The organism is Herpetosiphonaceae bacterium, from assembly GCA_036374795.1.
Classification (GTDB): domain Bacteria; phylum Chloroflexota; class Chloroflexia; order Chloroflexales; family Kallotenuaceae; genus LB3-1.
Genome location: DASUTC010000143.1, coordinates 1 through 45,566 on the forward strand (window position 1 = coordinate 1; position 45,566 = coordinate 45,566).

Genomic DNA, 45,566 nt, shown 5'->3' on the forward strand with positions numbered 1-45,566 from the left:
TACGACGTTCAGCCGGCTCCGGCACTGACGATTGCTGATAGCATTAACGTTGAGCTTCCGCAGGATGGCAGACGCGCGCTCCGAGCCGTTTATCAGACGAACGGCCAGATTCTGGCTGTGGATGAGCAGATGATCCTTACGGCGGCCCGTTTGGTTGCTCAACATACCGGCCTGTTTGTTGAGCCTGCCTCAGCCGTAGCCTTTGCAGGCCTGATTTCTCTGGTTGAGCATCGGCAGATCAGCTCCGGCGATCGGATCGTGGTGGTGAGTACCGGAACAGGCTTGAAAGATGTCCAAGCCGTGTTACGCGCTGATCCTCAGCCAGTGCCTATTCAGCCAACCCTGGAAGCTGTGCGGGATACGCTTCAGAGACGATAGCAGCCGCTAAGCAATGAGCGAAGCTAGCTCTTCGTCACACACGTCCGGTGGACTCGTCGAGCGGGGAATCGATCAACGACGCCATTACTATCCGCAGGAGTCTCGTCGGCAAGGCTCTGGTTTTGGACGATCTACCGCGTCGTTTCGCGGAGAATAAGCTCGGTGCCCAGCACAATGCGCTCTGCTCCAGCGCCGTCCTTTAGCGCCGCGACCAAAAGCTCGGCTGCTCGACGGCCCTTCTCCACGATCGGTTGACGCACCGTTGAGAGTGCCGGGCAGGCCAGCGCCGCAAGCGGAATGTCATCGTACCCGATTACCTCAAGATCCTCAGGAATCCCCAGCCCCCGCTGCCGGGCGGCTCGCAGCACACCGAGCGCCACAACATCGCTCGCGGCGAGCACCGCCGTCGGACGATAGCCGTCGTCCCATGCGGCTGCAAAGCGCTGCTCACTCCCTTCGACAGACCCTGGTGTCGGCAGCAGCCAGCTCTCCCGCCACGCGACCCCATAGTCTGCAAACGCCCGTTGGTAGCCCCACGTCCGCCGGGCACCCACGCCGTAGAAGATATTATCGAGATGGCGATGGGGCGTTTCGAAAGCCAGGATCAGCACCTCACGATGCCCTCGCCGCAGGAGATAGGCTGCGGCGGCATAGGTGCTCTCCTCGTCGTCGCTATTGACCGACGCGACCGTCTCCGCATCGCCATCAACAATCACAAAGGGAATACTGCGCTTCCGCAGCGGCAGCACCTCATGGTGCCGTTCGTTGAGCCCCACGATGATAAATCCATCGACGGGTGCCCGCGCGATCGATGGCTCTAGCGAATTGTCGTACGGGCTGAGCGTGAGCAGGCCAAGGTTCTGCTCGTCACAGATGCTCCCAATACCCCGGAGCAAGGTGGCAAAGAAAGGATTGGCAAAGGTGGAGTCCATGCTCTGCGGCACGATGACGCCGAGCATCCCCGTTCTGCCAGCGACGAGCCCACGGGATAGCGGATTCGGCACATAGCCGAGATCACGCGCGACCGCAAGAATGCGGCTCACCGTGTTTGGGCTGAGCCGCGTCGGGCGATTAAATGCGAAAGAAACAGCGGTCGGTGAGACGCCAGCCTCCCGCGCAATGTCACTAATAGTTACTCTCGCCATAGCTTGCGTTGGCCTTCTTGGACGCTAGCACGCTTCGTCCTTTAGTTATACCATAGATTAACCATAAAGGCCTTTACTAAAGGCCTTTAGCATGGTATATTGCGGCAACTACTCGCGGAGGTGGGCACTGGAGAATCAAGCGTGCTTCCGTACATCAACCCGACTTCATGGCAAAGGACATGCTCCAAAGAGCTTGGAACACTGAGCGACTGGCATATCACGAGGTTGGTTGAGCTTATATCGCCGTCTCGGACGAGGTTAAACATTCCATCTTGTCCCAGATCGTGCCGAATCGTCATATCTACACGCAACGTCTGGCGCATCCGGGCAACCTCGACCAGCGGAAGCGCGGGCCATCCACCCCAGACACCATCGTAGCACAACACGGCCCTCAAAAACTATACCTATCCGTGCGCTGATAGCGCGGGAGCGCCGTCGTGGTGATGGCTGCAAGGCCTAGTGCGGCGCTGCTCAGATGGCGGTCGGCCCCCACCACGGCAAGGAGACGGACATGGATGCGGGGTATAAGGCGGCACTCGCCGAGTTGACCGGGTCACTGTTAGAGGATAGCGACCTGCCCACGCTCATGTATCGGGTGGTAACGTTTGTCGCCGACACGCTCATGGTGAAGCATAGCACACTTTGGGAACTGCGCCCGGATGGTAGCGCGCTGGTGCTCCGGGCCGCTGTCGGCGGGCAAGAGGACGCGGTGGGGGTGGCAATGGCTGCATCAGGGGCGCGATCCGCGCTTGGCACGGCAGTGCTGGGCACGCGCCTTGTGCTCGTCGCCGACTGGCGCAACGAAACCCGCTTCGACCGACCTTCCCTCCTGCGCGACTGCGATGTGATCAGCAGCCTCTATGTCGCGATCCAGGGTCAGCATCGTCCATTCGGCGTTCTGTGCGTGGATACCGCGACACGTCGGATATTCAGCGACCAGGAAATATACCTGCTCCAGGTCGTCGCCAATGTGCTGGCGCTGGCGATCGAGCGCGTCACGGCGAGGCAAACGCTGGAGCAGCAGATCGAGCACGCCCGGCTGGTGACAGCGGCTCAGGATCAGGCCGTGCTGGAAGAGCGCCAGCGTCTCGCCCGCGAGCTGCATGACTCGGTTACACAGGCCTTATACGGCGTCACGCTTCATGCCGGGGCAGCGACGCGTCTGCTGGAATCAGGCGATGTCGCGACCACCGCCGAGAATCTGCGCGTGCTGCAAGAAACGGCGCAGGAGGCGCTTGATGAGATGCGGCTCCTGATCTTCGAGCTGCGACCACCGGTGCTGGAGCAGGTGGGGCTGGCTGCCGCCCTTCAAGCGCGGCTCAACAGCGTGGAGGGGCGGGCCAACCTGGAAACCAGGCTGATTGTAGACGGTGTCGGCGATCTGCCCCTGCTCGTCCAGGAGGCCCTCTACCGCATTACCCAGGAGGCGCTCAACAATACGCTCAAGCACGCCCATGCGGGCTGCATCACGGTGCAGTTGCGGCAGGTTCAGTCGCGCGTGATCCTGGAAATTATCGATGACGGCGTTGGGTTTAATCCGGCAGCGGCTCAGGAAACCGGCGGGCTGGGCCTGCGTGGGATCGCGGAGCGCGTAGCACAGCTCAATGGAACGTTAACCTTACAGAGCGCGCCGCAGGATGGGTCACTCTTGCGAGTGGAGATAGCGCTATGATCAGTCCGATCCGTGTATTGGTTGTGGACGACCATCTGGTCGTTCGTAGAGGCATTCGCGCGCTGCTCGCGACGGAGCCCGACATCGAGGTGGTGGGCGAGTCCAGCAACGGAGCGGAAGCCGTCGTCGAAGCGGCCAGCCTCCAGCCGGACGTGATCCTGATGGATCTGGTCATGCCCCAGATGGATGGGATCGCCGCGATCGAGTCTATCCTTGCCAGCCAGCCAAACGCCCGTATCCTCGTGCTCACCAGCTTCGACGCCGACGATAAGGTATTTCCGGCCATTCGCGCCGGGGCGCTCGGATACACCTTGAAGGACTTCGGCCCGGCGGAGCTGATACGGGCGATCCAGCGCGTCTACCGTGGCGAGTCGTCGCTGCACCCGGCGGTTGCCCGCCGCGTCCTGCAAGAGCTGGCGCACCCGCCGCAGCGCCCGCCAACATCCGACCCGCTGACCGAGCGCGAGGTCGAGGTCCTGCGCCTGGTAGCGCATGGCGAGAGCAACCAGCAGATCGCCGCCATGCTGGGGATCGGCGAGGGCACCGTGCGAGTGCATGTCAGCAATATCCTGAGCAAGCTGCACCTGGCAAGCCGAACCCAGGCCGCGCTCTACGCCCTGCGCGAGGGGCTGGCATCGCTCGATGATAAGAGCACGACCCCGTAGCGCGGCTCACCGAGTTCCACGTTTCGAGTTCGCTGTTCTTTGTTGCCTCGTTCCTTTGTTCTTTCCCGCCTATAACATTTGTTATACCTCTCCTCGAACAAATGTATAGCCTCACTACCGATCAGTATTCCTTTTTTTATACGCCCAATTTACCATTTAGTGCATGACAGCCGCGTGCTGCGCTGGCATAGTTAGCTATAGCGATCCTTTCATCGTTGGAATGTAAGGATAGGAGCAGTCATGGCGCAGCCGACTCGGGTGCTTATTGTCGACGATAGCGCGCGCACCCGCGAAGGCTTGCGCGCGCTGCTGGCGACCTGGCCGGAGATTACGGTGATCGGCGAGGCAGCCAACGGCCAGGAGGCGGTGCAACAGGTCGCGGAATGTCGGCCAGATGTGGTGCTGATGGATCTGTACATGCCGGTGCTGGATGGCGTGCGTGCGACCCGGCTGATCAAGCAGCAGTGGCCTGACGTCGTCGTCATCGTGCTGACCATGTACGCGACCGAGCAAGGCATCGCGCTGGCTGCCGGAGCCGACGGCTTTGTAATCAAAGGAGGCACGCACGAGCGGCTGCTGGCGGCGCTCGGCGTGGCTGTTACAAGCGATAAATCCTAGGCTCAGAGTGGAAGACACGTGTATGCGCCTGGCACACGGCCTTGAAAGGAGGCGGGTATGGCAAGCGGTAACGTGATGGCCCAGATTCGCAAAGGCATGGAGGTGAGAACCGAGGACAATAGCTCGCTCGGCACGGTTGCCCATGTGTGGCTCGGCGTCGACCCAAGCAGCAGCAGCCAGCACTGCGACGAAGAAACATGCTCGCGCCTGGAAGTTCACCTCCCACATCGCGGCGGCGCGCGCTACATCCCCTATGGTGCCATCTCCGACGTCTCCGGCAAGATCGTGCGCCTCAATGTTACAGCGGCGCAGGCGAACGAAAAGCTCTGGCACCGGCGTCCCGACTGGCTGCCGATCGAAACGTCCAACGCAGACTTCGACCACCTCGTCCGTCCGCATCCCGAACAGGGCGGCTACTGAAGGCTGCAAGCTGAGCAATGGGCGCTCTGTACACTGTCGGTACATAAAAGGGAGGATGTTCGATGAGTCCCAAGCACGACCCGAAATTCATCAGTCGGCGTACGTTTCTGAGCGCGACCGCCGCTGCCCTTGGCGGTCTAGCGCTTTCCGGCTGTGGTCAGAGCGACGGGGGTGGGCAGGCGGGCGGGACAGCCGGGGGACAGGCGAGTGCGCCGCCCAGTGGGGCGACCAATACAGCCGCCACCCAGGAAGCCGCAGGCGCAGCCGGGCAGGCGAATGCGTCGCTCAAGGGCGTCAACATCAAATGGTCGACGTGGGGCAACGCCGGCGAGATCCAGCGCTTTCAGGAGTACACAGCGGACTTCAACCAGCGCACTGGCGCCAATGCGCAGCTCATCCCGCAGCCCCAGGACTACGAGGCCAAGCTGCTGACGCAGCTCAGCGGCGGCTCCGCGCCCGACCTGTTCTACTCCGGTGACGCTACCATGTCCAAGCTGATTTCGACCAACCAGATCATGGAATTGACCGAGATGCTGAGCGGCCCGAACAGTAAGTCCAAACCTGAGGACGTTACCGAAGGCTTGTGGGGTCCGGCGAAAACGGAGGACGGCAAGATTTGGGGCATGCCCGTCGATTGCAACCCGCTGGTCTTCTGGTACAACAAGCAGCTCCTACAAGCTGCAGGCGTTACGACGATGCCCGCAGATTTGCAGAAGCAGGGCCAGTGGAACTGGAGTGCCTTGCAGGACATGACGCAGAAGGTCGTTGCAACGGGTAAGCGCGGCGTGATCTTCGAGGCCTGGTTTGGTCCGACCTGGGGCTGGGTAACGACCAACGGCGGCAAAGTCTTTGAAGGCAATACCTTCGTTGCTGTTGACGATCCCAAAGCCAAAGAAGCGTTCCAGTACGTTCTGGACAACCTCAAAGCCAAGACGTTCACCTATTCGGGAACGCTGCCGAAAGGCCAGGGATTGGATGCCATGTTCCTCTCGCAGCAGACCGCCTTCGTCGTCGCCGGGCGCTGGCTGCTGCCGCAGTTCAAGAAAGCGGCCAACTTGCAGTACGACATCGCGCCCTGGCCGACCAACACCAGCAACAAGATCGAGCCGGCCACGATTGCTACCGCCTACATGGTGCAGAACGTCAAGGCAGCAAACAAGGACGCGGCCTTTGCAATGCTGACCGATTTCGTTTCGCCGGAGGGCCAGAAGTTCCGACTCCAGGGTGGTGGCAACGCCGTGCCATCGGTCAGTGGCGCCGACGAAGTCGTGTCCGAGGGCAATCTGCCGCCCAACTGGCAGGCCTTCATCGATGCCCGCGAGATCGGCTATGCCGTCTGGCCGGGAATGGCAAACTTCCCCGGCCTGAGCACCGAGATCGAAAAGTATCTGAGCGAGATCTACATCAATGGCGGCGAGGCGCAGGCCGTGCTCCAAAAGATCGCCGATCTCGTGAAGCAAAAGCAGGGCGCGGCATAGGCCGACATTCTGGCGGTGGGACATTTCTTGCGGGAGCGTGGGGCGGGAACTCAGCGAAACCGCCCACCTGCTCTGCTCCCCAAGCGGAAGGATTACACGATAATGGCAACGACTACCACCCCCAATGTAGGAACCGCCATGACCGGGCGGCGCCGGATGAATCGGCAAACGTCCGATCTGCTGTGGGCACTGTTGTTCGTGGGGCCACAACTCCTCGGCCTGATCGTCTTTTCGCTGATCCCGCTTATCTCGGCCTTTTACCTGAGCCTGACGAACTGGGATGGCTTCGGCAGCCGGACGTTTATCGGCATGCAGAACTTCATCGAGCAGTTTCAATCACCGGATCTACGCATCGCCTTGTGGAACACGCTGCTGTACACCCTGATTGCCGTGCCTGGCGGTTTGATGCTGTCCCTGCTGGTGGCGATGGGGTTAAACAACATTGCCGGCAAAACGTTCTACCGGCTGCTGTATTTCCTGCCGGTCGTAACCGGCTCCGTCGCCGTGTCGGTGGTCTGGCTCTACCTGTTGAACGACGACTTCGGGATCATTAACACCTACGTTCAATCATGGTTCGGCATCGACCTTCCGAGCTGGCTGACAGACTCACGGTTCGTCGTGCCCGCAATTGCCGTGATGGGTATCTGGTGGGGGCTGGGCTACAACATGGTAATCTTTCTCGCCGGGTTGCAGAACGTGCCCACATCGCTGCTTGAGGCGGCCCAGATCGACGGCGCCAACAAGTGGCATATCTTTAAAAGCGTGACGCTGCCGCTCCTTTCGCCGACGATCTTCTTCCTGACGGTTACGTCATTCATCGGTTCGTTCCAGGTGTTTGACCAGTCGAATGTCATGACCGGCGGTGGGCCGGGTAAGGCCAGCTACACGATGGTCTTCCACATCTACACGCTTGCCTTCAAAGACTTCACGTTCGGCAAGAGTTCTGCGGCTGCGGTGATCTTGTTCCTCGTCATCATGCTGGTGACGATCTTCCAGCTCTATGCCCAGCGGCGCTGGGTCCACTACGAAGACTAGGAGGAGGCGTATGGCTAGCACAACCGTACCCACCCGTACACGAGTGCGGCGGGGCACCGGAGAAAAGCCGGGTGCCAGCCGGGTGCAAACCATCATCCTGCACATCATCCTTTCCATCGGCGCGTTCATGATGGTCTTTCCATTCGTGTGGATGATTCTGACCTCGCTCAAGGATCTTTCCCAGGCCTTTATCATCCCGCCGAAGTGGATTCCAGATCCGGTCGTGTGGTCAAACTATCCGGCGTCGCTCCAGGCCCTACCCTTTGGACGCGCCTACTTCAACAGCTTCTATATCAGCTTCATCGTCGTGGGCATGACCCTGCTGACCGCGTCGATGGCAGCGTACGCCTTCGCCAAAATCCGCTTTCCCGGCCACGAGATTGTGTTTCTGCTCTTCCTGGCGACGATGATGGTGCCGGGGCAGGTGACGATCATTCCGCTCTACCTGATTATGCAGCAGTTGGGCTGGGTCAACACCCATTTGTCGATCATTGTGCCGGGCGCGCTCTTTAACGCCTTCGCGGTGTTCCTGCTCCGGCAGTTCATCCGTGGCATTCCCAAGGAGCTGGAAGAAGCGGCGATCGTCGACGGCGCGAACCGCTGGCGTATCTACTGGTCGATTATCCTGCCGCTGCTGGTGCCGGCCATGTCGGCGCTCGGCATCTTTCTGTTCCTGGGATCGTGGAACCAGTATTTCATTCCGCTGATCTTCCTCAGCGATCCCAATCTGTTCACCGTGCCGCTGATGCTTGACCAGTTCAAAGGGCAGTACACCGTTGACTGGACGCTGCTCATGGCCGGCTCAGCTATCGCGGTCCTCCCGGTGCTGGTGGTGTACCTCATCGGTCAGCGCAAGATCATCGAGGGCATTACGCTCACCGGCCTGACTGGTCGCTAGCGCGCCGACAGGCCAGGGCTTGGGATACTCGCCAACGATGCTGAACAGGCGAAAGCAGCCGACAGGGACGGACACGATTGGAGCGATTGCAGCGCCGGAACGCCTGTTTCCGGCGCTTACGTTGCGAGGTGAGAGGATCGAGATGCCGATTCACACGACCGATCAGGGATGGGTTTTGGAGACGGCGACAACCGGCTATGCGCTGGGCCTGAACCAGGCTGGATTGCTCACACACCGCTACTGGGGGGCGCGGCTCCCGACGCCCGACGACTACCCCGCCGCGCCGAATCCGGAGATGTGGAGTGCGTTCAACAACCCGGCCCAGCGCACGCCCGAAGAGTATCCCGGCTACGAAGATATTAAGTTCATCGACCCATGTCTGAAGGTCGCGTTCGCCGACGGCGTGCGCGATGTCGTGCTCCGCTTCGAGTCGGCGGAGGTGCGCGCGGGCGATGTGCCTGAGCTCCGCATCCACCTGCGCGATACGGTCTATCCCTTCCGCGCGACCCTGCACTACCGTGTCCATGCGGCCTACGATCTGATCGAGCGCGCGGCGACGGTTGCCAACGCTGGCGACGCGCCCGTGATCATCGAGCGGATCTGGTCGGCGCAGTGGCACATGCCGCCGGGCGATACCTACCGCCTGACCCATCTGAGCGGTCGGCATATGGACGAGATGCATCTCCGCCGCGAGCCGCTGGTGCAGGGCCTTAAGGTGCTGGAGAGTCGGCGCATCACCTCCAGCCACCATCACAACCCATGGTTTGCTGTCGACCGTGGCAGCGCCGACGAGGACAGCGGCGAGATCTGGTTTGGCGTGCTGGCCTGGAGCGGTAACTGGAAGCTCTCCGCCGAGGTTACGGACTTCGCCTCGACGCGCATCAGCATCGGCCTGAACGACTGGGATTTTTCGTGGCGGCTCCAGCCCGGCGAGTCCTTTACCACGCCCGGCAGCTACGCGGGCTACACCGCCGAGGGCTTCGGCGGCGCGAGCCGACGGCTGCACGATTTCATCCGTGACACGCTGCTGCCCCACGGACCCGCGATCCATAAGGTGCTGTACAACTCGTGGGAGGCGACCGAGTTCGCGGTCGATCAGGAGTCGCAGATCCGACTGGCCGATCTCGCCGCCGCGATGGGCGTCGAGCTGTTTGTGATGGATGACGGCTGGTTTCATGGCCGCGACGACGATTCCGCCGGGCTGGGCGACTGGTGGCCCGATGCGCGGAAATTCCCGCACGGGTTGCAGCCGTTGATCGCGCACGTCAACAGGCTGGGCATGGACTTCGGCCTGTGGATCGAGCCGGAGATGGTCAATCCCAACAGCGAGCTCTACCGCGCGCATCCCGGCTGGGTGCTCCACTTCCCCACGCGCGACCGAACCACGGGGCGTAACCAGCTCATCCTCAATTTCGCCCGCGCCGACGTGCAGGAGTACATCATCGACCAGATCGATCGGCTCCTGGCCGCGCACAACATCGCCTTCATCAAGTGGGACATGAACCGCAACGTGAGCGAGGCTGGCTGGCCCGATGCGCCGTGCGACGCGCGCGAGCTGTGGGTGCGCTACGTATACGGGCTGTATCACGTCTGGGGCACGCTGCGCGAGCGCCACCCGCAGGTGATCTGGCAGAGCTGCTCAGGCGGCGGCGGACGGGCCGACCTCGGCATTTTAAGCCTGGCCGACCAGATCTGGGTCAGCGACAACACCGAGCCGACAGCGCGCCTGTCGATTCAGGAGGGCTTCTCGCAGGTCTTTCCGGCCAATACGATGGAGGCGTGGGTCACGGATATGGGCGCGAGCTATCTGCCGCTGGCGTTCCGCTTCCATGTCAGCATGTGCGGCACGCTCGGCGTCGGCGGCCACTTGCTGCGCTGGAGTCCTGCCATGCGCGCCGAAGCAGCGCGGTGGATCGCGCTGTACAAAGAGCTTCGTCATATCATCCAGCTTGGCGATCTGTATCGGCTGCGCTCGCCGCAGGCGCACCCGTTCTCCGCGATCCAGTACATGACGAAGGACCGATCGGCGGGCATCCTGTTCGTCTTTCGCACGCACCTGCCGCCGCCGACCACGCTTCCGCCAGTGTACGTGCGCGGCCTTGACCCTTCCGCGCGCTACGAGATCGAGGGCTTCGCGGGCATAAGATCGGGCGCGGCCTGGATGCACGCGGGCGCGCAGCTTGAGCTCGCGGATTTTGAGAGTACCATACGCCGCATTCGGCGGGTATAAACGTGAATGGTGTCACCATCGGAGGAGCGACTCCTATGCAGAAGACGTGGTGGAAAGAAAGCGTTTTCTATCAGATCTATCCCCGCAGTTTCGCCGACGGCAACGGCGATGGCATCGGCGACTTCCCAGGGATGCTCGCGAAGCTGGATTACCTGCGCGACCTTGGCATCGATGCGCTCTGGCTGTCGCCGCATTACCCGTCGCCCTTTCTCGACTGTGGCTATGACATCTCCGACTACACCGATGTCGGGCCGGAGTATGGCTCGCTCGCCGACTTCACGATCTTTCTGCGCGAGGCGCACGCTCGCGGTATCCGCGTGATCCTCGATCTCGTGCTCAATCACACCTCCGACCAGCATCCCTGGTTTCTTGAGTCGCGTGCCAGCCGCGACAATCCCAGGCGCGACTGGTATATCTGGCGCGATGGCAAGGATCATGGCCCGCCCAACAACTGGGCCTCGATCTTCGGCGGCTCGGCCTGGGAGTACGATCGCTCCGCCGGGCAATACTACTATCACGCCTTTCTCAAGGAGCAGCCCGACCTCAACTGGCGCAACCCCGACCTCAAGCGCGCGATGTGGGAGGTCGTGCGCTTCTGGCTCGACCTCGGCGTCGACGGATTCCGGCTCGATGCCATCGGGACTATCTTTGAACATCCCGACCTGCCGAATCACTCGCTGGCCCTGGCACCCGACGAGTTCTTCAACGCCAATATGCTTGATCTGGCGGACTACGGCCAGCTCATGCGCTTCCAGACGCAGCAGCCGGGCCTGCATGAGCTGATGCAGGAGCTGCGGAGGCTCGTCGACGAGTACCCCGGCGACCGCGTGCTCGTCGGCGAGGATGAGGATGTGGCCTTCCACGGCAGCGGGAATGACGAGCTCCATCTGGTGTTTAACTTCCCGCTCATGCGCGTTGATCGCCTGACGCCCGCCCATGTTCGCGCCAACCAGGCCCTCCGTCTGGCGGAGCTGCCCCGTGGCGCGTGGCCCTGCAATACCCTCGGCAATCACGATACCCCGCGCGTATGGAGCCGCTATGGCGATGGCCTGCATAACGCCGCCCTGGCACGCCTGCACCTGGCCCTGATGCTTACGCTGAAGGGCACGCCGTTTCTGTACAACGGCGAAGAGATCGGCATGGCTGATCTCGAACTGCGCGACCTGAGCCAGATCCGCGACACCGCTGCCACAAACTACTACGAGACGCTGACCGGGAAGCTCGGCACGGCGCCGGAGGAAGCGCTGCAACGGGCTATCGCCACCACCCGCGACCGCTGCCGCAGCCCGTTCCAGTGGAGCGGCGCTCCCAACGCCGGCTTCAGCCCGCCCGATGTCCAGCCCTGGCTGCCCGTCAACCCGAACTACACCAGCGGAGTCAACGTTGCCGCGCAGGAGGACGATCCCACCTCGCTGCTCACCTTTTATCGGCGTATGCTCCGGCTGCGTCGGGAAACGTTTGCTTTGATTATCGGTGATTACCATACCCTGCACGCGCACAGCGACGACTACTTCGCCTTTCTGCGGCGCGACGCCGCGACAGGACAGAGCTGTCTCGTGGTGCTCAACTTCACCAACGAGCAGCAGACCGTCATCTTCGACTTCGGCGACCAGCAGGCGCGTCTGCTCTTCTCAAGCCAGGAGCGCGACGGCCAGAGCCTCTCGCTTGGCTGGCTCACGCTGGCACCGTTCGAGATCTTTATTGCCGAGCTGTCGTGAGGTCGAGCGCGCCACATGTGGCGATGCTCCGCGAGCGAGACGCGCAGATGCGGTATGAAAGCCCGCCGGAAGCTCAAATGCTCGTGCAGAATGCGGCTTTTGGCGTATGTACATGGATGCCTCGAACACTATGATAGTAAAATTTCGACGGGAGGATACCATGACACGTCGCGGGCTTTCATACCTGGCGGGGCTGCTGCTGATAGCTCTCCTGCCCTGGCAAGCTGCCGCACAGCAACCTCGGCGCTGGCTCGCCGACCCGGAATTGATTACGACACGCAAGGTGATCGGTGGAGATGGCGGTGCCTTCAGGGAAGTACGTGACAGCGTGATCGATATCGATCTGATCGATGCCAGCAGCGGATGGGCCGTGTCCTACAGTGGCCTGCTCCAGTTCGATGGACGCTGGTGGCGGCCTGTTGAGAATCTTGGCAGCCGTATTGCCATGCGCGGGATCGACATGCGCAGCGCGAGCGACGGCTGGATTGTCGGCAGCACTTTCGTGTCGGGCGGGCCAACTAACCTGTACTACGCGCGCTACAACGGGAGCGCCTGGCAATTTGGCGCTGACATCGTCCGCAAAGATGGCTCGGTCGGGCCGCAAAGCGGCTCGCTGGCCGATGTAGTCGTCTTTCCCGACGGCAGCGCGATTGCCGTTGGCATCGCCTATGATCAGGTTGCGCCGGGCAACTACCGGCAGCGTCCGCTGGTGCTCGTCTTCGATGGCTCGGCCTGGCGCGACCAAACGCCGGATACCTGGCGCGACGGTCAGCTTACCGACCTGAGTATGTTAAGCCAATCCGAGGGCTGGGCGACGGGTCTTTTGGGACGCCCCGGCGGCGAGGGCAGCGAGGCGGTACGGCCCGCGATTGTGCGGCTCAAGGATGGACGCTGGACTGAAGAAACGCTGCCCCGGCTGCCGATTACCAATCAGCCGTTCACGATGTACGGCGTTAACGTGCGGCCTGAGGGCGACGGCTATGCGATCTTCTACGACGCGGGCACGCGCTGCCCGAACACTGAGCTACTGCGCTACGGCGGCGGCACCTGGACGACGGTGCCGCGCGAGACGTATGGTAACGCGCCGATATTAGCATTTGCGCTGATCCCTGGCTCGAACCAGGGCTGGGCCACGCAGAGCGGCTGCCAGGGCCGTGAGCCAAGCCAGCCGAGCCGTCGCCTGCGCTTCGACAACGGCGTGTTTATGGTCGATCCAGGCGGCGCGCGGCTTGCACCCGATGTGTACGCGCTGTTGAGCCAGGACATGCAGTGGGCTGCCTCAGGCGGCGCAATGATGCGCTATAGCGACGAGCAATTGCCGACCGAGCCGCTGCCGCCGGGTATTGAGGCGGATGGCCTGTACTTCAAGGAAACCGGCCACTACGTCGACGATGCGTTCATCGGCTACTACCGCTCGCACGGCCTCGAATTCGGTGATCGCGGCAACTCTGCCCGCGAGTCGCTGGCGCTGTTCGGCTATCCCGTCAGCGAGGGCTTTGACGAGATCAATCCAGATACCGGTAAGGTGCTGCGCGTCCAGTACTTCGAGCGCGCGCGCTTCGAGTACCATCGCGACAATCCAAATCCCTACAAGGTGCTGCTGGGTCGGCTCGGCGCGAATACGCTGCTCCGTCTCGGACGCACCTTCGGCTCAGATCCAGCGCCCCCCGCTCCGGGGCCGCAATGCCAGCGCTTCAACGAGTCGCCCTTCCCGCTGTGCCCGCCGTTCCGCGACTTTTGGAACCGGAGCGGAGGCTTGCCGGTCTTCGGCTTCCCGATCAGCGTCGCTGCCGACGAGCAGAGTCAGACCGACGGCAAAACCTATCTGACGCAGTGGTTCGAGCGCGAGCGGCTGGAGTATCACCCTGAGAATCGCGGCACGCCCTATGAGATCTTGCTTGGCCTGCTTGCCGCCGAGGAGCTGCGCGCGCGCGGCTACTTGCCCCCCAACTAAGCCTTTCAACGCTACACGACAAGACGCCGCGATGCTTATCTCTCGCGGCGTCTTGTCGTGTTTTGTCTGGTCGGTGGTGTTTGGTATGAGAAATCTTGATTATCGGTAGCATCGTATCGGACTGAATTTAACATCTTTTAATAAATCCGCTAGACAGCCGATCCATCTTCATTTATACTTGTTATAAACCATTCCCCCCACAGATAGACCAACACCGATTGAGCACGCGGCTGCTTCTGCTACCAGGAGGTGCCACCCGATCGTTCTGTCAATCCACGCCCGCTCTCGTCGTTCGATCAGCTCGCACTACCTGTACATCCCTTCGGGAGGGCATTATGGGCCATGCACGCTACTGGATCATAGCGCTTGTCGTCGCAGCGCTGTGTTATGTCACCGCCGAACGCGCTCAAGCCGATTACCTGTACGACCCGTACGGCACCTGGAACGGCCATAAGATCTACCTCTCCCCTGCGCGTCACACCGACACCGGCGCACGGGGCGAGTGTGGCGGCAACAGCGAAAATACTATGGCCTACAACGCCGCCAACAACGCCACCAACGGCAATTATTACAACGACGTGTATGATCCAAGCTCGCCCTACCGCAACCTGCGCTCGCGTGGCTATCAGGTGCGCATCGGCGACACGACTTACCGCGCGGCGATCGACAACTCGAACGCCTGGGGGGCCAACATCCACATTCCGATGCACAGCAACGCCGATGTTTCCGGCCAATGCACCCGCACCGATGCTACCCGCTTCGGCACGGTGACAATCTACCGCGACACCAGCATGAACGGACGGGTCTTTGCCGAAACGCTCAACGAAAAAGTTGGACCATCCAGCCCCGGCACCCGCGACTTTAGCTGCAAGAATCCGGGCGATCCCTGCACGGTCATCGACCTCGCCGAGCTGCGCGAAACGAATGCCGTCGCGGGCTACCTTGAGTCGGAGTTTCATACCTGGAACACAGGCGTCAACTGGCTGAAGCAGCCTTCCTGGCCGTGGCGCGTCGGCTGGGCCGTCGATGCATATCTTGGCTATCCGCGCTAACCAGTCGATCAAGCTTGACCTTAAGCCACAGGAGATAGATCCATGCGCCGTCTAACGTTCGCTCTCGCCGGGGCAGCTCTGGCCCTGCTCGGCCTGCAATTTTCCGCCACCGCGAACATCACGCCCGCGCCACAGCAGCGACTACAGCACTCTCCACTGGCGGCCTACCCCGGCTTTGGGCACAACCCGGAGGCAGATGAAGCGCGCTTCGATCGCGAGTCGCTGGCTCGTGAGCGCATGACCGCCCAGTGCATGAAGCAGAAGGGCTTTCCCTACACCGAGGTAGTGCCCGTCCGCAACGCTGTGCCTGCGCCCGATCCGAACGTCAGCTATGCCGAATCGCTGAGTCCGGAGCGCCGCACGCAGTATTACATGGCGCTGTACGGCGTTGCCAATCCCAACTCGACCAACGCCGAGGAGCTTTACGATCGGAGCGGGCCGGGCGGCGGCGGCTGCCAGGGCGCGGCATTTGCCAGGATTCCAGGCGTGTTCGCCGCGCAGAGCAGCTTGAACGAGCAGTATCTTGCACTGCGCATGTCGATCAGGCGCGAGCAGCGCGTCGTCGAGGCCGAGCGGCGCTGGTCGGCGTGCATGAGCGCGCGCGGCCACCAGTATGCGACAACGGTTGATCTGCGCGCCGCGTTGGACAATGCCGCCGCCGAAGGCCGCCTCACGCCGCAACTGGAGCAGGAACACCGGCGGGCGCTGGAGGTCGGTCGGGTTTGCGGCGCACAGTCCGGCCTCGACGATACGATCGCCCAGGTGCGCGTTGAAAAAGAAATGGCCTTTGTCAAGCAGCACCAGGCGCTCCTCGATCAACACCTGGAGCGGGTGCGCAGCGAGGATGCCCTGCTCGACCAGATCCTCGGTGAGCGGAACTAAAGCTGTCATGCTCGGTGCCTGGGGCTGCGCCACATCGCCCCAGGCGCAGCTTAAGGCGCTGCTTCGACGCTCGCGCTTTCGAGCACACCCGTCAGCGCGCCGCTCACAACCTGCGTCAGACACGCCAGATCCAGCAGCGCCTCGGCGGCATCGCGCGGCTCCCAGTGCAGCGTCGCGGCCTTGTGCTTAAGCGCAGCCGATAGCCGCGTAACAGGATCTACGGCGCGACCAAAGCCCAGAGCCGCGCCGTAGCGCGCAAGCTCCTGCCAGCGTCGCGCGGCAGATCCGTCGGCCCGGCGCAGCCCAACCACCAGCAGGTCGCCCAGCGCGTCGCCAAGCTGCGCCCAATAGTCGGACAGCGGATCAGCGGCCCTCCGCGCCGGAGTGACAGGACGTGCAGGCGCATCGTCTCCACGCCGATCCCGATCGATCCACGGCTGAAGTGCGCGGCGCAGCGACCCATCCTGAAAAACCACGGCGGTCGGAGCGATCACCAGGCCGCGCGCGGTAAGCTGGACGTGTCCCGCCACAAAGCGCAGGCTTTCGGGCTGCCTCCGCAGCAGTGCCAGCAGCGCCTCCGCTCCGGCTCCTCCGCGCGACGTGTAGGGATGGACCAGCAGCGCATGGCCGCCGCTGCTATCATCGAGCGTCGCGCGCACCTCCTGATCGCTCTCCGAAAACACGGCATCCCGCGCGCCCGTCAGCGCGCATACATGCAGCCCATCGGTCAGCCGCCGTGGCCGCAGCGCGGCGGGCGGTTGGGCGGCGGCTCTGGCGGCAAGCTCAGCAAAATCTTCGGCCAGCACCGGCGCGCGCAGCGATTCCCAGGCGTACATCTGCGGGTTGACATTCAGCCGTGCGCGTCCAGGGCTAAAGCGCGCGTTCGGAAAGCGATACCCGCCCCTGACCAGCGCCTGCCCGGCTCCCAGCGCGGCGATACTCACGCCCTGCACGACCGGAGTTTCCGCCAGCCGCCAGAAGGGCGCGGGCGCATCCGCCGCAGCGACCGGATCGGTGCTGGCGCGGCACACAGCGACCAGCCCGCCCGAGTCGGCGTCTTGCATATAGGCCATCAGATCCACACCGCCGCGCCGGACACGCACGCCGCAGCCCAGGCCGATCAGCCGCGCCGTCCCGATCGCCGTTTTGGTATCGACGGCAGTGCCGCGCACAAAGAGCTGCGGCACGGCTCCCGTATCATGACGGATCGCGTCGGATCGGATGCATAGCTCGCCGATCCGCGCGGCCAGGATTGAGGGCATGAAGCGGGCATCGTGGGCGGCATAGGCCGCGTGCTGCTGGACGATCTCGGCAATAATTTCTGCGGGCCAGACCAGCCCCTCCTGGCGACAGCGATCCTCCTGGCGGCGCAACTGCTCGATCAGCGCCGACGGCGCGCCGGAAACGCCCACGCTTGCCAGCTCGTACAGCGTCCGCTCGATCTCGTCCAGCAGCGCGGCGGGAACATCTGGCTTGCCCGTGGCAATCTCAACAATCCCGCTGGCCTGCGTCGGCTCCAGCCTGCGGAAGGCCCAGACCGCCAGCGGCACGTGACGGCAGGGCGACTCCTCGGCGCAATCGCAGTGGGTGTAGCGCGCATCGCCGGGAACCAGAAAGCGCACGGTGCAATTCAGGCTATGCAGGTAGGCGCTGGGCTTGGCGCTGCGCACCAGCTCGATCACCTGCCGCTCATCCATCTGTCGCCGCGCCCAGGTCAGCGCCGCACGCGACATGCTCCGCGCCAGCTCATTATCGGCGATCTCTCCGGGGTCCCAGGGCTGCGGCGCGGCGGGCTGCTCCGCGCTGCCCGGCTGCTGCGCCGCAGCCTGCTGATACGCCAGCACCGAGCGCAGCAGATGGCGGCAGATCGTCGTGGCCGGGCACGAGCAGCGCCCATCGCGTACATGCCCGCCTGAAGGCAGCACACACTCGATCCCATCGGACCAGCGCACGGTGACGGTGCCCTGCGCGTCCTCATCGATCGTCCGGGCCAGCTCGCCCGACTGTACCTCTTGCTGGGCGCGCTTCACCAGGCCCCGGTTCGCCAGCAGCACCAGATCGTCGGAGGTAAGCGCTTCCAGATCGTGACGCATCACAGCACCTTCTGCGCGACCCAGTCGGCCAGCTCGCCGGGGGTCATCGCCGCGACATGCGCGCCCAGCGCGACCAGCCGCTCGGCCACATGTCGATCGTAGGTTGGGCGGGCCTCGGCATCGAGCGCGGCCAGGCCCAGCAGCGTGACTCCGCTCTCGACGAGCTGTTTGGCGGCGCTGTAAAGCCGCTGCACGGGAGCGCCCTCGTAAAAATCGGTGATCAGCACGACGATCGTGCGGCGAGGATTGTCCACCAGCGATCCGGCATACGTCAGCGCCTGGCCGATGTCGGTGCCGCCGCCAAGCTGGACCTTCATCAGCGTCTCGACGGGATCGGTGCAGTGCCCGGTAACATCCACGATCGAGGTATCGAAGAGCACCAGATGCGTCCGCAGGCTTTTGACGCCCCAAAAGATCGCCGCCGTGATCGCCGCGTGGATCACGCTATCGAGCATACTGCCCGACTCGTCAACCAGAATGATCAGTTGCCAGCGGTCGCTCTGGCGGCGCACCCGCGAGAAAAAATACGGCTGCTGAATCGACATCCGGCGGCTCGTAGGATCGTAGTGCCGCAGATTACGGCGGATCGTCGTGCGCGCGTCGAAGTTCTTTGCTACTCTCAAGAACGAGCGCCGACGACGATCGATCGTGCCCGTAAACGGCGACCGAATCTCGCGTGCCAGACGCTCCATCAGTTCATCGACCACCTTGCGCACAAGCTGCCGCGCCATCGCCAGCACTTCCTGATTCATCAGATGTTTGGTGCGCAGCACGGCCTTGAGCAGCGTCGGGCTGGGCTGCGCGCGGCTCAGCAGATCGGGATTCGTCACCATCTCCTCAAGCTGGTAGCGCTCCAGCGCGTCCTTCTCGATCCGCTCGATCGTTCGACGCGGAAATAGCGTGTGAACGGCATTGATCCAGTCGGGCACGCTCAACTGCGACGCATCGAGCGAGCCGGGGCCGGAGCGGACGTTACGCCGCGCGCCGTACTCGCGATCGTAAAGAAACGCCAGCGCCTCGTCGCGCGCCTGCCAATCGCCGCCGGGCGCGCCCAGCAGATCATCGCCGCTGCCCAGCACCAGCCGCCAGCGCAGCAGCCGCATCTGGTGATCATTCATCGCGCACCTCCGCGAATACCATAACGTTGTAGCTCGTCGAGCAGCCAGGCTTCCAGCGCCAGCGCGCGGGTAGCCGTGGCGGTGTCCACCTCCAGCGCGGCCAGCGGCGCGACCGTCGTCTGACCGAGCGCATCAAGCAGCGTCCGCGTGATGTAGTGCTTCTCGCGCGGCGTGAAAAAGGTAAAGGCCAGCCGCAGCGCTGGAAGCGCCTGCAAATAGGCCGCGTCGTCATAGCTCATCAGCAGCTCGTCGATGCTCAGCACAAAATCGGGGTGGCGCTGCGCCGTCTCGCGGGCCAGACCGAACAAGCCCGTCAGAAAGTCGCCGAGTCGATCAGGAGCGGCGCAGGCCCGCAGATCCGCCCGCACTTGCTCAAGATCGGCGGCGTGCAGCGTCCACAGCGCGCCGATCGTCGCGCCGCGCACCAGGGCGTGCTGCGCGTGGTCGCCGCCCGTGCGGTGCAGCACCTCGATCAGCACCTCGCGGCTGAGCGCCAGGTCGGCGGCGCACGCCTCGAACGTTTGCACCAGCGACCGGATCGCCTTGAGTAGCTCCTGGTCGCGGCCCTGGGCCTGGCCCAGCGTTTCCAGCAGCCACAGCACGCGCTGGAACGTTTCGACCAGCAGCGCGCCGATGTCGCCGCGACCGGCAGCGCCCAGCGCGTGATCGTAGCGGTAGAGATACAGCAGATGGCCGAGCGCGGCGGCGACGCCAAAGAAATCGCCGTCCTCGCGCACTAGCTGGACCAGCCGCGCGAAGAGTAGATCGGCCTGCCGGCTCAATCCCATCAGGCAGGCGTCGAGCAGCAGCAGCGCGGCCTGCTCGGCGCTGCGCTCGATGCTCGTGGTCTGCTCTGCTAGCCGTGCGGCAGCCGCATCTAACAGCGTCGCGCCGTAGATCGCCGCCTCGATGCATCGGGCGTCGAAGCCGGGCGTCCACACGATGCTCCACTGCTCCCAGACGGCTGTGAGATCGTCCCGACCGACGAAATCCGCGCCGTCGCGCCGCGTAAAGCCGCTCACGCCCAGGACCCGCAGTTGGTGCAGCACGCGGCTGCGCTCGTGCTCGTCGTCGACCGCAAGATCGAGCCGGATCGTGCGCTCGCGTAGCTCCGGCTCAAGGCCATGCGCGCGCAGCAGCCGACGAATATCATGCGTGAGCGGCGGCAGCGTTGTGCCCTCGGCCAGCGCGCCGCGCTGGCTACCGCGAAAGACCGCCAGGATCGCGTCGAGGAACGGATGTGCCAGGCCGTCGGCCAGCCCGTCTTTGATCAGCGCGCCGATGATCGCATCGATCAAATCCTGCCGCCAGATCTCGGCGTGACCACGCAGCGCCGCCAGCGCGCGCGCGCAGGTTTCCACCGCGATCAGGTCTGCCGTGCTGGCGATCTGCCCGCGCTGGCGCACATCCGCAACGGTGGCGGCCAGCAGATGACGGTAGATCTCGCCCCGCCCGTCGGCCCGATCGTGCCAGACGTGATCGTAAAAGCCGGGGCTGGGCATGCCCGCCTCGTAGCCGGTCAGACTATCGAGCTGACGGTAGCCGTAGGGCGTGAGCGCAATCCCACGCTCGATCTCCGCAGCGGCTTCGCCTGACATGACGGCGGGAGGCGAGATGATTATGTCGAGTACACCGGGCGTGTCCGCGTCGCGATCGATCGTCGTTTGTGCGGCCTCAGGCGGCGTCAGGCCGTGGATCCGCGCGTAGAGCGCGTAGCTGTGAAACCCACCCGTCACCACCAGCACCCGCCCGTGGGTCTGCTCCAGCGTGTGCCGGATCGCCTCGGCCATGAACGCCTCGCGCCGCAGATCTTCGTTGGAGACGTGGCCGCCGCATGCGCGAACATGGTAGCAGAAATGATGCGCCCGCTCGAACAACTGCGCCAGCGGCAGCGTGCGGTCGATCTCGAAGAGCGTATCCCAGAGCGTATCGAAGTCCTCGACGCCAAGCTTCTCGCGGAGCGTCGCGATATACGGGCTGGCGCGCAGCTCGCCATCGGCATAGCGATGCGCCGGAGTGTCGACCGTGGCAAGCGCCGCCCAGGGCAGATCGATAAAACGCGCCTGCGCGCCGATCTCACGCGCCGATTGCAGCGCGATCCACTCCGGCGAGTAGGCGCAGAACGGATAGAACGCGCCGCGCCGCGTATCGTCGGGCAGCCGCACGTAGCTATAGATCGCGATCGGCAGCGTGTGCGGCAGCAACAGCTCGTCGATGCGGTCGTTGAAGTCCGACGGCCCCTCGATCAGGATCGCCGCAGGGCGCAGATCGCGCACCAGTTGCCGCACAGCTCGGGCACAGGCCGGGCTATGATGGCGCACCGGCACGAAGACCGCACGCGCGGTTATGTCAAGAATACCGGAATGCATAGCTAGTCCAGCAGATAGCGGCGAGCGTCATAGAACGAGCGCCACGCGCCGCCGGGCCGCTCTTTGACGACATGATTGAAGTAATGCCGCAGCTTGTCGCGATCCTCAGGCGCGTCCTTGAGCGCCGAGCCGAGCAAACTCTGCACCAGATGGTCGGGCGTCACCGCGCCGCCCGCGTAGTAGTAGGCGTGAATCCCCGCCGCGTACCCAACCGATACGGCCTCGGCGGTGCTCATCACCGAGCTAAGCGGCTCAAGCGCCTTGCCGTCGGCGGTCTTGCCCGCGCGCAGCTCGTGAAACGTCGTCACCAGCAGCTCGGTTAGCTCCGGCGGCAGCGTCATCGGCACGCCCGCCCGACGCAACAGGCGCTCGGTTTCGCGCTGCACCAATTCAAGCTCCTGCGATAGGCTGGCGATCGGCGGGATCGTCTCGAAGTTGAAGCGCCGCTTGAGCGCGGCGCTCATCTCGTTGACGCCCCGGTCGCGCGTATTGGCCGTAGCGATCAGATTAAAGCCGGTTCGGGCATACAGCACGCGCCCGTCGTCCTCGCGTTCGGGGATCGCCATCACGCGGTCGCTCAGGATCGACAGCAGCGTATCCTGAATCTCCAGCGGGCAGCGCGTGATCTCCTCGAAGCGCACCAGCTTGCCCTCGCGCATGCCCCGGTAGAGCGGCGCGGGCACCAGCGCCCGCTCGTTCGGACCCTCCGCCAGCAGCAGCGCATAATTCCACGAGTACTTGATCGCGTCTTCTGTGGTTCCGGCGCTGCCCTGAATGATCAGCGTCGAGTCGCCGGAGATCGCCGCCGCCAGCAGTTCGCTCAGGTAGCTTTTGGCGGTGCCCGGCTCGCCAATCAGCATCAGCCCGCGATTGGTAGCCAGCGCGACGATGCAGCGCTCAAGCAGGCTGCGGCTGCCGACAAACTTCGGGCTGATCGCGCGCTGCTGATCGCCCAGCACGAACGTCAGCACCGAGCGCGGCGTGAGCTTCCAGCCTGCGGGACGCGGCGCGGCGGCATCCAATTGCGCCAGCCGCGCCAGCTCGTCGGCGTACAGCACCTCGGCGGCGGGCCGCTGCACATCGGGATTGCCAAGTATTGCGGTTTGTTCCTTTGTGTGCCGGGTGCCCTCTGGGCATGGCGCCCGTTCTTGGTTCTCGGCTGTGGTCGTATGTTGTTTTGCCATGATCTGTTGTACCTTTGCGTGATTGATCGTCGCTGCGCGCTACTTGGCCTTCGCCGCCAGCACCAGCATATCGTTGAGCACCTCGCTGAGCACCACCGGATCGATCTCGGTCAGCGGCAGGCGATCGTTGTAGTTCGGCCAGTACTCAGGCGCGCGGATGCCGGGCACGAACGCGACATACTCGATCTGCTGATCGGGCGCGTCCACGATCCAGCCGACCGCAACGCCTTCGCGATACTGAACCACAGCGGTAAGATTGGCCTGATCGAACGGCTTGGAGTGGCCGCTAAATCCGCCACCATCGGCGGGCATATCACGCACCCAGCCGAGCTTATCCAGCCCAAAGACGAGCGCCGCAGCGCTGATCGTCAGAGCGTTGAAGCGCGTGATCTCGGTCTTCGGCAGCTCATCTGGCTCCAGGCGCTGGATCGGACGGCCAAGCTGCGGGAAGGGCTGCACGATCTCGTAGTCGCTGAGGATCTCGCCCCACGCGGCGCGCGCCTCGGCGGGCAGATGCAGCGGGTGGACGATCCCGACGCTGGCATCCGGCGCGAGATCGAAGGTATCGTCGGCGGGATCGGCGTAGGTCTGATCCTCGGTCACGCGGAAGGTAGCGCTCAGCGCGCCAGCGGCATCGAACGCGCCCCAGATCAGCGTGCGCACCAGATGCGTCATCAGCGGGTGGCGCACCAGCAGCGTCTCGAACTCAGCGCGCGACCAGCGGCGGCCCGTGACCATCGCCTGTTCGAGACGCACCGCCTGCACGCCCGCCACCTCGGCGACCTGCTTCTTGAGCAGCTTCCAGTCGGCGACGGCCTGCGCCGCTTTCTCGGCGTCGTCCTTGGCGTTCGGCGCGGGCGGCGTGGGCTTGAGCTTGCCCTGCGGATCGCGCACCATCGGCTTCATCTCCGGGCCGAGCACAAAGCGGAACTGACGCGGCCCAAAGTCGAAGACGCGCTCGCCGCGCGCATCCAGATCACAGTCGGGCACGATCCGATCTTCAAGCTGGGCGCGGCTCAGCCCGCGATCCGTGGCGATCCGCTCCATACATTCGGCGGCGCGCTGCTGCAAGCCCTTGAACTTCACCTTCTGGGCGATGCCGTTGATCTGCATCAGCGCCGTGTCGCTGCCGATCAGCCGCAGACATTCCAGGCCATTGACCGCGCGCTGGTGCTGACTCTCGCCCGGCCAGATGCGAATCAGCGGCGCGAGCTTCAGCGCGGTTGTGTCGCCGCCGAGCCAGCCAAGCGCGAAGAATGCCCAGTTCTCCTTGGACGGCGCGCCATTCGAGCGCCACAGATCGAAGAGACTCCAGGCAAACGAATCGAGCGCGCTCTGCGCGGCGTGCTGCTTCAGCGCCACGACCAGCGGATGCGGCGCGTCGAGCTTGCTCCGTTGCAGCGCCCGCAGCAGGGCATCGGCCTGGGTCGCGCTCAGCGTGTGCTGCCCGACGATCACCGGCGGCAGATCGGATGGATGCGCCCAGTCCGGCAGCTTGACCGATCTGAGCGATGGCTGCGCCTGCAACGCCTCGGACAGCCAGCCGGGCGTCGTCTGGTCGTCGAACGGCACCTGCTGCGGCTGCGAGCTATCGATCACCGCGGCGCGCAGGCGGGCGACGACATCTTCCGGCATTCGCGCCAGCGCCTCGTCGATCAGCGCTTCGTAGCCGTGCCGCGCAAAGCGTTGCAGCAGATCCACCGCCGCCTCGGCCTGCAGCCCATGACCGTCGGCCAGCGGCAGCAGCCCGGCGATTGCATGCGCCGGATGCTCCTCCAGCCAGGCCCGCGCAATCTGCGGAGCCTTCGAGCTTTGCTGTAAGGCCAGCATTACGGGCGCGACTTCGGGAGCTACCGCGAGCGCGAGAGTCTGAAGCAGCGCCGCCGCCTCGTCGCGGTTGGCCTGGCTCTGAATAGTGCTCCCTACCACGTCGAGCGCCGAGAACTCGGTATGCGTCAGCCAGGCACGAATCTGCTCAGACTTGTTCAGCCGGAGCTGGAGCCGCCGCATCTGCGCCGCGACCAGCAGCGGATCGTCCAGGCCAAAGATGATCGCTTGCGGGCGCTGATAGTAATCGGTCCACGACTCGCCGCCGTAGCGGTCGTCGGCCCAGCCTTCCACCAGCCGCAGCAGTAAATCGCTGTGGCCGCCAAGCATCGCCGCGAGATAAAAGGCCGACGGGCCGGACTGATACATATCGTCGGGCCACTCGGTCAGATCGAGGTGTGGCACGAGCAAGCGACTCAACCGCTGGCGCTCGGCCTGATCGAGGTAGGGCAGAACGTAGTGCCGGAATCCCCCAAGCAGATTCCTAATCGCGCTCCAGGCCGTGTGCTGCTGTGACGCATCGTACGTTGTTTGAATCAGCCACTCAACGATCTCCTGCGGCGAGCAGAGCGCGGCCAGCAGCGCCATCGTCGCGGTGCGCGCATTCTGCGGCGCGGCACACACCAGCGCAATGGCTTGCTCGCACGAAACCGGATTGCTGAAATCACCGTCGGCGAGCGCCGCCGCTACCTCAGCAGAGGTATAGTAGCGAACACCTGAGAGCGGCTGCATCGCATGCAGCCAGAAGGTCGCTTCCTGCGCCGAGGGCACGGCGGGGATGTATTTTTCCCAGCTCCAGCCCCAGTGGTAGACCGACTTCGACACCCGCGCCAGGCGTCGCAGCGCGTCGGCCTTGTCGAATGGCGCGGGCGCTGGCCGCACCAGCGGCGGTAGATTGCGCCAGGAAGCCCAGAACCAATCGGTCGGGTCCAGATCCAGGCGCGGCGTGATGTCGAAAACAGCCGGTTCGGACAGCGTAGCCAGCGGCGCTGTCTCAGCCGGGGCTGGCCTGGTTTTTTGGGCCTGTGGAGCAGCGCTTTCAACCTGTTGCGCGACCGCAGGCGCTGCGGCCTCGGATCGATCCTGCGCCGCCACCTCGCGGTAGCCTTTCTTCACCTTCTCGGCGATCTGTTTGGTATAAGCCGCCTGAGCCGCCTGCTCATCGGCGTAGGTTTTAGTCTGCGTCTGGCCCGCGCTGCCGATCTTGCCAAATTGAACCGTGCAGGTGCTACCGTCGCGCGCGATGCGCCAGAACTTTGAGGAGCTTGCTTCCTGATAGTGAAACTCGCGTGTTGTCATCGATGTATTCCTCGTGTGTCATGCTTGCCATCAGTGTACTCCCACACTGTGACAAGTTCTGTCACAAACAATGCCGCTCGATCCTGGCTATCACACGACCGCGCAACGCCTGATGATTGCCCATAAACCGCGCCGGAGCAGAGCGCAAACAAGCGGCTACAGCAGAACTGTAACCGCTGATCTTGTACCGCTGATCGAGGCTCGCTGCAAATCCCTTTCAGCGCCGCCGCACACCATCCATATTTCCTATCGATGGTCTTGCTAAACGTGGACAATTCCGTGCTATCGGTAAGGTTAACCGTAAGGTAGGCCCTTTATACTCCTTAACATGGCAACATAACCACTAAACGGAGGTATCACCGGCACGAACCAACATCAAGCGCTTTACTGATGATCGAAACGCTCACTCCACGATTTTCGTTTTCGCTTCGTCCTACTACAACATCGAGGAGGCACCATATGTACCAACCAATGAACGCTGGTATCTATCGACTGACTGAGCGGGCCTAAGGTCTGCGGCCCAAATCTGGACGGTTCACCATCCCCAGGGCATTACCCACAACTGCTATCTCATCGAGCGAAAACACCACCGACGGTAGCCGCGCAATACGGACTACCCATACGGTACGCATTATCATCTTCATGCGGTTATTTGGAGGGGCGCGGCAGTAACATGCCAGGACGTTTGGCACCCGCACGGTGCTAGAACCGGGTGCCCTTCGGGCGTCGTATCCCGGCGTGGCACCCGGTGAATTATGCCCCAGCTCCAAAGCTCACCGCGTTGACAAGCTGCTCCGTGAGGCGATCGAAGCAACTCCTACCGATCAGCCACCTTTGCCCAGGCCCGACGTTCCATCAGTGATCGAGCTATTCGTCCCACCGGCGAGATTATCGACGCCTGGTGCGCTGCTGCCAAGCTCATGAGCGCCAGCAGGACCCGACGGCTCGCTCTCGCCTTTGTTGGAAGCTTCGGGAGAAACATCCGCGAGCACCCCAGGAATCTGCGAAGTATCGCCCTCGCCGGTCGTCTCGGCACTGTCGCCGCTGATCCGCACGTTATCGTCGCTCCCGTAGCCGCCGACCATGTTTTCTCGCTCTGACCGATCGCTCATAGATTAGCCCACCTTCCCATCTTCTCAACCAGCACGCAACGCATGCGCTCGTCGCTGATCCACACGCCACACGAGCCTGGCGCTGCAAAACATATGCCAGCGACCACGATCCTCTCTACCGTATCCATCGCCGCTTCGCACGTCCACATCAGTGGCCGAGGTCGTTGCGGCGGGCCGCTGGATAGTACAAAAACGTAATTATCGCGATACCGGGAACCTGCGTGGTACTCAGGACCATGGTCCCATAGTCGGACGTGGTAGGCAGGAGTATCGTAGAGGCATCCGTTACAGCATGATACTCGACCAACTGGGGGGTGGGCCGAGCATCACACTGTAACGGTTTTTTCATGCATCACCCCGATCAGACCTGGGCCGGGTACCTCAAAAGCCAATCTGATCGATCCTGAACTGCTCGCTGATGCGCATCGGCAGCTCTTTGATGCAGTTGTACACACGAGTATCTTCATACAGCCCTTGCTCCACAAAATGCCGTACGATCTCGCGGCGCTCCCAGCCCTCCAAGAACAGACCAAGCACCTCGCTATGCAGCGGATAGCGCGCCTGCCACTCCTCGGCGATCGTCTCCAGCCGCCCACGCGCCGCGCGCGGCCCGCCAAGCGCCCGAAGCAGATGCTTGATATACTCCGCGCTGGCGACCGATGCGATCGTCGCCTCGCGCACCGCTTTCTGGTTAGCCGTCGGAAACCGCGTGAGCCAGCCGAGCACCAGGGTAATATCCTCCGCTGTCCACATATCGATATGAGCGGCTCGAACCGCCTGCAACACACGGCCCGCAACCGTCTGCAACACCCCAAAAACCCGCGTATACTCGGCACAGGCATCGCCGGAGGGCACGGGCGCTGGACGCTGCACCAGCTCATACAGCATCCCAAGCGACTCATCCGACAGCGGAGCGGCCACCACATGATGGCACCCGCCAACCAGCGCTTCTGTCTCGCTCTCCGTCTCAGGTTGGGTGGCGAGGCCAACCAGCCAGGTGGCGCGCATCTCATGCGCCTGCATATGACGGGTAAAGATTGCGGCTAAGAGCGAGCCCGGCAGTTCGGGAAATCCGGGCTCGGTGCCCAGCACATCCAGCAAAATGAGCGATGGAGGCGTGCGTCGGGGTGCCGTGAGCAGTTGGAGCGCCTCGGCGTATCCGTCGAGCAGCGAATAGGCGGTCCTCACCTTAAAGCCAATCTCCACCAGCCTGCGACGCTGGCGGAGAATCGTTGAGCCGTGAGCGGCGATCAGCAGCGCGGTAGGCCGCTGCACACGGTGCCGCGAGGGTTGGTGAGACGCCTGGGGATCATCCGGCATCGTGTACGGAGCGTAACGCTCTTGAATGAGAGGGCGTCCCGCAGTGAACACGATCACAGCAAACCCTGCGCAGATCGACACTTCTACCTGAACATCCGCAACAGAGCGCAAAGCTTCTACCTGGACATCCACAACAGAGCGCAAAGCTTCCGTAGAGGGGGCGATCGCAGTGGCGAGTTCTGTGCAATACATAGCTACGATACACCTTGCTGATCGATGCTCCCTGGGTGGGGGCAGGCCCCTGGAACATCACACCTACTCCGGGCCGTCAGTCGAACATCCGGCGCGGGCAGCACAGCGCCTAGCGATGAAATTTCGAGCACGCCACGCGATGTTGCTGCTGCCTGCTGCCGCCATATCGGTTGAGCATATAAAACTATCAGCGAGAATTACTACAAGCTATCAGAGAATGCCTGGCTTGACAAGGGGCCAATCCGAACTAATTTTCTAAAAATTCACCCCTCGTCGGCACGATTCGATCATCTGCGGAGCGCCTGTGAGCACTGCATGCCGCGACAATTCCCGCTCTCACGCATAACGTGGGGCAGGTGAGATGCCTGCCCCACGTGCGATTATGTCTTCCAGGTAGCGAATTTCTGGGGGAATTTCTCGCGGAGACTCACCCAATGCCCGCGCCCGATGATCAGGTGATCGAGCACTTCCACGTCAAGGAGCTTACCCACGATCACAGCCTGCCGCGTGACCAGCAGATCGCCGGAGGGGTGATTGTGGACGAGGATGATCGCCGCGCTGTTGCGCCGGAATGCCTCGCGGAAGAGTTCGATCGTGCGGGACTCCACCGCGCTAAGCTGGCCCTGATACACGGTGTGGATCGTCTGGACGCGCTTGAGGATATCCAGGCAGATCACCCGAAGCTGCTCCTGCTGAAGATGGCTCATCTCCGCCATCAGCAGCGCGGCCCCATCCGCCGGGCATGTCACCCGCCCGGCGGGCAGCGGACGCAGCACAGCGCTCAGCACCCTGATCATGGCCCGCACCTCAGGCGGCGGCGCGTCCGTCAGCAGCGCGGCCCGCAGAGAATCGCCAGTGTGCGCGGCAAGCGTACGCAGCGCGCACGTCGAGGTAGGGAGCGATTGCGTCGCGCAAGATCTGCTCCTGTGAGCGTTTGCGGCGCTTCATCGCGACACCTCACAGGAAGAACACGGAACACAGGCGAGAATCAAGAGCTGAGAGTGGGAAACAGAGATCTCGAAGTGGGGAACCGATCCGGCGGGCGTGGGAAAACAAGCCGCGCATGGTACAATCAGCGATACGGCCATGAAAGAGACTTCCTTTCTTGGTCTGAGGTTCGTCCCAGGTGGGTAATAGCACCGGGGGCGAACCGCTCTTTAAGTTGTGCGCCGATTATATACCGTCGTACGCCGATTTGTCTAGCGCGCAAATCGCCCGAATCGCCGCGCGGATGGCCCGATCGTCCACGCTGCGACTGCTCAAAAGAGGCGGAAAAGAGGCGGATTTTTGCGTTACTCATCCTCCGTTTGGGCGGCCAATTCCACATCCCGTCAGGTTGAAGCACGAGCCGGGCCGCGCGCAGGGGCATATGACGTACGCCCTCGATTTGCGATTGACATCAATCGCCTGGAGGAGTTGATAATGCCAGTATCTAACGCGGAGTGGACATGCGCGCTACGGAACGTTATTATGTAGCCATGCACGGCATCGACAGCATGCGCAGGCGCGCATAGATCAGCGGCAGCGAAGGCCATGCGAGAGAGATAAACGGGTGCAGCGCGCGCATGCCCAACCACACAGCAGCAGATTAGCAGGTACCACGTAGCGGAGCCTGCGCGCAGAGACGCTGCCAGAAGGGTGAGTGGTGAGAGCGCAGAGTGCTTATCGCACCTGCGACAGATCACGAACCAGACAAAGCGAAAAAGAGACAGAAGGTGATCACCATCGCCATGAGATGCCTATGGCTAGGCGGCGATGTCCAACGGAAAGTCAGGCGACTTGAGTGGATCCAGCAACCGTTTCTCAGGCAGATGGCGAACCGCCTGGTTGTCAGCTAGCCCCGGCCCCGCGTTTAACCGATAGCATCCCAGTAGGGCGGTACTGATGCGACCGACGTTGTTCCGATCCGATCCCAGTAGGGAGGCACTGATACCACGGAAGCTGCCTCGATCCCATCCCAATACGGCGGTACTGATGCGGCGGAAGCTGCCTCGATCCCATCCCAATACGGCGGTACTGATGCGGCGGAAGAAAGCCCGACAAGATGGACCATCCCGAGTGGACCGGCTACGATCGCCAGCGTGGACAACAGATGACGTCGCATGAGTCGTTTCACGAGAGTCTCCTACAGCACTAGAGAATCCTGATAATTAATCATTAGAATAGCATATACAGCGAACGATCTCAATAGGAGTCTAACATGGATAATCTCTCACCAACACTCCGTTGGTATCTCGCCATCGTCTACACCTGTGGCTCTATTGTTACAGGCATTTCGTTCTATCTGAACCCGACGCTATCGGGTGACAACAGCGCATTTTGGGTGTTCATGGGATTGATTGTTGCCGTGAACAGCGTCCCCGCCAGATACACCTTCACGAAGACGATGCTCATAACCACGACAGTAGACGTGGCCGCAGCCTGGGTTCTATCACCAATTCATGTTATTCTCATCATATTTGTGGGGCATATTGTTCACGCACGGGGCAGAAAAGCATGGTATAAAGTTTTTTTTAATATCGCTGCTCATACTATCAGCATCGGCACAACTGCTTTCATATTTTCGTACATTATCAAAAGCCCGACTCCTATATCTCCAATCAACGCCATCATCATTTTAATCACCTGTACACTTTATATTACTTCTAGTGTATTCTTTTTGAGTACTGTTTCTGCTCTCTCGGATTCCGAAACGCCTCATACCTTTGATAAGTTCAAATATCATGTTTTAGATTCATTCTCCTACATTGACATCGTTCTTTTCGTTTATGGCGTCGTCCTGGGTAATCTCTGGTTTATGAGCCCGTTTCTGTTCGCCTTCGGTGTCTTGGCGGTCTTTGCCATGCAGTGGGCGCTGCGGCTCAACACCGATCTGATCAAGCTGTCGGAGAAACAGCAGCACGTACAGGAGGCGATGACCAGCCTGCTGGTTGCGGAGGATGTGTCGCAGCAGCTTAATCTTCTGCTACGGCAACTTACCGACGTATTTGCCATTGAGCGGGTACGCATTGTGCTCTTTGGCATCAACGCCGACGACGAGCCGCTGATCGTCACATCGCCGACAGCGGTGGATCTGGAACAGATCTGCACCAAGACCGATCTCTTACGTCAACTTAACACCGAGCACGAAATGCGGCGCATCGATCGCGATCCGGCCTACGCGGCCTACTGCACGATGCCGACGTTCCTGGTGCCGCTCGCGACCTCCAACGAGGTCATCGGCGCGATGCTCTTCGCCATGCCGAGAACCGCCCTTGAGACGATCGAGTCGCGGCTGCTGATCACCTACACGACACAGGCGGCACTGGCCGTCGTGCAATCGCAGCTGATTGATCGTATCCAGGCGTCGCAAGAGCAACTGGTTCGCTCCGAGCGGCTGGCGGCGGTCGGCACGCTCGCGGCGAGCCTGGCCCACGAGTTCAACAATATTCTGGCGATCATCAGCAGCACCGCCGAGCTAGCGGCGATGAAGCCGGAGTGCGAGACGCATCGCAAGTCGCTCAGCCTGATCGGGATGACCGCCAAGCGCGGCGGCAGCATCACGCGCGGCCTGCTGACGTTTACGCGCCAGATCGAGCCGTACCGCGAGCTTGCTAACCTTCACGATGCGATCGAGCCTGTGCTGGCGATGCTCAAAACGCGCTTCCGAGATACCAAGGTGCATGTCGTGCGCGACTTCGGCACGGTGCCGCCGCTGGTCTGCGACATCGGCCTGCTGTCGCAAGTGGTGCTCAATCTGGTGACAAACGCGCTCGACGCGATGTATCCTACCGGCGGCACGCTCACGATCAAGCTGTGGGCAGAGGACAACACGATTAAGCTGCGCATCTCCGACACCGGCACAGGCATACCCGACGAGATTCGCTCCACGCTCTTCGAGCCGTTCACCACCTCCAAGCAGCACGCCGAGGAGGGTATTCTAGGCGGCAATGGGCTGGGACTGGCGATCACGCATGGCATTGTCACCAGCCACGACGGCACGATCGATGTCGATTCGACCCCAGGGCAGGGTACGGCGATCACCGTGACTCTGCCAGCCTCCAAGTCGGAACTGCCAGAGAGCGTTCAAGTGCTACCGGTGCCGGGGCTGGAGCGGCTGCGGGTGATGGTCGTCGATGACGAGCCGCTGATCGCGATGGCGCTGGCGCAGATCGTCGAGATGGAAAATCATCACGTTACCTGGCTGAGCGATCCTGAGCTGGCGCTGGTGCATATCAGCCAGGCACCGCCGGATATTCTGATGGCCGATATGCACATGCCCCGGCTGGACGGTCTGACGCTGATTCAGTTTGCCAAAGAGTTCGCGCCCGCCATGCAGCAGATCGTGGTGACGGGACAGATTCAGGCGCACCAGCGGAGCGAGGTCCGCACGCTGGGTGTAGAGGTCGTGCATAAGCCCTTCTCGGTGGCTGATATTCGCGCCGCGCTCGGCAGAGCGGCGCTGGCGCTGGGTGCGGGCGAGAGCCACGCCGCGCCAGTCCATCCGGGCCGCAGCGAAGAGCTAGAGATCGCCCCAACGATCAGCCAGCAGGAGCTTAACCCCGCGATCCGCAGCACGGTACGGCATCAACTCATGAATCATGTCACGGCGCTTGAGGGGCTGGTGCCGATCCTTCAGCAGACGCTGTATGGGCAGCCCGCAGCACCAAGCTCGCTCGACGGCCCGACGCTGCTGCGGCACATGGCGCGTGTTGTGGGCGCGCTAGGCGTGGTGGTGCGCGCCCAGCGGCTCCTCTACCTCTCCGACCACGATAACAAGCCGATCGTGCTGCCGGTCGCGCCCGTGACGCTCTACCACCAGTTGATCGAGGCCAAAAACCGGGTAAGCGCCGGATTTCTCCCGCACGAGCAGATCACGATCGAGGTGGATTGCCCGCCGGACCTTGAGATCGACGGCAACGCGATGAGCCTGCTGACCGCGATCACCGCCGCGATCTACAACGCCGCTGAGGCGATAGCGCGCCATGCCAGCGGCGACGAGCAGAACATCACCGTGTCCGCTCATGATCAGGGCGAGATCGTGGCGCTACGCGTCGCAGACACAGGGCCAGGCTTTGCACCGCAACTGCTGGAGCAGATCGCCGCTACGATCGATCAGGGGCAGGGCGAGCAGTTTATCGGGTCGCTCCAGCCACGGCACGGCACGGGCCTGGGCATCGCCCTGATGGTGCGAGTTGCCCGTCTGCACGCCGGCACGATCGCCTTCGGCAACCACGCCGAGCGCCGGGGCGCGTGGGTCGAGCTGCTGCTGCCCAAGAAGGCGATGCTGGAAGCGGCCCAGCTCAGCCCCAGCGCCAACATCGTCCTCGAACGAGTGCCGGGCTAGGACGAAGAACAAAGAACAAGAGAACCAAGGAAGCAAGGGAACAAGGAAAGCTTGAAACTTTGAACTCGAAACTTGAAACTTGGAACTTGGAACTCGCAACCGCCAGGAGGCACGATCCCATGCGCGAGCTAACCAACACACAGCGCCAGCATCTACGCCGCATCGCCCACGATTTAAAGTCAGTGGTCCAGATCGGCAAGCAGGGCTTGACCGAGCAGGCGCTGGCGTCGATCGATCGCACGCTCGAAGCGCGTGAGCTGATCAAAGTCAAGTTTCTGGACTTTCAAGATCAGAAGCAGGAGCTCTCAGAGAGCATCGCCGAGCAGCTCAACGCCGCGCTGATCGGCGTGGTCGGTAACGTCGCGATCCTGTATCGGCAGCAGGTCGATCCCGACAAGCGCAAGATCGATCTGTCGGCGGCGTCTTAAGCTGGGCGGCGCGCGAGCCATCCAAGAGCCTTGCCCGAATCCGGGGCGGTCGCGCGGTGATTCCAGAGCAGTGCCCGGCGGTCGAGCGCCAGACCGTATCCAAGCGCGTTTTACCGCGTTTAAACCACCACACGCACGATCACCCAAACAGGCACCAGGCCAGTCAGCGCTCATCAGCCGTCAGCGCGCTTACGATCCTGAACATCTACCCGGCGCAATGGTCGCGACCGCACTCATAGAGGAGGCACGGGCATGGAGGCACATCGGCGACGTTGGAACGTCTGGTCATTGATCGCACTCTGTACGCTCCTGGTGGGCTCGCTCACCATGGGCGCGCCGCGAACACACGCGGCAGGTGGCTGGACCACCGGCGGCAACCGGATTCTTGATCCGGCGGGCGGGCAGTTTATCATCAGCGGCATCAACTGGTACGGCTTCGAGACGCGCGACGCGATCGTTCATGGCATGTGGTCACGCAACTACACGGCGATCCTCGACGATGTCAAGCGCTACGGCTATAACACGGTGCGAATCCCGTTCTCCAACAGCATGTGGGAAAGCAATCCCGCTCCCGGAGCAAGCAAGATCAGCGCCTGCCCAACCTGCAAAGGCAAGCGTGCCCGCGACATCCTGGCGCTGATCGTCAACTACGCGGGATCGATCGGCCTGCATGTCATTCTGGACAACCACCGCTCGACCGCCGGAAACTCGGCTCAAGAGAACGGCCTCTGGTACACCAGCGGCTTCTCGGAGCAAGCCTGGATTCGCGACTGGGTCAGCGTGCAGGAGTGGGTCCACGGCATTCCGCAGACCTTGGGAGCGCCCGACACGATCACCGCGAACTATCTGGCGTCGGATGGCTTTCCGATCGTGCTGGGCTACGATCTGCGCAACGAGCCGCACACCCCCGCGCGCACCCCGTACCTCGACGGCGCTACCTGGGGCACCGGCGACGGCATCGATCCACGGATCAACCCCAACCCGAATCCATTCGCCCCGGCCTGTGTCGCCGCCTCTACCTGTCACGACTGGCGGCTGGCGGCGGAGCGCGCGGGCACCACGATCTTCGGCGAAGCGGCACGGCGCGGCTGGAGCTATCCGCTGATCTTCGTCGGCGGGATCGGCTCGTATCCCACGGCGAGCGGAAACGCTGCCAGCGGTCCATACGACGGCTACTGGTGGGGCGGGAATCTGCTGGGCGTCAACGGCAACGCCAACAATCCGGGCGCGCCGATCGTCTTCAACGCCGGTGGTAGCGCGAGCGGCCTGGGCGCGGCGATACCCAACCAGCTGGTCTACTCCGCGCATGACTACGGGCCGGTGCTCTACAGGCAAGCCTGGTTCAACACAGGCACCTGCTACAAGAGCGGCTGCTCGGCGTCCAGCCTGGCGGATGTCTGGCGCAAATACTGGGCGCATCTCAACCTGGCGGGCGGCGTCAACCCGGTCTGGCCCGGACATGCTGCGTACCCGTGGAGCAACACCGGGCACACAGCCTACAGCCAGGCGCCGATATGGGTGGGCGAGTTCGGCACCGGCAATGCCGATAGCGATCTGCTGTCGACGGGCGCGGGATCGCAGGGACAGTGGTTCACCGCGATGATCAACTTCATCCAGAGCAGCTATGCCGTCACGCCCGCCAACGATTCGGGCGTTCCGGTGCAGGCGTTGAACTGGACCTACTGGGCGCTGAACGACGAAGACAGCTACGCGCTGCTCGGCGCGAGCTACACCGGCCTGGAAAATCCCAAGAAAGAGTACTCGTTCCTGTGCTTTATCCAGCGCGGGCCGCTGGCGATTCCACCGGGCAGCGGCGCCGGTCAGTGCGGCTCGACCGGCCCGCTGCCTGCGCCGTAAGAACACGGGCAGCACGGCGCATCGTCAGGGGAGGGGCCGGGGGAACAAGGGAACAAGGAAACAAGGGAACAAGGTTTCAGCCGTTGTTCTTTTGTTCCTTTGTTCTTTTGTTCTTTCGCCAACATCCCGGCCTTTCGGCGCGCTAGGACTTCTGCGCAATCGTGTGGAGCCGCGCGGATCGTCCACTGCGCAGCAGCCCCTCGACGCTATAGATCGCCAGCGCCAGCCAGATCAGGCAGAAGCCGATCAGCCGATCGCCGCTGAGCGACTCGCCGTAGATCAGCACGCCGATCAGGAGTTGCATCGTCGGCGCGATATATTGCAGAATACCCGTCAGGGTCAGCGTAATGCGCCGCGCGCCTGAGGCAAACAGCAGCAGCGGCAGCGCCGTCGCGACACCCGAAGCGACCAGCAGCAGGCTCGTCGTGAGATCGGTATGAGCGAACGCGCCGCGTCCGGCCCACTCAAGATAGATCAGATAGGCCAGCGCGGGCGGAAAGAGCAGCAGCGTCTCCAGGGTCAGGCCCTCAAGCGAGTTGAGCGACGCGGTTTTTCGCAGCAGACCATAGATTCCGAACGAGCCGGCCAGCGTCAGCGCGATCCACGGCAGCGCGCCGTACTGCACCGTCAGATAGAGCACGCCGCTGACCGCGACCGCAATCGCCACAGCCTGCCAGCGACGCAGCCGCTCCTTCAAAAAGAGCGTGCCCAGCAGCACGTTGACCAGCGGATTGATGAAGTAGCCCAGGCTCGTCTCGACGATGTATCCAGCGTTAACGGCCCAGATATAGATAAACCAGTTGAGCGAGAGCAGCACCGCAGTTGTGGTAAAGGCCAGCAGCACGCTAGCATTCTGGAAGACCACGCCCAGCCAGGCCCAGTGGCCTTGAACGGCCAGCAGCGCCAGCACAAAGACCAGCGACCAGACCATTCGATGCGCTAGAATTTCGAGCGCAGGCACGTGGTGCAGCGCCTTCCAAAAGATCGGGAGCAGACCCCATAGGATATACGCGCCCGCAGCGTAGAGCACACCCTTATTCATCGTCTCATGTCCTTCCGTTGTCGGAAACGCCTCACGCGCTCCTATCAATCGCTGCTGGCGGAATATGCGGCACAATGGTACCCTTTGGCGGATACATCATGTCGCAAAGATTGTTACACTGTTTGTGGACAGGCCCCGCATGCGCTGCGCCGTAGTGTACCAGGGAATGCGGCAGCCACACCACCGCCAAGGCGAGACGCCGCGAGTTTGTTGGTCTTAAGTCCAATCCATGGCCGGCGCATCCGGCAGCTATAGGCTGCTGATAGCAGGCGCAACCAGTATCGGCGCGCAGCAGCGTCGATTGTGCCACGACAAGGAGTAAATCGATGACCGATCTGACCACCGCTCTTGAAACACGCTTGCTGCGCTACGTACAGGTAGATACGCAGAGCAACGAAGCTTCAAGCACGGTGCCGAGCACACGCGGACAGCTAGAGCTGCTGAAACAGCTTCAGCAAGAGTTGGAGACGCTGGGCGCGCAGGATGTCCGCTGCAACGACCAGGGCTTTGTGATCGCGACGGTTCCGGCGACCGTCGATGCAGAGGGCCTATCCACGATCGCCTTCTTTGCGCATGTGGACACCGCACCGGCCTTCCATGCTACAGGCGTCAAGCCGCTGGTCCACCGCAGCTACGACGGCAAGCCGATCGTGCTGCCCGACGATCCGACGCAGGTGCTCTCTCCGGAGGTCAACCCGTACCTGGGCGAGAAGATCGGCGACGACATCATCACCGCCAGCGGCACCACGCTGCTCGGCGCCGACGATAAGGCCGGTGTCGCGATCATCATGACGCTGGTGGAGTATCTGCTGGCACATCCCGATATTCCGCATGGCGAGATCCGCGTGTGCTTCACGCCCGACGAAGAGATCGGCACCGGCATCAACCATCTTGACGTGGCCGCGCTGGCTGCCGATTTCGGCTACACGCTCGACGGCGGCGAGGTTGGCAAGCTGGTCTATGAGACGTTCTCCGCCGACAAAGCCGTTGTGACGATCACCGGCGTCTCGACGCATACCGGCACGGCGTTCGGGTCGATGGTCAACGCGCTGCCGCTCGCCGCGAAGATTATCGGCATGCTGCCGCAGCACACGCGCACGCCCGAAACGACCCAGGGACGCGACGGCTTTATCCACGTGTACAATATCGACGGCGGCGCGGCGGCGGCGACCGTTTCGTTCCTGATCCGCGATTTCGAGATCGAGGGCCTCAACAGCCACGGCGATCTGATCCGCTCGGTCTGCGCGGCGGTCCAGGCGACGGAGCCACGCGCCACGATCACCTGCACGATCACGCCGCAGTACCGCAACATGCGCTACTGGCTGGAGCATGATATGCGCGCGGTCGATGTCGCGGTGCGCGCAATGCGCGCGGCGGGCATCGAGCCGATCTTCGAGCCGACGCGCGGCGGCACCGATGGCTCGAAGCTGACCGAGCGCGGCCTGCCCACGCCGAATCTGTTCACCGGCATGCAGGATATTCACGGCCCGCTGGAGTGGATCAGCGTGCAGGATATGGAGAAGGCGCTCAAGGTCTGTGTCGAGCTGGTACGTACGGCGGCAGCCTGAGCCCATGCGGTGGCCTTATCGCTCTTACCCGGCATGATCCTGCAACAGCGAGCCTTATGGATGCATTGATCTTCAACTCGGTCGAGCAGATGACCAGCGTGGTCGGACTCCGCGCGATCATCGGAGAGGCGGTGACGGTCGTCAAGCGCTCCCCGCTGCCGGTCGCGCATCATTCGGGTAATACGCTGGAGCGGGTGATCGCGCGCAGGCGCGGGATGGAGCGGCGCTTTGTGCTCAAGCGCTTCTCGATCGAGCGCGACTGGATCATGCGCCTGACGCACGATGATGCCGTGCGCGAGTTGGCGCTCTTTCGGCACGGCATCTACACGCGCCTGCCAGATACATGCTACGTGCCGATCATCGCGGCGGCGCGGGATGGCTCGTCGTGGGCCAGCCTTATGGCGGATGTGACGGATGGCCTCGCGCCAGCGGATGACGCGCCGATCGCCGCCGCCGATCTCCGGCGCTATCTGGCGCAGCTCGCGGCGGTTCATGCCCGCTTTCTGCACGACGACTCGCTGCTCGATCCGGCGCTCGGTCTGTCGACGGTGCGCGACTTCGCGCTGATTCTCTCGCCCAGGCTTGTGCGCGATGAGTGCGCCGAGGGTCGCGGCCATGCGGTGCTTGAGGCGGCGCAGCGCGGCTGGCGCGTCTTCGACGAGATCGCGCCGCCGGAGGTGGTCCAGGCGATCGAGCATCTGGAGCGCGCTCCGGACCCGCTCCTCGCGCTGATTGATCACATGCCGCACACGCTGGTCCACGGCGACTTCAAGACCGCCAATCTTGGAGCGTGGCCGCCCGTCGTGCCGGGAGAGCCAGCCAGTACACACCGGACGATCATCTTGGATTGGCAGGACGCGACCTACGGCCCGCCGCTGCTGGACCTGGGCTACTTCCTGGCGATCAGCGCGCTGCGGCTGCCGGTGACAAAGGAGGCGGCAATCCAGATGTACCGCGACGCGCTGACCGCGTGCGGCTATCGCTACCCGCAGCAGACGTGGCAGCGCGATCTCGATCTGGGCCTGCTGACGGGCGGCGCGCTGCGGCTGCTGTGGCAGAAAGCGCTGGGCACCCAGGCGCAAGATCCGAAGCTACGGCAGCGCCAGCGCGAGGAAGTTCGCTGGTGGTCTACGGTTGTGCTGCGCGCCGGTCGCTGGCTGACCTGATGAGAACACGGTTATACACGTTATGTAACATTGCCGTTGGCTGTGCTGCTGGACTGGTCTATATTATGTCACTTTGCAGATAGACATGCGGCTGGAACCGGCGCGCCGTCGACGAACACAAGGAGATCGATCATGGGGATTCAGCGCATCAACGCCGATGGCCTGCTTCGGCTTCCGGCGTTCAGCCACGCGGTCATCGCGGGGGATTTTATCTACGTATCGGGCACGCTCGGAACCAAGCCGGGAGCGCGCGATCTGGTCGAGGGCGGCACCAGCCCGCAGACGACGCAGACGCTCCGCAACATCGAGACGATCTTGCGCTCCTGCGACGCCTCGCTGGACGATGTGGTGAAGGTCAACGTGTTCCTGGCGGATATGACGACCTTCGGCGAGATGAACGAGGCGTACATCGCGGTGATGGGCGCTGAGCCTCCGGCGCGAATCACCGTGGGCCGCGCGGCGCTAGCGCTCGGCGCTGCGGTTGAGATCGACTGTATCGCTTACAAGCCGCGATCGTAGGGCATGATCAAGGTTTCGGGCTGCGGTCCTCACCCCGGGCCCTTCCCCAAACCTCGGCAGGTGAGGCGGAGAATCTGTGCCCGGCTCTTGGTGCCTGGTGCCTGGTTCTTCCTTTGTGCCCTTATTCGGTTCTCGGTTCTCGGTTCTTTCTTCTCCCGCACCCCCGGCCTGCGCTGCGCTCGGCGCTTTGTTCCCCTGTTCTCTCGCTCCCCTATGGATCGTGAATCAGCTCCGCAACCTGTGCAATAGCGCCAGCCGTCGCGCCGACGATCGCGGCCAGCCGCTCGTAATCCAGCTTCTCCGGCGTGTCGGTAGGCCGGTGGTAATGGCGATAGCGAAAGTTGGCGGTGTCGGTGATCAGCAGCGCGGGCAGGCCAGCCTCCCAAAAGGGCAGATGATCGCTGCGGGCAAAATTGCGCACGGCAGGCACCCAGCGATGCAGCAGCGGCCCGACGATCGGCAGGTCGTTGGGCGCGCGCAGCAGCAGCGGGCTATCCGGCCCGGCCAGACGCGACAGCCCCGCCGCGAAGGTCGAGGCAAGCGGCAGCGCGTTCCAGTTATAGATCACCGCGGTAAAATCGCCGCGCATCTGACGAGCGCTGATCCACGCAGCCTGCCTGGGATAGAGCAGACCAATGCCCGACGGCAGACGTTGGGTGTTGGGCGCGGAGGCGGTGTAGGCCATCGTCTCGAAGTTGATCGCCGCCAGCACGCGACGCTCATGCCGTAGCTCGGAGACGAGCGCCCTGGCCCCGAAGAAGCCGATCTCCTCCATATCCGTCGCTGCCAGGATCACGCTATGCTCGAACCGGCAGGGCGCGAGCACGCGCGCCAGCTCCAGCAGTGCCGCGACCGACGCGCCGTTGTCGTTCGCGCCCGGCGAATGCGTGATTGTATCGTGGTGGGCCAGCACGACGATCGCAGCCGTCGATCGTTCGCCCGGCTTGCACGCGACGATATTCGCGCCTTCCAGGTGGCGATAGATCGTCGGCGGAGCCTGCGAACGCCCCTCGTTGTGGTAGCCCAGGACGCCTGAGACGCCGCTAAAGGCAAATGGACGCCACTCAGCAGCCCAGCCTGCCGCCCGCAGCTCGTCGACGATCAGTCGATCAGCCTCAGCCATCGCGTCCGGCGCGCGCATGCGGTTGCGAGGCGCGGGCAATACAGCCACGTCCGAGCGCAGCCGCTCGACGCCGATCCGGCTCTGAATCTGATCGATCCAGGCAGCTAAGGCCGGGCTCAGCGACGCGTGCCGGTTTTTCGCCTGATCGCTCCTGGCAGTGTACACAACGATCTCCTTCCGCTCTGCATCTAGCGCTCCAACAGCGGCGTCTATGATAGTGCATGAATCCGGCTGCGGCGAGTACCACGCGCCACAGCCTGGTACACTTGCCTTGAGGAAAGAGCCGACGCCAAGCGTTTCGAGCAAGGATGGTATCGTATGCAGATCCAGCGTATTTGTGTTTTTTGCGGCTCAAGTCCGGGCCGCTCACCTGCGTACATGGGCGCTGCCCGCGCGCTGGGGCTGGCCCTGGCGCGGCGCAAGATTGGGCTGGTCTACGGCGGCGCGCATGTCGGGCTGATGGGCGAGATCGCCAACGCCGTGATCGAGCACGGCGGGCATGTCACCGGCGTTATGCCCCGCGCGCTGATCGAGCGCGAGATCGCCCACCAGGGCCTCGCCGAGCTGCGGGTCGTCGACTCGATGCACCAGCGCAAGGCGCTGATGGCCGAGCTGTCCGACGGATTTATCGCGCTGCCGGGCGGCTTCGGCACGCTCGAAGAGTTTTTCGAGATCGTCACCTGGGCGCAGCTTGGGCTGCACCGCAAGCCCTGCGGGCTGCTCAACCAGAGCGGCTTCTTCGACCAACTGCGCGCATTTCTGGACTTTGCGGTCGGAGAGCAGTTCATCCGGCCACAGCACCGCGCGATGATCCTGGTTGAGGCCGATCCCGACCGGCTGCTGGATTGCTTCGACGCCTATCAGGCACCAGCCGTCGCCAAATGGATCGATCGGCAGGAGACGTAGCCAGGGACGAACGTTGAAAGTTCCAGGTTCCAAGTTCGACGAACTCGAAACTTGAAACCCGGAACTCGAATCTAGCAGCCGCAGTGCTCAAACAGGTTGAACTGTCGGGCCTGCCCGTCTTCGCTGTAGCCGATGGTGTAGCTGCCTGTCTGGAAATCGATCACCAGCCGCGCCCACTGCTCCGCGCCGTCCCAGCGCAGACTCAGCACGTGATCGGTGCTATCCTCCAGCGTAAACGCCCCACCAAACGCCGGATGTTCATTCCGAAAGCGGATCAGCCGGAACACGTCTCGAACGACCGGCTGCTCCAGCGCGTGCTGCACGTCATCCCAGGCATAGTAGCGGCGATTGATGTCACGGCCCACGCCCGTCTTCGCCAGCAGTTGCATATCGTTGGTGCCCGCCAGCAGCCCGACGTAATATACCTGGGGAATGCCGGGCGCAAAAAACTGGATCGCGCGCGCCAGCAGGTACTCGCGGTCGTTCTTGCCCAGGGCATCGTAGTAGGTGCAGTTGACCTGATACACGTCGAGATTCGATGTCGCCGCGCGGGTCGCCCGACGGCTCTGGCCGCCGCTTCTGACATGGATCGTCTCGATCAGCGCGCTCACATCCTCAGGTGGTATCAGCCCGGCTCCCGCGACCGGATCGGCGGTGTCCGCTCCGACATCGATCACACCGATGCCATCGTGCGTATCGAGCACCGTGATGGCGTTACGCGGGCTGATCGTCAGCCAGCGCTGAAGATAACGCGCGGTTTGGTTGAAGAACGCGTGCAGGATCAGCGGCGGCAGGGCAAAATCATAGACCATGTCGACGTGCTGGGCAATCACGATCTGCTGCTGGTAGTAGGAGTGAACTTCGACCAGCACCTCGATGCCAAGCGACCGGGCGTAGCGCGTGATCGCGGCGATAAAGTCGTACGTCTCCGGCAGCATAAAACAGCTCGTGCCCGGCAGCTTAATCGCATAGCCCACAGCATCCAGCCGGATCGCGCGAATGCCGCTGCGGTGAAAGGTTTGGAGGATCGATCGCAGGTACGCCTGGCCCTGCGGGTGCAGCACGTCGATGTCGAGCTGCTGCGGGTCGAAGGTCGTCCACAGGATACGCTTCGTGCCATCCTTCAGCGTGGCGCAGGTAAAGGGCAAGCCGGGCCGGGGACGGTAGATCCGCAGCAAATCCGCCTCGGTCGCGCCCTGCGGAAAGATGCTCCCGAAGGTCAGAAACAAGCCGCTGTAGGCCGAGTCCGCGCCGCGTGCCCAATAATCCCGAAACTGCGGCGACTCGGACGAGATATGGTTGACGATCAGATCGGCCAGGATCTCGACATCGTGACTCAACACCTGAATATCGGCCCACGACCCAAGCCGCGAGTCGACTACGGTATGATCGATCGGATCGAAGCCCGCGTCGACGCCGTCGATCGGATCGAAAAACGGCAGGATATGCACGCCGCCGAAAAGACCTTTGAGGGGACCAGACAGGAGCCGGTGCAGCCCGGCGAAGCCCTCGCCACCGAGTCGGTCGGCGTAGGTGATCAGTTGAACCTGGTTGCGCATCGTTTCGCCCTGGCAGTAAGAAGACGCCGAAGCTCGCAGAACCTCGTAGCGCGGAGCCTTGCTGCGGCATCCCAGCTTGAGACACGGTGCTGATCATACCATGCGACGCATCCGATGGCGCTGCTGGATGTAGCACCGCCGCCTCCGAAGTGATAGGAATCTGATAGTATTCTTATAGAGTAATAGAGCGATACTATTGATTGGGGGGTAAACATCCAATATCACAATCGCCGCACACGCACGATCCGCAACGTGTTGCCACACGCAGACACGAGCAGCGCGACCAGCGTAGGTTGGCTGAGCTGTGGTGGGGATCGGCGGCGAGAATGCTGAGGAGGAATCGCCATGCTGCACAATGCCCTAGTGTCTCTGATCTTACTCTTCTCGCTGTCCCTCGACGCCGTGAGATATCGGGAGGGGCGGGCTGGATTTGCCGCACATTATCGACCTGGCCTGATGGATCAAGTGGCGCGCCGCCGAGGCATGCCTTCGGTGCCCTGCATGGTCGCCAGCCCATACTATGGCCTGGGCGCATGGGTCTATGTACATAGCCAGAAGTATGCACAGACCTTGCACTGCCGGATCACCGACGTGCCGCATCCACATCACCGCCCCAGCATTGTGCGCCGCAATATCGTCGTCGAGTTTGATTTCAACAGCGCGCGGACGATGTGCCGCATTCAGCGCTATAATCAAGAGCCGCCGCAGGCATGTCCAGTCATTATCTCACCGGCATCCGCGCCGAAGTAGTGGAGGGAGCGCCAAGCACAAAGAAACAGGGGATCGGCGATCAGGCGTCGGGGGGCGGCGAAGCAGGCGCGGATCGGCGATCCTCGATTTCATCCGACTGGCCGAAACCAGCTTCGGCCAGGGCCGAAGCCAGGCTATCATAGCGCTTGAACTGAACAATCCGTCGCCCTTCGACGCGAAAGCGCGATGCAACATCCGCCTCACCCACCACGTCGCTGGTTTCGGCGGATCGCCAGACGCCATGTTGCGCGACGACAACAACCGTGTCACGGACAAACATCCGCCGGGTTTCGAGCGTCAGGCCCGCGCGCTGAAGCCAGTCGCGCAGCAGGTGCCGCCCATAGCCGGAGCCGCGCGGGCCAATCATCTCGATATTGGGATCGGACAGCTCCATCAGCCGATCAATATCCTGCCGGTTGGCAGCATCTTGCCACGCCTCGACAACTGCCACGATGTCCGTGTGCTGCATCTACGTTCTCCTTCGCTCGTCAACGCTCTTGATCATACCGATGCAGCACTGCCCAGGCACCGATCATTCGGACAGGGTTTCGTTGAACGAAGAAGAGCAGCAGGCCAAAGAGGCCGGGGCGCTGGCGGATATTAGGTCAGGCGGCGATCCCCAAAGACCACCGCGACCGCCTCGGACGTGCGCGCGGCCTGTGC

At 62.8% G+C, this 45,566-nt stretch carries 34 protein-coding genes; 21 read left to right on the plus strand and 13 right to left on the minus strand.

The annotated features are described in order from the left end of the window. Positions 1-378 (plus strand): pyridoxal-phosphate dependent enzyme (locus VFZ66_09910; GenBank protein ID HEX6289495.1); only part of this gene is annotated, 378 nt, incomplete at its 5' end. 131 nt (positions 379-509) lie between these two features. Here VFZ66_09910 and VFZ66_09915 read toward each other — a convergent pair. Then, positions 510-1,337 carry a substrate-binding domain-containing protein gene (locus VFZ66_09915; protein ID HEX6289496.1) on the minus strand — a complete coding sequence of 276 codons (828 nt, stop codon included), beginning with the start codon at positions 1,335-1,337 and terminating at the stop codon, positions 510-512. Between the two features lie 697 nt (positions 1,338-2,034). Here VFZ66_09915 and VFZ66_09920 point away from each other — a divergent pair. The 12 genes from VFZ66_09920 to VFZ66_09975 all read left to right on the plus strand — a co-directional run bounded on the left by VFZ66_09920 (position 2,035) and on the right by VFZ66_09975 (position 16,145). Continuing rightward, the gene (locus VFZ66_09920) at positions 2,035-3,195 is read left to right on the plus strand and encodes a GAF domain-containing sensor histidine kinase (protein ID HEX6289497.1); all 1,161 of its coding nucleotides are present in this window, start codon (positions 2,035-2,037) and stop codon (positions 3,193-3,195) included. Beyond that, positions 3,192-3,860 (plus strand): response regulator transcription factor, encoded by a 669-nt coding sequence (locus tag VFZ66_09925; GenBank protein HEX6289498.1) that lies wholly within the window; start codon positions 3,192-3,194, stop codon positions 3,858-3,860. Before VFZ66_09920 ends, VFZ66_09925 begins: the two co-directional genes overlap by 4 nt. A gap of 240 nt (positions 3,861-4,100) precedes the next feature. After that, on the plus strand, positions 4,101-4,478 hold the full coding sequence (locus tag VFZ66_09930) for a response regulator transcription factor (protein HEX6289499.1): 378 nt from the start codon (positions 4,101-4,103) through the stop codon (positions 4,476-4,478). A 57-nt stretch (positions 4,479-4,535) separates the two neighbouring features. Continuing rightward, complete coding sequence (locus VFZ66_09935) at positions 4,536-4,898, plus strand: hypothetical protein (GenBank protein ID HEX6289500.1); 363 nt, start codon at positions 4,536-4,538, stop codon at positions 4,896-4,898. Positions 4,899-4,960: 62 nt separating this feature from the next. Continuing rightward, on the plus strand, positions 4,961-6,376 hold the full coding sequence (locus VFZ66_09940; GenBank protein ID HEX6289501.1) for a sugar ABC transporter substrate-binding protein: 1,416 nt from the start codon (positions 4,961-4,963) through the stop codon (positions 6,374-6,376). Positions 6,377-6,478: 102 nt separating this feature from the next. Further along, positions 6,479-7,411, plus strand: a complete 933-nt coding sequence (locus VFZ66_09945; GenBank protein ID HEX6289502.1) for a sugar ABC transporter permease — start codon at positions 6,479-6,481, stop codon at positions 7,409-7,411. 10 nt (positions 7,412-7,421) lie between these two features. Continuing rightward, positions 7,422-8,309, plus strand: a complete 888-nt coding sequence (locus VFZ66_09950; GenBank protein ID HEX6289503.1) for a carbohydrate ABC transporter permease — start codon at positions 7,422-7,424, stop codon at positions 8,307-8,309. A 142-nt stretch (positions 8,310-8,451) separates the two neighbouring features. After that, the gene (locus tag VFZ66_09955; protein HEX6289504.1) at positions 8,452-10,539 is read left to right on the plus strand and encodes an alpha-galactosidase; all 2,088 of its coding nucleotides are present in this window, start codon (positions 8,452-8,454) and stop codon (positions 10,537-10,539) included. A 35-nt stretch (positions 10,540-10,574) separates the two neighbouring features. Then, on the plus strand, positions 10,575-12,257 hold the full coding sequence (locus tag VFZ66_09960; protein HEX6289505.1) for an alpha-glucosidase: 1,683 nt from the start codon (positions 10,575-10,577) through the stop codon (positions 12,255-12,257). 160 nt (positions 12,258-12,417) lie between these two features. Beyond that, a complete protein-coding gene (locus tag VFZ66_09965) occupies positions 12,418-14,211 on the plus strand; it encodes a hypothetical protein (protein ID HEX6289506.1) in 1,794 nt (597 codons plus the stop codon). A 335-nt stretch (positions 14,212-14,546) separates the two neighbouring features. Then, positions 14,547-15,263: a hypothetical protein gene (locus VFZ66_09970; GenBank protein HEX6289507.1), complete on the plus strand. Its 717-nt coding sequence runs from the start codon at positions 14,547-14,549 to the stop codon at positions 15,261-15,263. A 42-nt stretch (positions 15,264-15,305) separates the two neighbouring features. Beyond that, positions 15,306-16,145: a hypothetical protein gene (locus VFZ66_09975; GenBank protein ID HEX6289508.1), complete on the plus strand. Its 840-nt coding sequence runs from the start codon at positions 15,306-15,308 to the stop codon at positions 16,143-16,145. 50 nt (positions 16,146-16,195) lie between these two features. Here the strand turns inward: VFZ66_09975 and VFZ66_09980 are convergent, their stop codons facing one another. From VFZ66_09980 to VFZ66_10015, 8 genes are all read right to left on the minus strand, one after another. Continuing rightward, positions 16,196-18,238, minus strand: a complete 2,043-nt coding sequence (locus VFZ66_09980) for a hypothetical protein (protein ID HEX6289509.1) — start codon at positions 18,236-18,238, stop codon at positions 16,196-16,198. Beyond that, positions 18,238-19,356 carry a VWA domain-containing protein gene (locus VFZ66_09985; GenBank protein HEX6289510.1) on the minus strand — a complete coding sequence of 373 codons (1,119 nt, stop codon included), beginning with the start codon at positions 19,354-19,356 and terminating at the stop codon, positions 18,238-18,240. The genes VFZ66_09980 and VFZ66_09985 overlap by 1 nt, the downstream gene beginning before the upstream one ends. After that, positions 19,353-21,725, minus strand: coding sequence for a DUF5682 family protein (locus VFZ66_09990; GenBank protein HEX6289511.1), 2,373 nt, complete (start codon positions 21,723-21,725; stop codon positions 19,353-19,355). Before VFZ66_09990 ends, VFZ66_09985 begins: the two co-directional genes overlap by 4 nt. A gap of 2 nt (positions 21,726-21,727) precedes the next feature. Beyond that, positions 21,728-22,909, minus strand: a complete 1,182-nt coding sequence (locus VFZ66_09995) for an AAA family ATPase (GenBank protein HEX6289512.1) — start codon at positions 22,907-22,909, stop codon at positions 21,728-21,730. 39 nt (positions 22,910-22,948) lie between these two features. Continuing rightward, positions 22,949-26,035: a WGR and DUF4132 domain-containing protein gene (locus VFZ66_10000; GenBank protein ID HEX6289513.1), complete on the minus strand. Its 3,087-nt coding sequence runs from the start codon at positions 26,033-26,035 to the stop codon at positions 22,949-22,951. 824 nt (positions 26,036-26,859) lie between these two features. After that, positions 26,860-27,147: a hypothetical protein gene (locus VFZ66_10005; GenBank protein HEX6289514.1), complete on the minus strand. Its 288-nt coding sequence runs from the start codon at positions 27,145-27,147 to the stop codon at positions 26,860-26,862. Positions 27,148-27,528: 381 nt separating this feature from the next. Further along, the gene (locus tag VFZ66_10010; GenBank protein ID HEX6289515.1) at positions 27,529-28,422 is read right to left on the minus strand and encodes a hypothetical protein; all 894 of its coding nucleotides are present in this window, start codon (positions 28,420-28,422) and stop codon (positions 27,529-27,531) included. Between the two features lie 617 nt (positions 28,423-29,039). Continuing rightward, on the minus strand, positions 29,040-29,456 hold the full coding sequence (locus VFZ66_10015) for a JAB domain-containing protein (GenBank protein HEX6289516.1): 417 nt from the start codon (positions 29,454-29,456) through the stop codon (positions 29,040-29,042). Positions 29,457-31,456: 2,000 nt separating this feature from the next. On the opposite strand from VFZ66_10015, the gene VFZ66_10020 reads away from it, so the two are divergent. The 3 genes from VFZ66_10020 to VFZ66_10030 all read left to right on the plus strand — a co-directional run bounded on the left by VFZ66_10020 (position 31,457) and on the right by VFZ66_10030 (position 36,270). Continuing rightward, positions 31,457-33,985, plus strand: coding sequence for an ATP-binding protein (locus VFZ66_10020; GenBank protein ID HEX6289517.1), 2,529 nt, complete (start codon positions 31,457-31,459; stop codon positions 33,983-33,985). Between the two features lie 119 nt (positions 33,986-34,104). Further along, the gene (gene yhbY, locus VFZ66_10025; GenBank protein HEX6289518.1) at positions 34,105-34,413 is read left to right on the plus strand and encodes a ribosome assembly RNA-binding protein YhbY; all 309 of its coding nucleotides are present in this window, start codon (positions 34,105-34,107) and stop codon (positions 34,411-34,413) included. 252 nt (positions 34,414-34,665) lie between these two features. Further along, on the plus strand, positions 34,666-36,270 hold the full coding sequence (locus VFZ66_10030; protein HEX6289519.1) for a cellulase family glycosylhydrolase: 1,605 nt from the start codon (positions 34,666-34,668) through the stop codon (positions 36,268-36,270). Positions 36,271-36,412: 142 nt separating this feature from the next. On the opposite strand, the gene rarD is transcribed toward VFZ66_10030, so the two are convergent. Then, a complete protein-coding gene (gene rarD / locus VFZ66_10035) occupies positions 36,413-37,312 on the minus strand; it encodes an EamA family transporter RarD (protein ID HEX6289520.1) in 900 nt (299 codons plus the stop codon). A gap of 326 nt (positions 37,313-37,638) precedes the next feature. On the opposite strand from rarD, the gene pepT reads away from it, so the two are divergent. The 3 genes from pepT (at position 37,639) to VFZ66_10050 (ending at position 40,565) form a co-directional block, all read left to right on the plus strand. After that, positions 37,639-38,880: a peptidase T gene (pepT, locus tag VFZ66_10040; protein ID HEX6289521.1), complete on the plus strand. Its 1,242-nt coding sequence runs from the start codon at positions 37,639-37,641 to the stop codon at positions 38,878-38,880. Positions 38,881-38,936: 56 nt separating this feature from the next. Then, positions 38,937-40,046: a phosphotransferase gene (locus tag VFZ66_10045; protein HEX6289522.1), complete on the plus strand. Its 1,110-nt coding sequence runs from the start codon at positions 38,937-38,939 to the stop codon at positions 40,044-40,046. A 132-nt stretch (positions 40,047-40,178) separates the two neighbouring features. Next, entirely contained in the window at positions 40,179-40,565 is a 387-nt protein-coding gene (locus VFZ66_10050; GenBank protein HEX6289523.1) for a RidA family protein, read from the plus strand. A 211-nt stretch (positions 40,566-40,776) separates the two neighbouring features. Here VFZ66_10050 and VFZ66_10055 read toward each other — a convergent pair whose 3' ends face one another. Then, on the minus strand, positions 40,777-41,853 hold the full coding sequence (locus VFZ66_10055) for a M28 family peptidase (GenBank protein ID HEX6289524.1): 1,077 nt from the start codon (positions 41,851-41,853) through the stop codon (positions 40,777-40,779). Between the two features lie 153 nt (positions 41,854-42,006). On the opposite strand from VFZ66_10055, the gene VFZ66_10060 reads away from it, so the two are divergent. Further along, the gene (locus VFZ66_10060; protein ID HEX6289525.1) at positions 42,007-42,594 is read left to right on the plus strand and encodes a TIGR00730 family Rossman fold protein; all 588 of its coding nucleotides are present in this window, start codon (positions 42,007-42,009) and stop codon (positions 42,592-42,594) included. Positions 42,595-42,665: 71 nt separating this feature from the next. On the opposite strand, the gene gtfA is transcribed toward VFZ66_10060, so the two are convergent. Continuing rightward, on the minus strand, positions 42,666-44,153 hold the full coding sequence (gtfA, locus tag VFZ66_10065) for a sucrose phosphorylase (GenBank protein HEX6289526.1): 1,488 nt from the start codon (positions 44,151-44,153) through the stop codon (positions 42,666-42,668). A gap of 456 nt (positions 44,154-44,609) precedes the next feature. Between gtfA and VFZ66_10070 the strand changes: the two genes are divergently transcribed. Continuing rightward, positions 44,610-44,903: a hypothetical protein gene (locus tag VFZ66_10070; protein ID HEX6289527.1), complete on the plus strand. Its 294-nt coding sequence runs from the start codon at positions 44,610-44,612 to the stop codon at positions 44,901-44,903. Between the two features lie 40 nt (positions 44,904-44,943). On the opposite strand, the gene VFZ66_10075 is transcribed toward VFZ66_10070, so the two are convergent. After that, positions 44,944-45,372, minus strand: a complete 429-nt coding sequence (locus VFZ66_10075) for a nuclear transport factor 2 family protein (protein HEX6289528.1) — start codon at positions 45,370-45,372, stop codon at positions 44,944-44,946. Between the last annotated feature and the right edge of the window lie 194 nt (positions 45,373-45,566).

What these genes read in the sequence shown, in the direction of transcription:
- VFZ66_10000 (HEX6289513.1), bottom strand. Translation starts at nt 26,035, where the DNA reads ATGACAACACGCGAGTTTCACTATCAGGAAGCAAGCTCCTCAAAGTTC.
- VFZ66_09940 (HEX6289501.1), top strand. Translation starts at nt 4,961, where the DNA reads ATGAGTCCCAAGCACGACCCGAAATTCATCAGTCGGCGTACGTTTCTG.
- VFZ66_09995 (HEX6289512.1), bottom strand. Translation starts at nt 22,909, where the DNA reads ATGGCAAAACAACATACGACCACAGCCGAGAACCAAGAACGGGCGCCA.
- yhbY (HEX6289518.1), top strand. Translation starts at nt 34,105, where the DNA reads ATGCGCGAGCTAACCAACACACAGCGCCAGCATCTACGCCGCATCGCC.
- VFZ66_09955 (HEX6289504.1), top strand. Translation starts at nt 8,452, where the DNA reads ATGCCGATTCACACGACCGATCAGGGATGGGTTTTGGAGACGGCGACA.
- VFZ66_09960 (HEX6289505.1), top strand. Translation starts at nt 10,575, where the DNA reads ATGCAGAAGACGTGGTGGAAAGAAAGCGTTTTCTATCAGATCTATCCC.
- VFZ66_09990 (HEX6289511.1), bottom strand. Translation starts at nt 21,725, where the DNA reads ATGCATTCCGGTATTCTTGACATAACCGCGCGTGCGGTCTTCGTGCCG.
- pepT (HEX6289521.1), top strand. Translation starts at nt 37,639, where the DNA reads ATGACCGATCTGACCACCGCTCTTGAAACACGCTTGCTGCGCTACGTA.
- VFZ66_10045 (HEX6289522.1), top strand. Translation starts at nt 38,937, where the DNA reads ATGGATGCATTGATCTTCAACTCGGTCGAGCAGATGACCAGCGTGGTC.
- VFZ66_09920 (HEX6289497.1), top strand. Translation starts at nt 2,035, where the DNA reads ATGGATGCGGGGTATAAGGCGGCACTCGCCGAGTTGACCGGGTCACTG.
- VFZ66_09975 (HEX6289508.1), top strand. Translation starts at nt 15,306, where the DNA reads ATGCGCCGTCTAACGTTCGCTCTCGCCGGGGCAGCTCTGGCCCTGCTC.
- VFZ66_09930 (HEX6289499.1), top strand. Translation starts at nt 4,101, where the DNA reads ATGGCGCAGCCGACTCGGGTGCTTATTGTCGACGATAGCGCGCGCACC.
- VFZ66_09970 (HEX6289507.1), top strand. Translation starts at nt 14,547, where the DNA reads ATGGGCCATGCACGCTACTGGATCATAGCGCTTGTCGTCGCAGCGCTG.
- gtfA (HEX6289526.1), bottom strand. Translation starts at nt 44,153, where the DNA reads ATGCGCAACCAGGTTCAACTGATCACCTACGCCGACCGACTCGGTGGC.
- VFZ66_09985 (HEX6289510.1), bottom strand. Translation starts at nt 19,356, where the DNA reads ATGAATGATCACCAGATGCGGCTGCTGCGCTGGCGGCTGGTGCTGGGC.
- VFZ66_10060 (HEX6289525.1), top strand. Translation starts at nt 42,007, where the DNA reads ATGCAGATCCAGCGTATTTGTGTTTTTTGCGGCTCAAGTCCGGGCCGC.
- VFZ66_10050 (HEX6289523.1), top strand. Translation starts at nt 40,179, where the DNA reads ATGGGGATTCAGCGCATCAACGCCGATGGCCTGCTTCGGCTTCCGGCG.
- VFZ66_10015 (HEX6289516.1), bottom strand. Translation starts at nt 29,456, where the DNA reads ATGATCAGGGTGCTGAGCGCTGTGCTGCGTCCGCTGCCCGCCGGGCGG.
- VFZ66_10005 (HEX6289514.1), bottom strand. Translation starts at nt 27,147, where the DNA reads ATGAGCGATCGGTCAGAGCGAGAAAACATGGTCGGCGGCTACGGGAGC.
- VFZ66_10075 (HEX6289528.1), bottom strand. Translation starts at nt 45,372, where the DNA reads ATGCAGCACACGGACATCGTGGCAGTTGTCGAGGCGTGGCAAGATGCT.
- VFZ66_09945 (HEX6289502.1), top strand. Translation starts at nt 6,479, where the DNA reads ATGGCAACGACTACCACCCCCAATGTAGGAACCGCCATGACCGGGCGG.
- VFZ66_09980 (HEX6289509.1), bottom strand. Translation starts at nt 18,238, where the DNA reads ATGCGTCACGATCTGGAAGCGCTTACCTCCGACGATCTGGTGCTGCTG.
- VFZ66_09925 (HEX6289498.1), top strand. Translation starts at nt 3,192, where the DNA reads ATGATCAGTCCGATCCGTGTATTGGTTGTGGACGACCATCTGGTCGTT.
- VFZ66_09965 (HEX6289506.1), top strand. Translation starts at nt 12,418, where the DNA reads ATGACACGTCGCGGGCTTTCATACCTGGCGGGGCTGCTGCTGATAGCT.
- VFZ66_09950 (HEX6289503.1), top strand. Translation starts at nt 7,422, where the DNA reads ATGGCTAGCACAACCGTACCCACCCGTACACGAGTGCGGCGGGGCACC.
- VFZ66_10070 (HEX6289527.1), top strand. Translation starts at nt 44,610, where the DNA reads ATGGATCAAGTGGCGCGCCGCCGAGGCATGCCTTCGGTGCCCTGCATG.
- VFZ66_10030 (HEX6289519.1), top strand. Translation starts at nt 34,666, where the DNA reads ATGGAGGCACATCGGCGACGTTGGAACGTCTGGTCATTGATCGCACTC.
- VFZ66_09915 (HEX6289496.1), bottom strand. Translation starts at nt 1,337, where the DNA reads ATGCTCGGCGTCATCGTGCCGCAGAGCATGGACTCCACCTTTGCCAAT.
- rarD (HEX6289520.1), bottom strand. Translation starts at nt 37,312, where the DNA reads ATGAATAAGGGTGTGCTCTACGCTGCGGGCGCGTATATCCTATGGGGT.
- VFZ66_10020 (HEX6289517.1), top strand. Translation starts at nt 31,457, where the DNA reads ATGAGCCCGTTTCTGTTCGCCTTCGGTGTCTTGGCGGTCTTTGCCATG.
- VFZ66_09935 (HEX6289500.1), top strand. Translation starts at nt 4,536, where the DNA reads ATGGCAAGCGGTAACGTGATGGCCCAGATTCGCAAAGGCATGGAGGTG.